Consider the following 57671-nt stretch of genomic DNA (forward strand, 5'->3'; position numbering starts at 1 on the left):
TTCAAGATATCAATAAACAGTATAGTTATAAAGATGAAAATCCAGGTGGAAAAGGGGATGACTCCCTTGTTTCTTGTGCGCAATGTGAGGAATATAATGAATTAAAATATATTTACGATAAGAAGCTTCAACCATTCATTGAGGATGGTGAATTTACTAAACAAGAAGCAATTACAGCATTAGAAGAAACTTGCAAAGAATTAAAGAATCCAAGAAACAGGGCTGATTTTTATAAAAAATTATCAGATAAATTGAGTGTGGAAATTAAATAATCCTTTGTTTTTTATATTTATAAATCAAGACCTCAATTCTTATCAAATCGAGGTCTTTCTATTTTATCTATAAGAGCATTTTGTTTTGACAAGAATTGTTGTGTATTTGACTTTTAATATTTTAGATTTGAAATAAAAGTTGCTCATTTCTTAAAAAATGGATAATTTTACGTCATTAGAAAGATCTTAAGACGCAATTTGTCGTTGTAGGGTACACTTGCACTTGTGTAGTCAGACCCTGCGACTTAGCATAAGAACGTAGATACAAAACATTTATTTAGAACGCACTTATTTAGGATAAAAGGTTGTTATGACAAGCCTTGCGCATCATGCGACAGAAAATCGTTCCGTAGCAGAATTTACTGAACAAGCTTACCTCAACTATGCCATGTACGTGATTATGGATCGTGCATTGCCACACATTAGTGATGGTTTAAAACCTGTACAACGCCGTATCGTTTATGCGATGAGCGAATTGGGATTAAAACCAAGCGGTAAGCCGAAAAAGTCTGCACGTACAGTCGGTGATGTATTGGGTAAATACCATCCGCATGGTGACTCAGCCTGTTATGAGGCCATGGTGTTGATGGCACAGCCATTTAGTTATCGTTACCCATTTATTGAAGGGCAAGGGAACTGGGGTTCGCCTGATGATCCTAAATCATTCGCAGCCATGCGTTATACCGAAGCTAAACTTTCTCCTTATAGTGATTTGTTACTTTCTGAATTAGGTCAAGGGACCTGTGATTGGCAAGATAACTTTGATGGTTCAATGAAAGAGCCAGTCAATTTACCAGCGCGTGTACCAAATATTTTACTCAATGGTACCACTGGTATTGCAGTGGGAATGGCAACGGATATTCCGCCACACAATTTACGTGAAGTGGTTAAAGGTACGATTGCTTTAATCCGTAATCCAAACTTAACAGATGAAAAAATTGCAGAATATATTCCTGCACCCGACTTACCGACCAAAGCAGAAATTATTACACCACGTGATGAATTATTAAAAATTCAAATGACTGGACGTGGTAGCTATCGTACCCGTGCAGTATATACCATTGAAAAAAATGAAATTATCATCACTGAGCTGCCATATCAAGTTTCTGGCTCGAAAGTCATCACGCAAATTGCAGATCAAATGCAAGCCAAAAAACTGCCATTGGTCAGTGACTTACGTGATGAATCAGACCATAAAAACCCAACACGTTTGGTGATTGTATTACGTTCAAATCGTATCGATGCCGATGCAGTCATGAGTCATTTGTTTGCGACAACCGATTTAGAGTCGAGCTATCGTGTCAATATGAACATGATCGGTGCTGATGGTCGTCCACAAGTCAAATCAATCCGTCGCATTTTATTAGAATGGATTGAAATTCGTAAGAGTACTGTCACACGTCGTCTGCAATATCATCTGAATAAAATTGAAAAGCGCCTACATATTCTTGGTGGTTTGATCATTGCGTATTTGAACATTGATGAAGTGATCAAAATTATTCGTGAAGAAGATCAACCTAAACCCGTGTTGATGATGCGTTTCAATATTGATGAAGTTCAGGCAGAAGCAATTTTAGAGCTTAAGTTACGCCATTTGGCAAAACTTGAAGAAATGGAAATGCGCCGTGAGCAAGAAGAACTTGAGGCCAGAGCAGCAGTGATTCGTGAACAACTTGCAAATCCAGAGTCATTAAAATCTTTGATTATCGAAGAACTTAAAGATGATGCGAAGAAGTTTGGTGATGATCGTCGTTCACCGGTTGTGCAACGTGAAGAATCACAGGCCATTAGTGAACAAGATTTAATGCCTGCTGAAGCGGTAACGGTGATCCTTTCTGAGGCGGGTTGGGCTCGTGCAGCCAAAGGTCATGATATTGATGTTGAAAAATTAAATTTCCGTGCCGGTGACCAGTACTTAAGTTCAGCACAAGGTAAGTCGAATCAGAAAGTATATATTTTAGATGAAACTGGACGAAGTTATGCTTTGGCCATCAATAGTTTGCCATCGGCGCGTGGTTTAGGAGAACCGTTGAGTTCAAAACTTTCTCCAGCCAATGGTGTGGGCTTTATGCAAGTCCTGATTGAAGATGAAGAAAAAGAAATAGTTGCTGTAAGTTCAAAAGGTTATGGCTTTAAATCGCAAGCTAAACAATTGGATACCAATGCCAAAGCAGGTAAAACATTCCTGACTGTTGCTGAAAATGCGACAGCAATGCCAATCGAAGTCGTTGAAAACCATACTCATTTGGCTATACTCAGCTCAGCAGGACGCCTACTTTTAATTGAATTATCTGACTTGCCAACGCTCAATAAAGGTAAAGGAAATAAGTTGATACAACTTGAAACTAATGAGTCTGTTCAGTTTATGTTAACTTTGAATTTAGATGAAGTAATACAAGTGCTTGCAGGGCAGCAACAATTAAAATTAAAAGGGGAAGATTTACAGAAATATATCGGTAAACGCGCATCAAAAGGTCAGTTGTTACCGCGCGGATATCAAAAAGCAAATAAACTGTTGATTCAAAGATAAAACTAGCATCCTTGGATTGAAATACGTTATATATGCAAAGTGTTCGTGAAAATGGATGCAATATTGAGCACAAAGAAGCCAAAAAATTATGTTCAATATTGAGAAAAACAGTTTAAAACTAAGGATTACTGATTGGAGATTATGGCATTATGGAAAAAGTTTGGTTCGCTGAATATCAAAAAACTGGGATTCCAGAAACAGTAGAATTGCCACAGGAAAATAGCTCTCTTATTGATATTTTTGAGCGTAATTTCCAAAAATTTGGTTCACGTGATGCCTTTATCTTCATGGATAAAGTGATGTCATTCAGTGATCTTGAATTGGCAAGCCGTAAATTTGCAACCTATTTGCAAAGTTTAGGTTTGGCAAAAGGTTCACGTGTTGCAGTGATGATGCCTAACGTCCTTCAGTATCCCGTTGTCGCTTTAGGTGTACTCCGTGCAGGTTTGGTACTTGTGAATGTGAATCCACTTTATACAGCACGTGAATTAGAACACCAACTTAATGATTCAGGCGCTGAAGCGTTGGTCATTGTTGAAAACTTTGCGACTGTTTATCAAGCGATTATTGGTAAAACACCAGTAAAACATGTTGTCATTGCTTCGGTTGGCGATATGTTAGGTACCTTAAAAGGTACTTTGGTAAATTTTGTTTTACGTAAAGTGCGTAAACAAATTCCGGATTGGAATATTCCAGGACATACTAAGTTTAATGCTGCATTGGCAAAAGTAAGTCCAAGCAATTATAAACGTCCAACCATGACACTCAGTGATACTGCTGTACTTCAGTACACAGGCGGTACTACGGGTGTTTCAAAAGGAGCGGAACTTACCCACCGTAACTTAGTTGCAAACTTGTTGCAATGTGACGGTATTTTCCAAAGTAAATTTGGCCAAGGTGATGGCGCTAAAGATGATCGTATCTTCTGTGCTTTACCGCTTTATCACATCTTCGCATTTATGGTTTGTGCGATGTATGGTATGTATAAAGGTCAAGCAAATATTCTGATTCCAAATCCACGTGATTTACCTGCAGTGATTAAAGAATTACGTAAATACCAACCAGGTTTCTTCCCTGCGGTAAATACCTTGTTTAATGCGCTGGTGCATAATGAAGAATTTAGACAGCTCGACTTCAGTAAGTTAAAAATGGCGATGGGCGGTGGTATGGCCGTGTTACCGTCAACTGCTGAAGAATGGAAAAAAGTTACAGGAACCATCATTATTGAAGGTTATGGTTTATCTGAAACTTCTCCAGTCGCAACTGCAAACCCACCTGCAACGACTGAGTTTAGTGGCACAATTGGTATTCCTTTACCACTGACGGATGTTGCGATCTTAGATGATGATGGCAATCATTTATCACAAGGCGAGCAGGGTGAAATCTCGATTCGTGGTCCTCAAGTCATGAAAGGCTATTGGAATCGTCCAGATGAAACTGCAAAAGTCATGACAGCGGACGGTTATTTCCGTACAGGTGATATTGGGATCATGGATACCCGTGGTTATTTCAAAATTGTCGATCGTAAGAAAGACATGATTTTAGTATCTGGCTTCAATGTCTATCCTTCTGAAATTGAAGAAGTGATTGCGCAACATCCTAAAGTGCTTGAAGTGGCTGCAATTGGTGTGCCTGATGAAAAATCTGGTGAAGTGCCAAAACTATTTGTAGTGAAAAAAGATCCATCTTTAACCACTGAAGAAGTTCTTGAATATGCAAAAGAAAACTTAACGGGTTATAAACGTCCGCGTTATGTTGAGTTTATGGATGATTTACCAAAATCAAATGTAGGTAAAATCCTACGTAAAGATTTACGTAAATAATTGAAAAATTAAAGATAAAAAAGCGCCAATAGTGGCGCTTTTTTATCTTCGATGTAAAGTAATCGATCGCTTTATGCGGTGATTTCAACATTTATTTTTTGTGAGAACGAATATACCAACCATCAATATAGGGGCGGCTTAAGCCAACAATTGCTGTAAAGGTTAGCATAGTGCCCATTTGACGCCCTAGCGCAGAAGGATGAATACTGCCATAGCTAAAATAAATATCGATTAAACAGTATACGACAATAGCAGCTAACCAAAAGTATAGATTCATACGCTTTATGCCGACGGCAAAAAAAGCCACCACCAAAACAATGAGCGTTCCCAAGGTGGATTGCCAATTGTAATTTGCACAAATCACGCACAAGAGAAAAGCCAAAATTGGCAATACAATTTTAAGAATACGATCAATCTCCGCTTGTTGATGGCGCTGCTTTTCTAAAACCTCAAACAATTCATTTTGATCTGGTTGCACGTTATTGTCCTCACTACACAATTTTGCAAAACTCTGCATTTAACAAAAAATATTCTGTTCATGCCATGCTATGATAACTCGCATTAACACTTCATGAGAAAAAATCATGTCTGGGATAGATGGCATCATATATTTAATTCTAATTGCCTGTTTACTTCCTTATGTTTTTACCATTATTGCAAAAGCGTCTGGTGGTTTTAAAGCTGCTGATAATCAGAATCCCCGTGAATTTTTAGCCAAAACCACAGGTTTGGCTGCACGTGCCAATGCAGTACAACAGAATAGTTTTGAGAGCTTACCTTTATTTATTGCTGCGATTTTAATGGCAGAGTATATGGTGGTATCACAACATCTGATTATGATGTTAGGTATCGCCTATATTGTGTTACGCATTATTTATGGAATTTGCTATCTGGCGAATATTTCAGCGCTACGTACCATTATTTGGGCTTTGTCCTTAGCTTGCCCAATTATTTTATTGTTATTGGTTATTCGAATCGTCTAAACAGTTTTCGATGAAATTCATTCATTTTGATGATGCAAAATGTATAATCCGCATCTGTTTGCGCAATTTAGCGTTATAATCGACAAGATTTTAAATAAGACCTCACTTGAAAGAGTATCCTATGAGCTATAGCAATATTCCTGCTGGTAAAGATGCACCAAATGACATCTACGTAATTATCGAAATCCCAGCAAATGCTGCACCGATTAAATATGAAGTAGATAAAGATTCAGATGCTTTATTTGTAGATCGTTTCATGGGTACAGCGATGTTCTACCCAGCGAACTATGGTTATGTACCAAATACATTGTCTGAAGATGGTGACCCATTAGACGTATTGGTTGTAACTCCACACCCATTGGTACATGGTTCAGTGATTCGTTGTCGTCCTGTTGGTAAATTAAACATGGAAGATGATGGTGGTATCGATGCGAAACTGATCGCAGTTCCACATGATAAATTGACTCCGCTTTATAAAGATGTGAAAGAATATTCAGATCTTCCTGCTTTATTATTGAATCAAATTGAACATTTCTTTGCACATTACAAAGACTTAGAGCCTGGTAAATGGGTTAAATTGACAGGTTGGGAAAGTTCAGAAGTTGCAAAAGCTGAAGTCTTAAAAGCAATCGAAGCTGCAAAATAAGCCGGATTAAAACGTGGTTTGAATATTGAAAAATATTCAAACCCATAAAAAAACCTGCATGATTCAATGCAGGTTTTTTTGTTTCTGTGGATTTATTCTAAATTAGAAAAATTTCACAGGAATATCTAAGAAAATACGCCATTCATTGGTATCACCAATATAGACAGGATTATACGCTTCACTTGCACGGTAGTAAGAGTGACGTAGACGTAAGCTCGCATCTTTTGCAAAACCACTTTGCATGGTGTATTTCACCTGATTAAAGAATTCACGTTCTTGTGCATCATCAGTTACATTACGGACTTTAATATCCCAACCATAAACAAATGCTGTGGTCCAATTTAAGCCAGCAACACCATAATTGCTAAAGTCTAGGTTATATTGAACTTGAGCTGATTTTTCATGGTTACCAATAAAATCAGACATATAAGAGTTTGGTAGATAAATACTTTGGAAACCGTCAGCATTTTGACCATAGTCATAACCCACATCACCTGTATTTTGTTGGTAAGCCAACATAACAGTGTGCGGACCTTGATTATAAGTAGAAGACAATGCCCAGATATTATTGGTTTTTTCTACGCCTGCTTTACCTGTATTTGCATAATCCGCATCAACAGGGCCTGTTGCAGAATAGGTATTGGCATTTTTATCAAACTTGGTGTGATAACCACTGAAATCAAAAGTTAAAGAACTTTGATTTGCCAATGGGTATTTATAATTTGCATTGATATAATGACGTTCTAACGCATTTTTAGAATCTAAACCGTAATAAGACGCGCTAAGCTGGTCATCAAATTTGTATTTAGCGCCCCAAACAATCGCATCATCTAATTTATTACCATCAGTCTTGATCTGATCAGACATTTGGTCTTTGGTGAATTTACCAGCAACAAGTTCTAAATTTTTAATTTCATGGCTGGTTAATAACGTACCTGTAAAATATTCAGGAACAAGACGTGTTGTATTACTTGCAAGTACAGGTAAGTCGAGCACTTGTGTACCATAACGTACAGTCGTATTTGAGAAACGAGCTTTTACGTTTGCGCCACCACGTGCCCAATGATCATATGGATCAACTCGTCCATTTGCGTCTCTTGCACCATTATTTTTGAGTGCAATCATATTATTGCCAGCATGGTTGTTTGGACCGATTTTAAAAGAACCATCGCCAACTACACCAACACCGAAACCGACGATACCTTGAGTGAAGCCAGAATCTAAGTCAACAATTGCAGTTTGTGCAAATGAGCTTTGATCGTTAATACCATGTTTTTTATCACGAAGAATATAACCTGTACGAAACAATACAGAACCTTTGGCATCTTCAACGAACCCTTTTGCATCACTTTGTTCGCTAGCAAATGTAGGGGATATTAGAACCGCGTTAATTAATACAGCTAAAGTAAGTTTTGGAGCATTCAACATGAATTGCCTCGTGAACGAGAATAGATTGCACTGACTGATCGAATTCAGAACAGATTGTGGATGAATTGTATATTTAATCTATAAAAAGGGAATCTCTTTTGCTTAAAAATATTACATTTCTGTAATGTTTTACACAATATTAATTTCTTTTCTTATGAAAAAAAGTTCTAAAGAATTGTTAAAATACTGATTTTATGTGAAATATGAAATAAGTTGAAAAATATGCTGAATTTATGTCCATGTTTTTTACCAAAAATTTAAAAACACAGTAAAATTCGCCTTTATTTATACGCCCACCCGTTTGTCATCATGAACTCACTTATTTCTAAACTGTTATGGGCAATGCCTATTTGTATCGCGTCGTGCCCGGCATTTGCTGAAGAAGCAAATGTCTTGGTTGAAAATGGTACGATCTCTGGAAATGTGGGACTGGTATCCAAGTACATTTATCGAGGTGGAGTTGAAAATGATGATGTCGCTGTGCAAGGCGGTTTAAGTTATGCACATAAAAGTGGCATCACGGTGGGGTATTGGGGTTCTACACTGAGCTACAACCCTGCAGATGATACGCAAGATCATGGTTTTGAAAATAATTTTTATTTAGCTTATGCTCAAGAAATTGCGCAAAATTGGAGCTATAACTTAAAAACCACTGCATATGTTTATCATAAAGGCGGTACTGTTTATGCTGATCAAGCAGATCATCGTAAAACCACCTATACAGATCTATCCGCTGAGCTGAGTTATAAAAATTTAACCGCAGGTGCTTCAGTGATGTTAGCCGATGCATCCTCTGCCAATGCGGGTGATGTTTATCTAAGCATCGCGTATCGTCATGCTTTGGCTCAAGATTTTATTTTCAACACGGCTATTGGTGCATCTCTATATAACAGTCATCATGATGACAGTATTGTGCAGACAGAACAGGATTTTGCGTTAAGTGAAATGCGCTTGGGGCTCAGTAAAGTCATTGCTAATACAGGTGTTTCAGCTTCATTAGACTATGTAATTGGTGGTAAAGACCGTTTAGGTGAAGATTATAAGGACAATTTGGTATTTGGTTTGACTTATAGTTTTTAAGATGAATATGAGTGAGTTATTTTACTTACCTATTTTATCGAAGTGTATGACCGAAGATTGGGCATGCACTTTTTTTAGGCATTTTTTAAAATGTGTGCTTTTTTTGAGCAAAAGAACAATATGCACCACTAAAATCATCTTACATGAAAAGCGTAAAGCAATATTTATACGCTTTTTATGATAACAATAAAGCACGTTATAGAAAATTTACGCTTAGATTTTTCATACTACTTTGCATTAAAACCATGCTTAAAGTAGGTCAGTATGAATCAGTTCCATCAAGTGATGCTTGAAATAGTATATGTTCAACAACTGAAGAATAAAAAAAATTATCCACAATATTTTAATTTTAAAATATTGATTATAAATAGATTACTGTATATTTATAAATTTTATAAAAAGCTTGAATTTAATCTTGGCATGGCAATTGCTAATTGCTTAGTGAGTTCATCAAATTTTAGCATAACAAATAAACATCGTATGATGGGGGAGCACTTAAGATGAAATTCTCAACTAAAGCACTAACATTGGCAGTTCTATCGTCTACAGCAACAATGGCAATGGCGGAAGACAACGCACTGTCAAAATTAGGTTTAAGCTTTTCAGGTAGTGCTGCCGTAACGAGTGACTATCGTTTCCGCGGTATGACTCAAACTTATAACGACCCAGCAGTACAAGCGGGTTTTACCTTATCGCATAGTTCAGGTTTATATGCGGGTCTTTGGGGTTCAAATGTAAATTTTGGTGAGGCAGATCCACATTTAGAATTAGACCCATCTATTGGTTATACAACAGCATTGGCGTTATCTCCGACCTTTAAACCAACTTTGGATGTTGGTGTTGTTGAATATAATTATCCAAGTGCAACCAGTAAGTTTAACTGGACTGAGTTTTATGCAAAATTAATATTTGCAGATGTCTTGGTTAAAGGCAGTAGTTTATTGACCAATGTGAACTATACCAATGACTGGGCAGCAGTCGGTGGGAACAGTTGGAATTTTAACGTTGGCTATTCAGCTCCATTTGGTGATACTGGTTTTGGTGGGCTTGCAAATGTTGGCTATACCACAATGGATAAAAAAGCATTAGCTGATGGTAACGACAATTATGTCGACTGGAAAGTCGGGGTGAATTATGCAGTTAAATCTATTCCAGGAGTAACTGCGGAACTTGCAGCAGTGGGAACCAATATTGATACTGATGGATTCACTAATTCTGCGAAACGTGGTGTTGAAACAGGCGCTGTGTTTACTTTAACTAAAGCGTTCTAAGCGCAAATTAAAATACATAAAGGTGACCTTGAGTCACCTTTATTTTTTGCGATTTTGAAATCAAATTAGGCTTTCACTTCAAATGCTGGATGATATTTTACCGTTCCTTGTGGAATGCTTTGGTCAAAGCTAAGGGCTTGAAAATATTCAGCAGGCACACCTTCAAGGATCAAACTTTCATGTGGTTGAAAGCCAAATTTGGAATAATAGGCAGGATCTCCAAGCACAACACATCCTGCGGCATTGAATTGTTGTAACTGCTGTAATGCGTGTTGGATTAAAGCTTTACCAACACCTTGGTGTTGATATTCTGGTGCAACTGAAATTGGACCTAAACCATACCAATGTTGTGCACCAGAAGAAATTTCAACAGGTGAAATTGCCACATGCCCAATAATCTGTTCATCCAATTCAGCAACAATGGAAATGGTTAATTGATTTGCATCCCTGAGTGCATTGACGATCAAGTGTTCAGTATGGTCGGTATGCGCTGCATTTAGAAAAGCCAGTTGAGTGAGATTGAAAATATTTTCAATGTCGTCTGCATGTTCGTTGCGTAAGGTTAAATTTAGCATGTTATTTATCTTCTATACGTCATAGCTTGGATTCTAAGATTGAGTTCCCCGATATGACAAGGCTTCGGTTAAATGGGTACTTTGGATTTGCTCACTTTGAGCTAAATCTGCAATGGTCCTTGAAACACGTAAAATACGATGATACGCCCGCGCAGATAAATTCAAACGTTGTTGTGCCATTTCGAGCATTTGCTTGGATGTTTCATCTAAAATCACATATTTTTCTAAGTCTTTTGGCGATAAGCTGTGATTTAAATGCCCTTGTCTTTGGATTTGAAAGTCACACGCATCAATTACCCGTTCCCGTACTGTTGCTGAATCTTCGACAGGTGTTTGATCCTGTAATTCTTGTGTTTTTAATGGTGGCACATCGATATGGAGATCAATACGATCCAATAATGGACCTGAAATTCGGTTTTGATACCGTTTAATTGCTTCGGCAGAACATTGGCAGCGACTGTCTTGGTTAAATGCATAACCACAAGGGCAGGGGTTCATTGCTGCAATCAATTGAAAGTTTGCAGGAAATGTAATTTGGCGTGATGCTCTAGAAATAACGATTTCTTTAGATTCAAGTGGTTGCCTTAAAACTTCGAGCACTTTTTTGTCAAACTCAGGCAATTCATCTAAAAATAGTACACCTAGGTGCGCCAGCGTAATCTCTCCAGGTTTTGGATTTGAACCGCCACCGACAAGAGCGATTGCAGACGCGGTATGGTGCGGGGCGCGAAATGGGCGCTGTCCAAAATGGTGTTTAGTCTTGGCAATTGAATAAATGCTGGCAACTTCAAGATTTTCTTGTGGATTTAAGGCTGGCAAAATACTCGGTAAGCGAGAAGCTAACAGGGTTTTACCTGTACCTGGTGGGCCTTTAAATAAAAGAGAGTGTCCACCTGCTGCTGAAATTTCTAAAGCGCGCCGCGGGCGTAATTGTCCTTTGACATCTGCCAAATCAAATTTGTAGGCATTGTTTTGCTGTACTTTTTGCCGAACAGTTACATCAATTTTTTGTAGGTTTAAGAAATGCTCACAGACTTGTTTTAAGTGCTGTGCAGCAAACACCTGAAACTCAGGCAATTGCGCTGCTTCTGCGGCATTTTCCTGTGGCAACATCAATTGATGCTTGGCCATTTGACATGCCATCGCAATGGTTAATGTTCCTGTGCTGGGCCTTAAGTGCCCATCCAGTGCCAACTCACCAATAAACTCAAAATGATCTGTGACATTTTCGGGAAGTTGCCCTGTGGCAATCAAGATACCAAGTGCAATGGGCAGATCTAAACGAGAGCCATCTTTGGGCAGATCCGCAGGTGCGAGATTGATGGTTAAGCGTTTGCTTGGGAATTGATAACCACTGTTAATGATGGCAGATCGAACGCGATCTTTACTTTCACGAACTGCAGCTTCAGCTAAGCCAACAATTGTTAAAGAAGGAAGCCCTGCACTAACATGGACCTCAACTTCAATTAAAGGTGCATGTAGCCCGAGCAAGCCTCGGGTATAAATTTTTGCTAAAGACATTGTTGTTTTCCACTTGTGCTTTATTTTTAATCATTATTATATTTTTTGCACCAATAATGTGCAAATTTAGTTTACTTTTTATCCTGCATCAGTATCTCAAGTGCTTTGACCTGTTCTTGTAAATCGGTCAAGCGTAAATTGGCATTATTTAGTGCAGTCTTTTGGCGTTCAATTTCGTCTTTTGAAACGATATCCATTTTAGAAATGGCTTCATTAAGTAAGGCGCGTAAATTATGTTCTATGTCTTTTTTAGGCTGATCGACCTGTTCTAAAATTGCTTGTAATAATGTTTCAATCATGAGGAATCCAAATGAGTAATGTTCTTTGCCTAGTGTAACATCGCGTATTCATTTTATTTAAGTAATTTTTTATCCGATGCTTAAAGCATGATGTCTCCTATAATTTAGCAGTGAAATCTAAAAAAACACGCAATATTATGTGTTTTTTAAAGTTGCAACTTCACCTAAGTATATACAATAGGTTATAAAGGCAATGCATGTTGATTGAATTAATCACCCCAACCATTAATAAGATTGGCATGAAAATTGAACATAAAACCTTACTGGTGAAATAAGCCGAAGGAAAACAATATGAAGCTCGTAACTGCAATTGTAAAACCGTTTAAATTAGATGACGTGCGTGAAGCACTGTCTGATATAGGCGTTCAAGGGATTACCGTAACTGAAGTTAAAGGTTTTGGTCGTCAAAAGGGGCATACTGAACTTTATCGTGGCGCTGAGTATGTTGTTGATTTTCTGCCTAAAGTGAAAATCGAAATCGCAATCAGTGATGACATGGTAGATTCAGTGATTGAATCTATTACACGCGTTGCTAGCACTGGCAAAATTGGTGATGGAAAAATTTTCGTGACTAATTTAGAGCAAGTAATTCGTATTCGTACAGGTGAAACAGGTCCAGACGCTGTTTAATTTGGCACGAAGATTGCTGGTTATGTATATCAATACATAACTCACAAAATTAGGTTGGGGGATACGAATGAAAAAAATGCTATTAGCGCTCAGCCTGTCTGGCGCACTTCTTGGCGGATCAGTTGCGTGGGCAGAAGAAAACGTAGCTGAGCCTGCATCTACAGCTGTTGCAACGGCAAGTGATGTGACTGCAACAGTCGCCGATACATCGGCAACCGTTGCGCCTGAAACGGTGACTGCCGCAGCTGCTCCAGCAGAGGCAGAAAAACCAACTTTAAATACAGGTGATACAGCGTGGATTCTTGTATCTACAGCACTTGTATTACTGATGACAATTCCCGGTTTAGCATTATTCTACGGCGGTATGGTTCGTAAGAAAAATGTGCTTGCCACCATGGCGCAAAGCTTTACTGCCGCAGCAGTGGTCAGCATCGTATGGGTGGTCATTGGTTATTCACTTGCATTTGGTTCTGGTAACGCTTTTATTGGTGGTTTCGATAAAATCATGTTATCTGGAATTACAACAGATGCGCTGAGTGGCACAATTCCAGAAATTCTTTTCGTTATTTTCCAAATGACTTTTGCGATTATTACCGTTGCCATTATCAGTGGTTCTGTGGCTGATCGTATGAAATTCAGTGCTTGGATCACATTTATTACGATTTGGGTCATTATTGTTTATGCACCGATTGCACACTGGGTATGGGGTGGTGGCTGGTTAATGAATGATGGCGCGCTTGATTTTGCTGGTGGTACTGTTGTTCATATTAACTCGGGTGTTGCTGGTCTAGTTGCTGCGTATTTACTGGGTAAACGTATGGGCTTAGGCAAAGAATCTATGGCACCACATAACTTAACTTTAACTGTATTGGGTGCAAGCTTGGTATGGGTCGGTTGGTTTGGTTTCAATGGTGGTTCTGCTTTAGGTGCCAATGGTTCAGCAGCGTATGCTTTGGTCACAACTCAAATCGCAGCCGCAGCGGCAGCAATTGCTTGGTTAGTGGTTGAAAAAATTGTTCGTGGTAAAGGTTCAGTATTGGGTGCAGCATCGGGTGCAGTTGCTGGTCTGGTTGTGATTACGCCAGCGGCAGGTTTTGTGACAGTAAGCGGTGCGTTGATCATGGGCTTAATCGGTGGTGTAGTGTGCTTCTGGGGGATCTCTGGTCTTAAACGTATCCTTAAAGCAGATGACTCATTGGATGCATTTGGTTTACATGGTGTAGGTGGTATTGTTGGTGCGATTTTAACAGCAGTATTTGCCAGCTCATTCATTATGGGCGACAAAGCACCGACAGATGTTATGCATCAATTATGGGTACAAGTTGAAGGTGTGTTAGCAACAATCGCATACTCAGCAGTTGTGACCTTTATCCTACTTAAAATTATCGATGTGGTGATTGGGATCCGTGTTGAATCTGATGATGAACGTATGGGTCTTGATTTAAGCCAACATGGCGAACGTATCGAATAATCAATCTAATTAGAATAATAACTATATATAGTATAAAACAGTCCGTAAGGGCTGTTTTTTTTCCATATCTTGCGAAAGGCTCAACAAAATCAGGTTTTTTTGCTACACTAGATGAAATCATGAATTTTGTTCAATAAAACCACTATGCATTGTCCATTTTGCAACGCTGCAGATAGTAAAGTAATCGACTCTCGTTTGGCCGCTGAAGGTAGCCAGATTCGTCGACGTCGTGAATGTATCAGTTGTGGCGAACGTTTTACGACATTTGAAAGTTATGAAGTGGTCATGCCACGCGTGACCAAGTCAGATGGTAAAAATGAACCGTTTGACGAAGCAAAATTACGACGTTCTTTAATGCACGCTTTACAAAAAAGACCCGTGACTCAAGAACAGATTGAAACCGTCATTAGTGATATTCAATTGCAAATTCGCCGCCTCGGTGAACGTGATGTACGTTCACGCACCATTGGTGAAATTGTCATGAAATCTTTGTTTGCATTGGATCATGTGGCTTATGTGCGTTTTGCGTCGGTGTATCAAGATTTTCAAGATATTGATGCGTTTCGTCATCAAATTGAACAAATGCAAGATCGTGGGCAAGACCACTAATTTTATTTTTGAACGTTATTGATTAGGAATTTTATGTCTGAGTTTGATTCAAATTCTAAACCCGAAGATTATGTCAACATAGATCAGGTTTGGATGCAGAAAGCAATTGAGCTCGCGAAGCTTGGACAATATTCCACACGACCAAACCCGAACGTCGGTTGTGTCATTGTAAAAGATGGGCAATGGGTGGGAGAGGGTTTTCATCCTAGAGCTGGTCAGCCACACGCCGAAGTTTTTGCCATGCGTCAAGCAGGCGAGTCTGCCAAGGGCGCAACCGCGTATGTCACTTTGGAACCTTGTGCGCATTATGGCCGTACACCACCTTGTGCTAAAGGCTTGGTTGAAGCGGGTGTCAGCAAAGTTGTTATTGCATGTGCTGATCCAAATCCTTTGGTGGCGGGAAAAGGCGTGGATATTTTACGCCAGGCAGGGATTGAGGTTGAAACAGGGGTTTGTGAGCAACAAGCGGCTCAACTCAATCAAGGCTTTTTAAAAGCAATGGCAACGGGTGTGCCTTATGTGCGGTTAAAGGTTGCGTCAAGTTTAGATGGCCGTACAGCAATGGCGTCTGGTGAGTCTAAATGGATCACTGGGGCTGAATCACGTCAAGATGTTCAGCATTGGCGGGCTATTTCAGGTGCAGTGATTACCGGGATCGATACCATTTTGGCAGATGACCCTCAATTAAATGTGCGTTCATTGGGTGATATTGATATTGCAACGATTGTCCAGCCTAAGCGGGTGATTTTAGACCGACAAGGGCGTTTGCCACTCAATGCTCAAATTCTTAGCGCGCCTGAAACAGTGATGGTCATGGGACCATTTCGTCAAGAACTTGCCAAGCTGGGCGTGGTACAATTAGAAGTACAATCTTTAAAAGATTTGCTTACGACTTTAAAAGATTTCCAAATTTACGATGTGTTGGTTGAAGCAGGTGCGACATTATCCACTGCATTTTTGCAGGAAAAACTGGTGGATGAATTAATCAGTTATGTTGCGCCAACCTTTTTAGGACAATCAGCACGTGCCATGTTCAATGCCGAATTTGAAACGATGGCACAACAATTACGTTTTAAGTTACAAGATGTTCATCAGTTTGGTGATGACATTCGCTTAAGACTTATCCCTTCACAAGAGTCAGTATGAATCCAGAGTCAACATCATCGGTTTACCATAAACGTCGTCATGCTGCGCGTACAACAGATGAATATCTTTTTCATCAGTTGGTTCCCTATCTGGGAAACAAACGTCGTTTGTTGCATCTGATTCTTGAAGCGCTTGAAATCACAGGTACTTTGAATCCTAAGGGTAAACGCGCCCCGATTTTTGCCGATTTTTTTGCAGGCAGTGGGGTGGTTTCACGTTTAGCACGTCAAAATGGCTATCGGGTGATTGCCAATGATTGGGAACCGTATAGCCATGCATTAAATCATGCCATTTTGGCATGCACAGATGCACCTGCATTTAAAGAATTGGGTGGGTATCAAAAAGCCATCGATTATTTAAACCGTTTACCTGAAGTGAAAGGATGGGTTACGCATAACCTTTGTCCGCGGAATGATGAAGTTTATGACCCCGCACGAGACCGTTTATTTTTTAAACGCCGTAATGGGATGCGTATAGATGCAATTCGTCAGCAAATTGCCACTTGGCAAGCACAGGGTGCAATTGACGATGTAGAAATGAGTGCCTTATTGGCACCTTTGCTCTATTCAGCAAGTTTTGTCAGTAATACCAGCGGTGTATTTAAAAGCTTCCATCATGGTTGGGGCGGTAAGACCCAAACTGCGTTGGAACGGATTGAGTCGTTATTGTGGCTTACACCGAGTCGCTTTAGTGAAGTCGGGCAAAATAAGCAGAAAACACCGATGGCAGAAGTGTGGTGTGTAGATGCACAGCACTTGGCAAATCAAATGAGTGGTTTTGAAGTCGATGTGGCTTATCTAGATCCACCGTATAACCAACATGCCTATAGTAGTAATTATCATGTACTCAACTCGCTAACACTGTGGGATCAAGTTGATTTACCGACACCGGATACCAAAGGTTTTAAAAGTGGGATTGACCGTGCATGGCGTAAAGAACGCCCAAGTCCTTATAATTCTTCTAAGCATGCACAAGAAGCTTATGAGAATTTGTTGGAAACGATTAATGCGCGTTATATTCTCACCAGTTACTCAACCGATGGAAATATTGAGGCCAAAGACTTATTGGCGGCCAATCTGAAACGTGGCAAAGTCACCTTATTGACTCAGGATGTGCCTCGTTATCGTGTCAGTAAACAGCGTCAGTCTGAGCGCGCACGTGTGCTTGAGTTTATTGTAATCACCGATACCCATGCTAAGTCTGGACCACCATTGCGTCAGCTGTTGGGTCAACTCTATCATTTTGCAGAATTGGGTGGTGTGGATACATCAGGTGTAAGTACGCAACTGGCCTTATGGTAAGAATGCACCTTTGCCTTTAAAATATGGGCAAATGCAAAATAAACACGATTGAACTTCATCAGTTCCTCTCACTGCAGCAGTAGGTAGAATTATGTTCACAGGTATCATTGAAAGTTTGGGTAAAGTCGAAAGTTTACAAAATGTAGGCGGTGATGTGCGCTTACGTATTCAGACAGACTTGGATATGTCTGATGTACATTTGGGCGACTCTATTGCAACCAATGGGATTTGTTTAACTGTGATCGATTGGGGTGAAAACTGGTACGCTGCTGATGTGTCCCGTGAAAGCTTAAATCGTTCGACTTTAGCAAGTTGGAAAGCGGGGCAAGTGGTCAATGTAGAAAAAGCAATGTTGCCAACAACACGCTTCGGTGGACATATCGTTAGTGGACATGTCGATGCTGTGGGTGAAATCACCGTAGTGCGTTCAGATGCTCGCTCACTGTATTTCGAAGTCACTGCACCTGTTGAAATTGCTAAATATTTGGCTGAAAAAGGTTCTGTGACTGTAGATGGAATTAGCCTCACCATCAATCATTTACGTGGAAATATCTTAAGTTTAAATTTAATTCCACATACTGCTGAACGGACCAATATTGGAACGTGGAAAGTGGGTTCTCAAGTGAATTTAGAAGTCGATGTATTGGCACGTTATATAGAAAGATTGTTACTTGGCGATAAAGCTGCTGAGCCAAAAGCTGAGTCTAAACTCAGTATGGAATTTCTGGCAGCCAATGGTTTTTTAAAATAAATAAAAACCAAACCTGATTCAAAAAAGCCTAATTTATTTAGGCCTTTTAATATATACATGATTAAATTAGGCTAATATATCGTGAATTCTTCTGTAAGAGAGTTGAGTATTGCTTGAATTTTTATTGCATTTAGAACAATTATTGCCCACTTTTTTAGAAAATTACGGGCTGTGGATTTATGCCATTTTGTTTCTAATCATTTTTGCAGAAACTGGCTCAGTCTTTATGTTTTTTCTCCCTGGCGATAGTTTATTGATCGCTGTCGGTGCTTTATGTTCTACCGCTGAATCTGTGCATTTGCACTATATGGGTGTGTTGCTGATTATTGCTTCAATTTTGGGGTATATGGTGAACTATTATACGGGACGTGCGCTGGGTTTTAAATTTTTCCACGCGCATTCACGTTGGTTTAAGCCTGAATATATTAAAAAGACCAACCATTATTTTGAAAAGCATGGTGGAAAAACCATTCTGGTTGCCCGTTTTGTGCCTTTTGTTCGTTCTTTTGCTCCTTTTGCAGCGGGTGCAGGGCATATGAAAATGCCTGTATTCATGTTGTATAACATTTTAGGCGGATGGATTTGGATTGCGCTGTTACTTGGTGCGGGTTATGGCGCGGGTAATTTATTATCCTTACTGCTCGATTCATTTTAATCAGATTCAAACTGTCGTAAACTGCCCCGATGAATAAGCCGAATGCTGATCCTCAACATTCGGCTTATTGATATTGAGAATAGAATAAAAACGCGAATGGTTTTATTTAAGAAATCAGCTGTATTTATTAAAATAATCTGCTGCTGTTTTTACGCACTGACACAAAAAAATATCCAGAAAGTGCAAACAGAAAAAGCTTTCAAATCGCCAAAGTGCTAACATTTTGCAAGTTTTAAAATCTTAATGCTGGTGAGCAAAAATGTTAATACAACGTGGTGGGTTAAAAGTTGTGGCTGGGCTTGGAATTTCAGGCGTTTCAGCCGTAAATTTTCTTCATGAAAATGGCTACCGTGTTGCAGTCACAGATTCTCGTGAAGTTCCACCAGGACATGAGCAAATTCCAGCAGCAGTTCAAACCAGCTTTGGTCAACTCGATCAAGATTTACTTTTACAAGCTGAAGAGATTGTCATTAGTCCGGGGTTAGATCCTCAGTTGCCAGCAATTCAAGCTGCGATTGCAAAAGGCATTCCCGTCATCAGTGAAATTCAAATTCTCTGCCGTGCTACAGATAAACCGATTGTGGCGATTACTGGTTCAAATGCAAAAAGTACCGTGACCACTTTGATTGGTTTAATGGCGCAAGATGCAGGGGTTAAGGTTGCAGTAGGGGGTAACTTGGGGCGTCCTGCTTTGGATTTAACCCATGATGATCCAGATGTTTATATCCTTGAACTTTCCAGCTTTCAATTGGAAGCAACCTCGAGTTTAAATGCAGAAGTGGCTGTGGTCTTGAACATGAGTGAAGACCACTTGGACCGTCATGGGGATATGGCAGGTTACCATGCGGCAAAACATCGTATTTTCCAAGGTGTGAAAAAAGTCGTATATAACCGTGACGATTCATTAACTCGCCCATTGGTACCAGATGTCACACCGATGCAAAGCTTTGGGCTCAATGCACCTGATTTAAAACAATACGGTATCCTAAGAGAAGATAACGGTACGATTTGGTTAGCGCGAGGTCGTGAACGTCTACTCAAAAGTTCAGAGATGTATATCCAAGGCACGCATAATGTTGCCAATGCTTTGGCATGTTTAGCTTTGGGTGAAGCGATTGGTTTACCAATGGACAAAATGCTTGAAACCTTAAAAACCTTTAAAGGTTTAGAGCACCGTTGCGAATTCGTTAAAGAAGTGAATGGTGTTCGTTATTATAATGATTCTAAAGGCACCAATATCGGTGCAACTTTGGCGGCATTGGACGGTTTAGGTGCTGCAATTGAAGCCCAAGGTGGTCAGGTTGCTATTATTTTGGGTGGTCAGGGCAAAGGGCAGGACTTTACTGCACTACGTGAGTCTCTGCAAAAATATGCCAAAGTTGCGGTACTGATGGGTGAAGATCGCTCAATCATTGAAAATGCCATTGCAGGGACAACAACGCTGCTACATGCAGCATCTTTGCAACAAGCTGTAGAACTTTGTCAACAACATACGCATGCGCAAGATGTAGTGCTATTATCACCTGCATGTGCAAGCTTTGATATGTTTACAGGCTATCCTGAGCGTGGTCATCGCTTTGTTGAATATGTAAATGCTCTAAACTAAAAAGAATCATAAGGAAATAAAGTATGGCTGGGTTAGCTCAGACGACTATAAGTAAGATTCACCAAGTGTATGATCGCTGGATGCCAAAATTGCCGGCAGAGATTACACCGCGTAATGTACTGATATTTTGCGTCATTTCATTGTTGTGTATTGGTACGGTGATGGTGGCTTCGGCTTCAATGCCTTATGCCGAACGAATGCATGAAAACGAATTTCACTATGTGATTCGTCATGCAATTTCGATCGTGGTGGCTTTTGTTGCGGCGGCAATTACCTATCGAGTTTCACTCAACCTTTGGTTTAAAAATACCTTTCCATTGTGGTTGATCACCATTGCTTTATTACTCGCCGTCTTGGTGGTGGGTACAGAAGTCAATGGTTCAACACGCTGGATTCGTGTAGGTGGATTTACCTTGCAGGCAACCGAAGTCGCCAAGGTGATGATGGCCATATTTACCGCAGACTATGTGGTTCGTCGTGCTGAAGAGGTCCGTAATAATATTAAGGGCTTGGTACGTCTAGGTGTGGTGATGTTGCTGACGGTCGGACTAATTATTGCAGAGCCTGACTTAGGGGCAACAGTGGTGATTGCTGTTTCGATGCTGGGTGTGTTCTTCTTGGCTGGTGCACCCATGATCCAGTTCGGCTTTGCATTTGGTGCGATTCTGGTGGCATTTGTATCCTTAATCGTGTTTGAACCATATCGTTATGAACGCTTAATGTCATTCTCAAACCCTTGGGCTGATCCTTTGGGCTCTGGTTATCAATTGTCGAATGCCTTGATGGCCTTTGGTCGTGGTGAATGGTTTGGGGTAGGCTTAGGACATAGTATTCAAAAAATGTCTTATTTGCCTGAAGCACATACTGACTTTATGTTGGCAATTTTAGGTGAAGAATTCGGTTTCTTTGGTATTTCGACCGTTTTGCTGCTCTCATTTGTGATGTTGATTTGCTGTATTCGTATCGGTCAGCGTGCGCTCAATCATCAATATTTGCGCGCAGGTTACTTGGCTTACGGGATCAGTATTATTTTCTTATTACAGATCTTGGTGAATGCGGGTATGAATATGGGCATGTTGCCGACCAAGGGGCTAACGCTTCCATTTATTAGTTATGGTGGTTCATCTTTAATTATGTGTGCGGTGATGATCAGTTTAATTCTCAAAATTGATGCAACCACCAAGGATGCCAATCCAGCGCGAGAAGAGTCTAGTTTTTAATTTTTTATTGAACTTAAATAGACAAGCCATTTGATCACAAATGGCTTTTTTTATGGGTGATTTAGTTTGGATTTTGCGTATTGCAATATTTTAATGCCGATTGGGTGGTTTTAAATTTTACCCAATCCCAAGTTTGATAACCGGACTCACTCAGCCCTAATACATCTATCGCTGTTGGGGAATAATAAAACGAAGTTTCCAATACATCATTGGCATAAATCTTGATCTGATGTTTTCCAGAGGTATTTGCAAGTTTAAGTTTGATTGGGGTTTTGTGATCGACCTTGATGATTGCAGAGCGATCGACTTGAACTGAATAAGTTGGTAATGGTTTACCCCATTGTTCACGTGGTGCGCCACTCATTTCATCAACAACAGCAGTTTTAGAAATCGGGGAAATACATAAAATTGCCATTTGTGCATAGACCTCGGTGAGGCCTGTGATCATGAGAAAACTCAGCGTTATTAGATTTTTTAAAAGGTTCATCTCAATCCTGAATGATGTTGGTATTCTTATGTTGGTATTCTTATGTTGGTATTCTTATGTTGGTATTGTTGCTTAATCAGGGATTACTGATAAATGGATTGTAGCGTTGTCCCTTGAGGAATGCGAGAAATATCCCATTGAGCGACAGCTTGAGCCAACATGAGATCTGGCTGATCTAGGTCTACTGGAGCTTGTCCAAGTGCTATAATCGCTTGTAACAGCAATTCAGGTGCATGTTTGAGATCAAGCGCTTGCGCAAGGTTTTGTTTAGAGAGTTTTTGCCCCAAATGATTCATGGCGAGGGGTAAGTGCATATATTCAAGAGCGGGATACCCCAAAAGCTGTCCTAGCCAAATTTGACGTTCAGTATTATCCAATAAATCCGCACCACGCACGACATGGCTGATTTCTTGTAAATAATCATCGACAACGACTGCCAGTTGATAATTGATAATGCCATCACGACGCTTTAGTACAAAGTCACCCAAATCGCGTTGTAAGTTCGCGCAATGTTGTCCTTGCAAGCGGTCATTGAAACAAATGTTTTGATCAGAAACTTTTACACGAATGGCTTGGTCTTGAAAGTCGAGCTGTTTGTCTCGGCAGGTGCCAGCATAGATATGATTTGAGCCTAATATTTTACGGGTACATTCACAGGCATAAATGAAATGTTTTTGTTTGAGTTGTTCGATTACAGATTGATAAATGTCTAAGCGATGTCGTTGATAAATGATTTCAGCATCAGATTGGAAGCCAAAAGCATCTAGGCACTTTAAAATATGCTGTTCACTATCAGGGTAAATACGAGGGATATCCGTGTCTTCGATGCGGACGATCCATTGCCCATGATGAGCTTTAGCGTCGCAATAACTCGCGACAGCGGTTACTAAGGAGCCAAAATGTAATGGCCCTGTGGGGGAGGGTGCAAACCGACCTTTGTAGGCAGTACTCTTCCTCCCTCCCTTTGGAAAAGAGAGGGTTGGGGAGGAATTTGACACAGTATTAACCGTTATTTTGCTTCTCTTTGATCTCTGCAAGGGTTTTACAGTCGATACATAAAGTTGCAGTTGGTCGTGCTTCTAAACGGCGTAAACCAATTTCGATACCGCAAGTTTCACAGAAACCATAGTCATCATTTTTAATCGCTTCAATAGATTGCTCTATTTTACGAATAAGTTTACGTTCACGGTCACGGGTACGTAATTCGATGGCAAACTCTTCTTCTTGCGTCGCACGGTCATTTACATCAGGTAAAGAAGAAGATTCATCTTGCATTGTATTTAGGGTGCGATCCACTTCCGACATCAATTCTGCTTTCCATGCCAGCAAAATTTTACGAAAATGTTCGAGTTGCCCCTCAGACATGTATTCTTCATTTTTCTTTGGCTGATAAGGCTCGATACCGAATAGACTTGCTGTAGTACCGTTTTCATTGGTCTTCGGCTTGGTTTTACGCACTCGCTTTACAGACTTATCATCTGCAATTGCTGTTTGTTCTTCCAAGACTTGATTTTGGTTGTCATTCGCCATAAAGGGCATTCCTCATCATATACGTATTATCTATACGCAAAAAATATGGTGATATGCAAGTATTTTTATCACTACCAACAGAATGAATCTATCGGGGGCGTCATCATATAGATTTTTTTACCAAGATGAAAGTCACCTAACCCTGAATTCGACTTTCTGCATATCTCGTTGGACGAATAACTTAATAGAAAAAAACCAAAATGAAAAGCTAGTAACCTGAAATTTCTTCATTAATTGTAACTTTGAAGTGATCCAAGCGGTGTACAGCGGTCTCAAATTCACCATTGGCTTTTAAATGTAAGCAACGGTAACCAGGCGCAATTGGATCAAATGAAAACTCTTGGCTGAGGGGTTTAAATTGTACACACGTCGCAGGAGTAGAAATAAACTGTATTCCATTCCATACATTATAGGATTCTTGATGAACATGACCATGTAACACGGCTTTGATGTTATCAAAGGGTTCGAGTACGGCTTTTAATTCATCGGCATTTTTGAGCTTATGTTGATCGAGCCATTTGGAATGCATATCAAAAGGATTGTGATGACAGGCGATAAGGATAAATTTGTCACGCAATTGTTCCAATAGCCGTTTTAGATGGACCAATTGTTCCGTTTGAATGTTTCCATCAGTACGTCCACCCACAGCACTATTCAGCAAAATGATACGCCATTGATCTAACTCAATCACTGCTGGAATAGGTTCTGGCGAATGGAACGGGAACAAGTTGATATTGTCGTGATTTCCCGGAATTTGATAAAAATCGACACCAAAACGCTGCATATATTCTAAATAGCGCGCATAAGTTTCTGGAAATGCAGCTTGAGCCAAATCACCAGTATGTAAAATCAGATCGATATTTTTATAGCGTTGCTGAATATCATCCATGACGGCATGAAAGCTTTCTTCAGGATTAATCCCGACAAACTCTGCATCAGGTTTATCCATCAGGTGTGTATCTGTGATTTGGATAATCACTCTATCTTTATCTGTTTGCGGCAATATCTCTGATTGCATGCCTTTCCCCTAGACATCTTCAAATGCATGCAAGTGCTGTTGTAGCCATTGCAAAGCCATAATCACAGGTGCATTTTTTAAACGATTACTTTTTAATAATAGACTCAAATCTGAATAATCAATGATATGAAGTTGGATATTTTCACTTTCATCTGGCATACCAAACACACCACCTTCAGCAGGTAATGCGGCTTGCGCAACATAGAGATGAAAGATTTCATCACATGCACCAGCAGATGGATAGAAGCTAAACAGATGTTTGATTTGGTTTAATTCACATCCAGATTCTTCGATGCTTTCCCGTCGAATGCAACTTTCTGGAGATTCATCTCCATCAAGTACGCCTGCAATGATTTCGAGTTGCCAAGGTGAAATTTCATCATCAATTGCCCCCACACGAAACTGTTCAATCAATGCAAATTTTTGTTGTTGATCATTATAAATCAGTACACCAGCAGCTTCTTTACGGCGAATTAATTCACGTTGAATGGCTGAGGTATATTCAGTTTGATTAAATAATCGGTGTCGCAAGCTCACTTTTTCGACTTGAACAAAACCTTTAAAGGCATATTCACGAGATTGTATTTCTACATCATTATGGGTGTAGGTTGCTTGCTGAATGATGTTCATGTGCACAGTTAGGATGAAACATATTCACTTCATCCTAACTGAGAAATAGTGAAAGACAAAAGTTTTTTTTAATCTTTACACTTTATGGTACAACTTTTGCCCTTGTTCCTGATAAACGGATTTCATGGTTTTGAGACCATCTTCTATAAGCGTTTCGCTATTTACAGGGTGGGCTGCATTTTGTTGATTTTGTGCATAATCTCGCACGTTTTGGGTGATTTTCATCGAACAGAACTTAGGTCCGCACATTGAACAGAAGTGTGCTGACTTATGTGCTTCTTTAGGCATGGTTTCATCATGCATTGATCTTGCAGTATCAGGATCTAAGCTGAGATTGAATTGATCTTCCCAACGGAACTCAAAGCGTGCTTTAGATAAAGCATTGTCACGAACTTGTGCGCCCGGATGACCTTTGGCTAAATCCGCCGCATGGGCTGCGATTTTATAGGTGATAATCCCGTCTTTAACATCTTTCTTATTGGGCAGACCCAAATGCTCTTTAGGGGTTACATAACACAACATTGCAGTGCCGTACCAACCAATCATCGCTGCACCAATCGCAGAGGTAATATGATCATAGCCTGGAGCAATATCGGTGGTGAGGGGCCCAAGAGTATAGAAAGGTGCTTCCTGACAAACTTCAAGTTGCAAGTCCATATTTTCTTTGACCATATGCATTGGAACATGGCCTGGTCCTTCGATCATGACCTGAACATCATGTTTCCATGCACGATGGGTCAGTTCACCTAAAGTGCGTAATTCAGAAAATTGCGCTTCATCATTGGCATCCTGAATACAGCCCGGACGTAAACCGTCGCCTAAGCTGAAAGATACATCATAGGCTTTCATGATTTCGCAGATTTCATCAAAATGCGTATAGAGGAAGTTTTCTTCATGATGTGCCAAACACCATTGCGCCATGATCGAACCACCGCGTGATACGATCCCCGTTAAACGATTGGCTGTCATCGGCACATAACGTAATAAGACCCCAGCATGAATGGTGAAATAATCGACACCTTGCTCCGCTTGTTCAATCAGGGTGTCTTTAAAGATTTCCCATGTCAGGTCTTCAGCAACACCATCGACTTTTTCAAGTGCTTGATAAATTGGTACCGTACCAATTGGAACTGGTGAGTTGCGGATAATCCATTCACGGGTTTCATGGATATTTTTACCCGTCGATAAGTCCATGATGGTGTCAGCACCCCAACGGGTTGCCCAAGTCATTTTCGACACTTCTTCATCAATCGATGAACCCAAAGCTGAGTTGCCAATATTGGCATTGATTTTTACCAAGAAATTACGCCCAATGATCATGGGTTCGCATTCAGGATGGTTAATATTGGCTGGAATAATGGCACGACCTTCAGCGACTTCTTTACGCACAAATTCAGGGGTAATCTCCATGAGGTTGTGTGCACCAAAATTTTGCCCTGCATGCTGGCGCATATCGACACCTTCATGCTGGCGCTGATTTTCACGAATCGCAATGTATTCCATTTCAGGCGTGATGATGCCTTGTTTGGCATAATGCATTTGTGTGACATTGTTGCCTGTTTTTGCACGACGTGGTTTTTGAATATGGGCAAAACGGATTTCAGCAGTACGAATATCTTTCAGACGTTCTTGGCCAAATTTAGAGGTTAAGCTGGCTAAATGCTCAGTATCGGCACGTTCTTCAATCCAAGTTTCACGGACATTGGGTAAGCCTTTATTCAAATCAATGTGTACGTTGGGATCGGTATAAACACCTGAAGTATCATAGACCATAATTGGTGGATTTTTTTCACCACCAAGGCCAGTCGGAGTATCCGTGAGTTCAATTTCACGCATCGGTACTTGAATATCTGGGCGTGAACCTTGGATATAAACTTTTTTAGATGCGGGTAAAATTCGAGTCAGATCTTTGGCTTCTTGCTCGTGTTGAGCCAATTGATCAGCAGGGGATAGATTCGTTAATTGGTTCATTACAATGATCCTTATGAATGACATCAACGAATCAAGCACGACCAAAAACGGTGGCAAATTTAGTCTATTTTATCTGCTAAACTCATCATCAGAATAAAGCGCTATTGCGACAAAAATAGATAAACTATGGGCTGTCAGTTTTTAGATGCTTGATTCCTACGCAGGTCTTAACCTGATCAGGTTCAACGGTACTTTAGTTTAAGTTTTGGCAAGGAGATGCAAAACTGACTAAATCTCAGCGAGGAATTACTCGCGCTCCGTCAAGCGATATTCAAATCTTAGCATGTTCTCATTGAAAATATGCTGGCATGCCGATATCAATTTCAATTATTTTTTTGAGCCAGAATTTCTTCGACAGATTTTCTAATTTTTTGTTCAAATGCTTCACGTTGTACCCGGATCTCTTGCTGCTCAGGTGAGTTATCTTCAGGATACTGGCTAGATGGTTTTGGCATTTGTTGCCAAAGCGTTTCACTTGCATTGATTAAATTCACAAATTTCTGTGCAGCTGTGCGACTTGCAGTTTTACTTTTTGCAATTTTTTCAATCGCTTTGATTGCTTGTTCATCTGCAATTTTATTGTCATCGAACCAGAGCGTGCGGGTGTTATCCTCGCCTTGAAAAAGTGCATTACGGTATTGTTCAATGTTCTCTATGACTTGAGGTTTAAAATGGTTGTTGGGGTAATCTTTATTGAATTTTTCCCAATATAACAATCGATTGGCCACCTCATCAAAACTAATTGCTAGCCCTGCGTCCATAATATAGTTGGCACCTGTATACTCTTTACGGATCTGTTTAAAGTAAACCTGATCTGATTTTTCTAAATAGGGTACAAAAATATCCAGATCATATTGTGGATGCTGTACAAAGGTGTATTCACCTTCACCGATATAAAATTTTGCTAAATATAATTCCTTTGCGTGATCAACTAAATATTTCTCACGTGGTTTTAACTTTTTATACAGTTCTTGTTTTTGTTGAGCTGTCATAGACTGACCGTCTGCAAGTGTATCGGTCATATATTGAAAGACTTCAGGCGAGGCATCGGTGATGAGTTTTTGATAAATGTTTTCAATTTTTGCTTGCCATTGATAGCGTGTTTTTAACGGGGCAGATGCGAGGCATTTTTTTAGTAATTGATTGAGGTCATTTAAATCTTCCACGATGACCGTTTTTTCTAATTTTTTGATGCTTGTATCTATCTCGTTACAGTCTTGTGGAAGTGCTGATATTTCAGCTGTACTGGTCTGAGTTGCTTTAGATGCTGCTTTAGTCGTCTCAATTGTTTGATTATTCTTGTGTTTTTGGCAAGCGCTGAATAGGGTACACAGGCAGAGAGTTGTGAGTGATAGATGTTGTTTTAAAGCTTTCATAGTATGACTGTTGTTGTGTATTTTTGAATACCACAAGGATAATAAAAATTGAGCTAAATAACATCTAACTGTTAGAACAAATCGCATCACTAAAGCAATCTTTTTTAACATGCTTAAAATCGATCGGGCTTAAATTTAGATATTGATTGAGCTGGGACAGCGCCAATAATTGAGGGATATTTTCCAGTTTAGTGCGTTCTTTTTCACTAATTTGAATTTTTTGCTGTCTTTGCTCTTTGCTCATTGTTAAAAAATGAACAAACTTCTTGGCCTGTGCTGAAAGCTCACCATCATCGGACTTTGCTAAGCGTTCAATCACCAACCAGCTGGCTGCATCAATATCAGTTTGATTTTCAAATGTAATCGAAATAGGGGCTTCTTCAGTGCCTAAAAACAATAGACTGCTATATGCATTTTTTAAGAACTGTGCATCATGTAAAAAAGGGCTAGTGGGATAAGTTTGTAGATATTCTTGCCAAAACTTAGCTCTTTTTGCAATTTCTTCAGCATCAATATCGGGTTTATGGTTTTTAAAAAGCGGTTGGGTATTTTGATCTGCAAGATTTTCGATAAAAACTTGTTCAGGTGCAGTCAGATACGGCGCGAAAACTTTTGCTAAATATTGCGGGCTTCTTCGATAGACAATTTTATCATCTGTTTGTTCGCTCAGCTCAATATAAGCTTGGCCTTTGTGACGTAATAAATATTGGTCACGTAGATTAAGTTGTTCAAATTTACTCTGTTGAATAGTGGGATATGCAGCTTGATCTAAAGCATAGTTTTCAAATGCTTGCTGTTGTTCTGAAGTGCGCTCAATCTGTAAAAATTGTTGATACATACGTTTCGACTGATGCATCAATTCCATTTGTTCCGCAGGTTTCATCAAAGGTAAACACATACGAATATCTTGATTGACTTGTTCTATCGCAAGCGTGGTTCTTTTTGCGTTGATTGCCAGCATCTCATTTTTGAGATTTTGGCAAATTTGGGTTAAATCAGGAATAGGATTTTCTTTTTGTGGCGCTTCTTTAGATTCTTTGACAATGTCGGTTGTGGGTTTTTGACACGCGATAACCACCATGCAACTCAAGATAACGAGTATGCCTGAAATGAGAAAATGAAGGATATTGCGAGGAAATTTCATTCGACCAGCATTTAAAAGAAGCTCAATTTTGTTCGATGCCATTGTCGCTGAATCGAGGCTAAATAAATGAAATATTTTGTAGTTTTGTGATAATGAAACGTTACTTTTTGCAAGAAACTGAGTCATGTGTCTGATTTAAGAACTGCAAAAATTAACCTGAGTACAGCATCGTGGATTTGCGATAAATGGATGCTCACAGCAAAGTTACATATGTAAATTCAGCAAATTGTAGTAGTATCTTTACTCTAAATTGCTTTGATCAGAAGTGAAATGAGCGATATTGAGAAATTCATTTGAAAGAAAAATACTTGTCATAAAACATTCATAATGAATATGCTTTAATATTAACCCATAAAAATAGTTTTTGTTGCGTGTGGAGCATCTGACCTTGAGCCCAAGTAATCCTGTATTAAACCATCATATATCTTCTCAATTTAATGAGGACTTACAGGATGTGAATACCAAATTTATGACCATGGGCGGTTTGGTAGAACAACAAGTCGCAAATGCAGTGCATGCGTTATTGGATACCAATGCCAATATGGCGATTGATGTTCAATTCCAAGACAATACAGTTAATCGTTATGAACGAGAAATTGATGAAGCACTGACTTTGATTTTGGCGCGTCGTCATCCAGCTGCAATCGACTTACGTATGGTGATTGCCATGAGTAAAGCCAATACCGATTTAGAACGTATTGGTGATGAAGCTGCAAAAATTGCCCGTATTGCACAGACTTTATGTGAAGAGGGCGAGTCTCCGCGTGGCTATATGGAAACACGGCACATTGGCAATCAAGTGCGTGTCATGATTCATGATGCTTTAGATGCTTTTGCGCGTGTGGATGCAGAACAGGCATTAAAAGTTTTGTTGGCCGATGCAGATATTGACCGTGAATATCAATCTGCGACGCGGACACTGATGACCTATATGATTGAAGATCCACGTCATATTAGTCGTGTCATCAATGTGATGTGGGTATTGCGTTCACTAGAGCGAATTGGTGACCATGCCCGTAATATCTCAGAACAAGTCATTTATATGGCAAAAGGTTTTGATGCGCGACATACCAGTGTTGAAGAGATTGAACAAAAAGTTCAAGGTAAATAATTGAATTTATAAATAAAAAGACCTGAATGATTCAGGTCTTTTTTATTTGAAAAATTTAAGATCACAAAAAGAAAATTACACTTGAGCGAGTGCTTGTTCTAAGTCTGCAATCAAGTCATCAATATGTTCAATCCCCACAGATAAACGCACCATATCAATACTCACGCCTGCTGCTTTTAACTCTGTTTCATTCAGTTGACGATGCGTGGTAGTTGCTGGATGACAGGCTAAACTTTTTGCATCGCCAATATTCACTAGGCGAGTAAACAGCTGTAATGCATCGATAAAACGGGTGCCACCTTCACGACCATCTTCAACACCAAAAGACAGAATTGCAGACGGTTTACCTTTGACGTACTTTTGTGCCAAAGCATGTTGTGGATGATCTTTTAAGCCCGCATAGTTGACCCATTTTACTTTTGGGTGTGCCTGTAAATATTCAGCAACTTTTTGTGCATTTTCAGTATGGCGTTCCATACGCAAATTCAGTGTTTCTAAGCCTTGTAAAATTAAGAATACGCTGAGCGGGCTGATCGCTGCGCCTGTATTTCTTAATGGAACAACACGTGCACGGGCGATATATGCCGCAGCACCTAAAGCTTCTACATAGTTCACCCCATGATAACTTGGATCTGGGGTATTTAAGACTTTGAAGCGCTCGGGATATTTGCCCCAAGGGAATTTACCGCTATCGACAATCGCGCCACCAATCGAATTACCATGACCGCCAATATACTTGGTCAATGAATGCACCACGATATCTGCACCATGTTCAAAAGGTTTCAGTAGGGCAGGTGTTGCAACAGTATTATCCACAATCACGGGTACACCATATTCATGTGCGATTTTAGCAATGGCATCTAGGTCAATAATATTACCCAGCGGATTGCCAATCGACTCAACGAAAACCAATTTGGTTTTTTCATCAATCAAGCCGCGCAATGCTTCAGGATCTTGGTAATCAAAGAAACGTACTTCAATGCCTTGTTTTGGCAACGTGTGGGCAAATAAATTATATGTTCCACCATAGAGTGTTGAAACCGATGCAATATTATCACCCGCTTCTGCGATGGTCTGGATAGAATAGGTGATCGCAGACATACCCGAAGCCAATGCTAAAGCACCAATACCGCCTTCAAGCGCACTTAGACGTTGCTCAAGCACAGCGGTCGTTGGGTTCATGATTCGTGTATAAATATTACCCTGAACTTTCAGGTCAAATAGATCCGCACCATGTTGGGTATTATCAAAAGCATAAGAGGTGGTCTGATAAATTGGAACGGCTACTGCTTTAGTGGTTGCTTCAGGTTCATAGCCTGCATGTATGGCTAGAGTTTCGTCTTTATATGTCATGTTCTTCCATCAACTTTTTATTAAATTTCAATAGAGTGTAACAAATAAATATATGAAGTAAACAAGGGTTTATATATTTTAAAATCATAAAAACAGATAAAGCCAACAATGCAGCCCGAGATAAATTGAGTTTCAGCGAGGAAAAACAGACCGAATATCGCTGAGTTTGTGAGCTGTCATTGTGGTGTCATTTGCTGAAACTAGCATAACAAATTCCATAAATTCAGTTATTAAAAACACAATGAAAAAAGCAGCAATAAATAAACTGACCCGCCATAAAAGCACTTTAACTTTAGTCCTCTGTAGTTTACTGGGTTTAACCGCATGTTCTGATGATGATCAAGATTCAATAACACAGAAGACCTTAACCCAAAATATAACATTGGCATTTGGTGATGAAGCCTGTGTCATGGGGGGAACGCGTATTCAGAGCGGTTTAGATCGTAATGGTAATGGCAAACTTGAAGCCAGTGAAATCACTAAAACCGAAAACGGTTGTAAGCCCAATTTGTTTGAACAAGGTGTAGCGTTGCCATTTAACGTACTGGGACGTTACCCTGCGAATGGTACGACCATTGATAGCACGTTTGATATTCGTCAGGGTGGTTTTGGTTCTGATGTTGCTGCACATCCAAGCAATAAAAAACAATTCTATGCATTGACCGATCGGGGGCCAAATGCAGACTTTACTGATAAATTATATGGCGCAGGTAAGGTTTTTGCCATTCCAGACTATGTGCCGAAAATTGGTTTATTTGAAGTTCAAGCCAATGGCACTGTGAAATTAATTAAAACCATCAATTTAAAAGATCGCGATGGAAAAGACATCACGGGATTACCCAATACTTCTGCTTTAGGTGGCACAGGGGAAACACCGTATGATGTTAATGGGAAAGTGATTACTGTAGATCCAACCAAGCCATACGATGTGGTGAATAATCCAATTAGACTGGATGATTATGGCTTGGATAGTGAAGGGATCACTGCACTTAACGATGGTACGTTCTGGGTCAGCGATGAATATGGACCACATATTGTGCATTATGATGCCAATGGTAAAGAAATAGGGCGTATCAACCCATTTAAGGCTGATAAGCGCAACAATTGGACTTTGCCAAATGAGTTTAGCTATCGCCGTGCCAATCGAGGGATGGAAGGCTTAACCATTAGCCCAGACCAAAAAACTTTGGTTGGGATTATGCAATCGACCATGAGTTTACCAAATAAAAATGTCAATAAATCAACATTGACGCGTATTGTGACGATTAATCTTGAAACAGGAAAAGTCGCACAATATTTATATCAGCAAGAGATAGCTGAAAATTCAAACTCTGCCATTATTGCCCTCAGTGCAACACAATTTCTGGTTTTAGAACGTGATGGATTGTTTTATAAAGATACGCCAAATGTGATGAAAAATGTCTATCGTATTGATTTAAGCAAAGCCACCAATTTAGAAGATATTCAAACACAAAATGATGTCAAACAAGACGAAAAGCTCGGTTTAACCATTGCGGGCAAGACCTTAGAAGAATACCAATTGGATAAAGGCTGGGACGGTTTAAAAGCATTTAATATTTTTCCAGCACCTAAAACATTGGTACTGGATATGGGGAAAGCGGTTAAATATCCACATGATAAAATGGAAGGTCTGTGGTTGATCAATAGTGCGACACTTGGGATTTTAAATGATGACGATATGGGGCTTTGGAATAATGCCAAAGGTATGGAGCCAAAGTATCTGGATGCGGCGCGTACACGTATTGATATCAATACCTTGTACATCATGGATAAATTGAATTTAAAAGGCCAATAATTGCATAACAACAGCCGCCCAAGAGGCGGCTTTTCTATCAGCATCATTTAAAAATAATAGGTTCCTCAATGAAAAAAATAGCCATTCTCACCGTTTTAACGAGTTTAATGACTGCAACTGCTTGGGCTGTACCGCAAGTGACATCACGTGAATATAAGTTGTTGTTACAGCCAGACAAATTTAGCTATGCCAATGAGTCCGCCAACGTAAATAGCTATATGCAACAAGCCAAAACGGTTATTGCCCAGCAAATTAACCGTACAGTTTCAGGAACGATGATCTTAGACAAGCAACGCCAAATACGTTTTTATGATTCACCCAGCAGTTGCCTACTCAATAATATGGGCTATAGCTTTCGAGAACGGATTGAAAACGGAGCATCTGAAGTGACGCTTAAATTTAGAAGCTATGATCATTATCTGTCTGATTTTTCCGATTTGAGTAGCTCGACTGCAGGAGCCAAAACTAAGCTTGAAGATGATATCACGCAAACAGCAACACAAGGGTTTTTGGTGGGGTCCAGTAAATCCACCACAGTGGCAAATACACGGACAATCAATAAGTTTTTAGACATCCATACGCATTTTCCAAAATTTAAAGAAACCTTTGCCATCAGTGATAATCAGCTGTTATCACCTGTAGGTGGACTCACCCTTTATGAACGAAGTTATCGTGGGGTCAGCATTGATTTAGGCGAGTTTGATGCAGAGGTAGATATGAGTTTATGGTATACCCAAGCACCTTATGCAGGATTAAAACCTGCTGTAGTTGAAGTCTCGTTTAAGTACCAAGACCCAAATGCAAATTACACCAATAAGGTTGTACAACGTGCTGCCATTAGTTTTTCTGCTTTGAAAACATTGTCAAACTACAATGCACCAAGTTCAACTCAAACCAAGACGCAATTTGTATATCAGTATCAGCCGAATTTTTGTTCGTGATCATGTGTGAGGTCGCGATTTGATTGCATGTATTGGTGTGGAAAAATGTTTTCTTGATGCTTTTAAAATATCTCAATCAATTGGACAAATCTGAACAAAAATAGATAAATTCAGCGTATAATTGACGGTATTTATTTATTCGCATTTTGCGAATTTCTATTCATTATAGAGGAGTCCTACGTGGCCCAATATATTTACACGATGAACCGTGTGTCGAAGATGGTTCCGCCTAAGCGCGAAATCCTAAAAGACATCTCTTTATCATTTTTCCCAGGTGCAAAAATTGGTGTACTTGGTTTAAACGGTGCAGGTAAATCTACCCTACTCCGTATTATGGCTGGCGTAGATAAAGATTTCTCAGGTGAAGCTCGTGCGCAACCAGGTATTAAAATCGGTTATCTAGAGCAAGAACCACCATTAGATCCAAATAAAGATGTACGTGGAAACGTTGAAGATGGTTTACGTGAACCATTAGATGCATTGGCACGTTTAGATGAAGTTTTTGCTGAATATGCAGCTGAAGATGCTGACTTTGATGCACTTGCAAAAGAGCAAGAGAAATTAGAAGCAATTATTCATGCTTGGGATGCACACAACCTTAGCAACCAAATGGATCAAGCTGCAGCAGCATTGAATCTTCCAGCATGGGATTCTGACGTAAGCTTACTTTCAGGTGGTGAACGTCGTCGTGTAGCATTGTGTCGTTTGTTATTGTCTAAACCAGACATGTTATTGCTTGACGAACCAACCAACCATTTGGATGCAGAATCTGTATCTTGGTTAGAGCGTTTCTTAAAAGACTTTGCTGGTACAATCGTTGCGATTACCCATGACCGTTATTTCTTGGATAACGTTGCAGAGTGGATTCTTGAGCTTGACCGTGGACATGGTATTCCTTATCAAGGTAACTATTCTTCTTGGTTGGAACAAAAGAATGCACGTTTAGAGCAGGAAAATAAACAAGAAGAATCTTTTGCTAAAGCATTGAAAAAAGAATTGGAATGGGTTCGTTCAAATGCTAAAGGTCAGCAAAAGAAAAACAAAGCACGTATGGAGCGCTTTGAAGAGCTGAACTCACGTGAGTTCCAACAACGTAATGAAACCTCTGAAATCTATATTCCACCTGGTCCACGCCTAGGGAATAAGGTTGTAGAAGTTGAAGGCATCAGCAAATCGTTTGATGGCCGTCTACTTTATGAAAACTTATCGTTCACAGTGCCACCAACTGCGATTGTTGGTATCGTTGGTCCAAACGGTGCAGGTAAAACCACTTTATTCCGTATGATGACAGGCGAACAGCAACCTGATACCGGTACAGTTGTATTGGGTGAGTCTGTAAAAGTTGCTTATGTTGGTCAGATTCGTGACACTTTAGATAACAATAAAACAGTTTGGGAAGAAGTTTCTGGTGGTTTAGATATCTTAAGAATTGGCGAATACGAGATTGCATCTCGTGCCTATATCGGTCGCTTTAACTTTAAAGGTCAAGATCAGCAAAAACGTGTTGGTGAATTGTCAGGTGGTGAACGTAACCGTTTACAACTTGCGAAGATCCTTCAGATGGGCGCCAACGTAATCTTACTGGATGAGCCATCAAACGACTTGGATATTGAAACTTTACGTGCACTAGAGGATGCAATTCTTGTATTCCCTGGTACTGTCATGGTGGTATCGCATGACCGTTGGTTCCTTGACCGTATTGCTACACATATCTTGTCGTTTGAAAATGAACAGCCAGAATTCTACGAAGGCAACTATGCTGAATATGAAGCATATCGTTTAGCGCGTTTGGGTGATGCTGCTGTGCAAAAACGTACCAAATACAAAAAAATTGGTGGTTAATCACTAATTTGGTAGATCAAAAAACCAGCTTTCGAGCTGGTTTTTTATTGTAAATAAAGCCGATAAAGTTGGTGTTGTGCTTCGAGATGACCTTGATTTGCAGCAAGCAACAACCATTTGTATGCATTCTTTTTATCTGGTGATAGGCCGAGTTGGCCTTGTAGGTAAATCATGCCCAATTTATATTGGGCCGTGCTATATCCTTTAAGTGCTGAATGTAAAAAATACCAAATCGCGTTGCGTTGATATTTTTGGATTTTTTCATTTAATCGCTGATCTAAATCAAGAGGGTCACGCTGGTTAAGCGCCAGATGTTCATAACTGGTTGCACGGTGGTAAGTATGCATTGATTCAGACATTTTAAATGCATGATAGGAACTGGAATAATGGTATTTATAGCGGATGATTTGCTTGAGTTTCCGTATTATTTTTATTAAATCCATAATGACTCGCACTTATTTTTATGAAATTTTCACTATAAGATTAAAGGAAATAACCAGAATAAGTAATCCCAATAACCATGATTTTTTTTCATATAAAAGTATTGCTAAAGTGGTTCGAGATTAATCATTTATTCAATTTTTGATGGCAGTAGGCTTCTTTGAAATTTTTTTAAAACTATAAATCAATAAAAAGCCCCCTCATCCTAGCCTTCTCCCAAAAGGAGAAGGGACTTTCAATACCAATATGATTCACTCTAAATGATCGTTTTTTGATTGATGAACTAGGCCTATTGAGTTTAAGGCTTGGTACTTTGTATAAAATGAGCTATGAGGAGCTATTTAAAATCATATAGATTTTTTATCATTTTTATCTTAGTTTTTTAATTCTGGGTATTTCAATTTTTGCTATTTGAATCAGGCTAAATCAATTGCATATATAAAAGAATGCCAAAATAACATTCTTCTATATATGTGCGCTAAAAATCAATTAAAGACGCATTTCAATCCCTTGTTCAGCAAGATATTGTTTCGCTTCAGGAATAGAGTATTGACCAAAATGGAATATAGAAGCTGCCAATACAGCATCGGCACCACCTTTTAAAATACCATCTGCTAAATGTTGTAAATTACCCACACCGCCTGATGCAATGGTCGGAATGGTGACACGATCATTGATTTGACGCATTAAACCAATGTCATAACCCGCTTTCGTCCCATCCGCATCCATAGAGGTAACCAATAATTCACCTGCACCGAATTCTGCCATTTTGACCGCCCATTCAATTGCATCTATGCCTGTTGGTTTGCGGCCGCCGTGGGTGAAAATTTCCCATTTATTTTCACCCGTTCTTTTCGCATCGATTGCTACAACAATACATTGTGCACCAAAGCGCTGAGACGCTTCTTGAACGAACTCAGGATTAAATACCGCAGCAGAGTTGATGCTGACTTTATCTGCGCCTGCATTTAATAACAAACGAATATCTTCAACTTTACGAACACCACCACCAACTGTAAGTGGAACAAACACACTTTCAGCCATACGTTCAACAGTACGGTAAGTGGTATCACGGCCATTTGATGTTGCGGTAATGTCTAAAAAGGTGATTTCATCTGCACCTTGCTCATTATAACGACGGGCAACTTCTACAGGATCTCCTGCATCACGGATATCCAGAAACTGGACACCTTTCACCACACGACCATTATCTACGTCCAGGCAAGGAATAATACGTTTAGCGAGCATAATTTTTTCCAAAAATAACAGGCGATTATGAAAGTTCGTGACTTAGGTGCTACACCTCGATAGTCGAAGCGGTTATTCTATCAAACTTATGTAAGTTTTTTCGCAGGTTTTCTATGTCGGTTTATACCACTTTGAGTTTAAAAGAAGTTCAACACTTTGCAGCACCTTATGGATTAGAGGTGGTTGAACTTAAACCAATTCAAGGCGGTGTGCAAAATACCAACTATTTTATCATTTGTGCTGATGGAACACAGTTTGTATTAACATTATTTGAAAATATGGATGCACAAGCAGCAGGGGAGTTAATTCCTGTCTTAGAACACTTGGGGCAACAAGGTTTGGCAGTTCCTGTTCCGTTAAAACATAGCGGTCAGTCGATTCATAGCTTAAAAGATAAACCTGCACAAATTGCGCCACGGATGTCAGGTAAACATCCGATGCCTTCTACAATCGCTCAAGTTGAGCAAATTGCTGTAGCACAGGCCAAAATGCATGTGGCGTTACAAAACTTCCCATTACAGCGTCAAGTGGCGCGTGATCATGCCTATTGGTATAACGTTGCTCAACAAATTAAACCAACGTTGGATGTGGCGGATAGCGCTTTGCTGAATAACCTTTTAGGTTTATATGAAGCACTGACCATGATGTATCCAAATCGACCTAAAGGTTTTATTCATTCAGATTTGTTCCGTGACAATACTTTGTTTGAAGGCGATGAGTTAAAAGGCATTCTTGATTTTTATGAAATGAATCAAGATGAATTACTTTTTGATATTGCGATTACCTTAAATGACTTTTGTACAGAATATCCAAGTGTTCGCTTGAATGAAGCCAAAGCAACGGCTTTCTTAAATGCATATACCTCGATTCGTCCCCTGACTGAAGATGAAAGAGCTTGTTTAGAGTTATATTTGGCTATGGCCGCAGGTCGCTTTTGGATGATGCGTTTACAAATCGCTCAGATGAATGCCGCTGAAGCACGCACAGGTGACGATATTTTGCAGAAAAATCCGCAAGAAATGCGTAATATGTTGATTGAAAGATTAAAGTTCGTGACTGCTTAATAGCTTTTTGTGGGAAATAAAATGCGTGATCAAGGTCGTTTAGTTGAATGGTTCGATGATAAAGGCTATGGCTTTATTCAACCAAATGATGGTGTAAAAGATCGCGTATTTTTACACATCAAAGATTTTGCACAAAAAGGGCCACGCCCAATCGTGGGCTGTGCCCTTGAATATGTGGTGCAATTAGACGGCCAAGGGCGTTATAAAGCAAAACAAGTCACATATTTAAAAGCCACACAAATGGCGAAAGTCACAAGCCAGCAAGCGGCTAAAGCCAAGCAGTTGCATGCAGCAAAGCAGGCTAAATTACAGCCGATGCAAATTTTGTGCGCTGTTTATATTATTGCTTTGGCAATTTTGACCATAAGCGGTTTGCTCAATGGCATGTTTATTCTTTTTGTCAGTATTATCAATGTGATGACCTATTGGTTTTATGCACAAGATAAAGAAGCTGCGCAGAGCAATCAGCGTCGTGTTCCTGAAAATACCCTGCATATTTTAGCTTTTTTAGGTGGTTGGCCTGCAGCTTGGTTAGCACAGCAACGCTTACGACATAAAACACAAAAACAACCCTTTAAAAAGATTTATTTGTGTACCATATTCTTTAATATTTTATTGATTTTATGGTTAATTTCGCCTTTGAATATGTTTAAGATTTAAACGGGCGTTAGCAAATTTAAAAGGGCTTACAATGAATAATTATGTTGATCCAAATAATAGTAAATCTCTGACTTTAATTTTATATATCCTTTATATTGTTGCAATTTTTTCTGCGGGAATTCTTGCAATCATTGCATTGATTATCAATTATGTAAAATTGAATTCGGTCCGTGGTACGATTTTCGAAAGTCATTTTAGATGGCAAATTCGCACTTTTTGGTGGTATTTAGTCTGGACGGTAATTGCATTTATTCCGTTTATTTTTCTATTTTTCACCATGGATAATGTCAATGCCTTTGCTGGTGTTGCCGTGGGTGCTACGATTTTTTGTGCTGCCACCTTATTTATTTCTTGGATATGGATTGTCTATCGCGCCATTCGAGGCATTATTGCGCTGAATGATGATCAAGCCTTACCGATATAACTGAATAAATCACCCTTGATGGATCTTGTTCCCGAGCAATACAGCTTGATCAAAGCGTAATTTTAGTGAAAACAGCGTTCTAATTAAGAACGCTGTTTTTCTATCTCAGTTGAATTTTCTTTAAGCTGTCGTGTGTATAAAAATTTGGGTCTCCATTCACTGATGATCACCCCCAATACCACAAGTAAACCACCAAAAAGAGCCAGCAAAGGTAAGCGTTCACCTGCAATTCTTCCAAATAAAGCTGCCCAAACTGGTTCGCCAGCATAAATCACGGCCGCTTGAGACGGATCGACAGAACGTTGCGCCCAATTCATCGTCAATTGTAATAAAGCACTGGTTAAGCCCAGTCCAACTGCAAGCATCACCAATTGCCATGAAAAGGGTGGAATATGCAGCTCACCCACAAAAGGCATACTGGCAAATGAAATCAATGAAGCAAAGGCAAGCTGAATCACCGTTACATGCTGAATATTGACCCTCCCTGCAAAGTGCCCGATGAGAATAATCTCCATAGCAATTGCAAACGAGCCAACTAATGTAATGATTTGCCCCGTATTTAAATCAATGTGATGAAAACCATTTCCTGTCAAAAAAATTAAACCGATAAACGCCAGTAAAACACCGAGCCAAGTCATGATATGTGGTCTTTTGCGAAAAATCACCCAGATAAGAATCGGTACAAGGGGCACATATAATGCTGTTAAAAATGCAGACTCACTGCTGCTGATGGTTTGCATACCGACAGTTTGCGAGCCATACCCTGCGGCAATCATGCCGCCAATCAGTGCACCAGCGATGAGTTCTTTTAAATTGATACCTTTTAGATATTTATAAGACAGTAATCCAACAGCAATGGTCGCTGCAGCAAAACGACAACCGACAAAAAACATAGGGGAACTATAGTTTAGGGCATAATGTACAATGACAAATGTACCACCCCAAATCATGGTCATTAGGATCAGTGCAATTTGAGGTGTTCTGGACTTTAAAAATAAAGCGAGGGGAGAGGAAGACATAAAATAAAGTAATGTAGAAGAGCAGGGCTATTTTACGCGAAAGCACAGTATTGTGCAGATGTTAAGCTGAGTAATCGGGTATTTAAATCACTCAATTGTCATGCAGTCGTGCTAGCATATTGAATTAAAATTTTGATAAAGAGAAATAAATCATGGTGATCGAACAGGCTTTATTTCATATTGTTGATGGCCAACAAATGGCTTTTGAAAAGAAATTTTATGAATTATCAGACACCTTCCGGAATGCCCAAGGTTGTGAAAAATTTAAATTAATCCGTGGTATAGAAGACAATCAAAAATATATTCTACAAATTCACTGGATTGATCTTAAAACCCATACAGATGTTTTTATGAAAACAGATGAATTTAAACAGTGGTTTACGGCAATGAAGCCCTTTTTAGCAAGTAAAATTGAAATGCAACATTTTGAAAATACATTGGTTTAAATATCGATATGTTGATTTAAAGACCACTTTTTAACGCATAAAAAAGAGAACATCTAAGTTCTCTTTTTTTAATCAGATCTAGGCTGGGAAATTAAAAGCCTTGTTCATCCAATAACAGCTGCGCTTCACGTAGGTTTAATGTGCCTTCGTAAATTGCACGACCTGTGATCGCACCTAAAATACCCGGTTTACCTTTTAAATTACGCACATCATCCAGATTAGTTACACCGCCTGAGGCGATCACTGGAAGACCTGAGTATTGTGCGAGATTTACTGTCTGTTCAACATTGACACCCTGCATCATACCGTCACGTGCGATATCGGTATAAACAATACTCGATACACCGGCATCTGCAAAACGTTTTGCAAGATCAGTGGCTTTTACATCAGTGACATTTGCCCAGCCATCAGTTGCAACCATACCATTGATCGCATCAATACCGACAATAATGTGTCCCGCAAACTTCCTACAGGCTTCTTCAACAAATTCAGGATTTTGAACTGCTTTGGTCCCGATGATGACAAAAGAAACGCCCGCATCTAAATAATGTTCGATTGTTTCCAAAGAGCGAATACCACCGCCAATTTGGATTGGCAGTTCAGGCTGTGCTTTTGCAATTGCTTCAACCACAGGTTTATGAATTGGTGTTCCAGCAAAAGCCCCATTCAAATCAACCAAATGCAAACGACGAGCGCCTTCATTTACCCAATGCTGTGCTGTTGCAACAGGATCATCAGAAAATACGGTATCGTCTTCCATACGACCTTGTTTTAAACGAACACATTTACCATCTTTCAGGTCAATTGCCGGGATGATCAGCATGCTTTCGCTCCTTGCTTAATCTCAATGAAGAATTTATTGATCTTCATCTTAGCAAAAACTTGATCAATTTCTAAGTGTCAGTTTAGGCTTTTATTGGCGCGAATGCTCAATTTAAGCTGAGTATGTGCAATCGTGTCAGGTATTAAGTCTAAATCCAGTAAGGCTTCGAAAATTAAGAGTGCAGCGTAGGCATCGGCTGCTGCATATTCAATTTGTGGCGTTGTGAGGATTTTACGTGCCCAATTTGAGGTGCTAATTGATTTACTTTTAGGGAAATTGACTTGAAATAGCAATGCCATGGCATTTTTAATCCCTAAAGGATTATTGAAGCCAAAACTCGAAAAGCATTTTGAAAGTTCGATGACACTGTTGAGTTGCATGCCTTTTTTACGAAATAAATGTGCATCATTTTTTAAGCCAAAACCGACTTTAATCTGATCAGGATTTTCAAAAAAGGGCGCTAGAAAAGCCAAAATATCTGCTGAAACTTGAAATAAATAGGCTTTTTCAAATGTCGCCAGTTGAATAAGATGTGGGCCAGTTTGTATTTCACCTTTATTAAAGGTAGGTTTGGACTCAGTATCGAAACCAAAAATGTGCGCCGTTTTTAATTCTGCTTCAATTGCTTGGCATTGTTGTAAGCTATTGACCACAAAGATGTTACTCAAAGGCAAATTTTGAAAACGGGGAAAGCTCTGAATTTGTTCTTTACTAGGAAGTTGCTGAGTTTGAATATTCACAAATTTAAGCTCACAAATTTTAGTCGACCAGTTTAAGCATTAAAAATATTAACCATATTGTGTTATAACAAACTTTGAATAAAAGATGATAGTTTTGTGGGTCAAAAACACAGGAATAAATTGTATGGTTGAAAAAGATGATGATCTTTTTATAGAAGGTGCCAAGCGTTTAAAGCAATTAATTCAGGATAAAAATATAAAAGCCAGTGATATTGTTAACGTACTCGAGACTTCAAAAGGAACCATGACCAAATGGTTGCAAAACTCAACACCGTCGAGTGCGCAAAGCTTAATTGAATTGGCGCGTTTAGTTGGGATGACTGAACGCTGGAATATGGAATCTAAACAGCAAGATAAAGCAGATCTGGTGACCAAAGCGTATGCTGAGTCTGAATTGGATTTAAGCCATGTCACCATGGAACAGTTGATTAACGAAATTAAAGACCGTTATGCAGCTTTAAATTTAAAGGCAGATATTAAAATTAGTGTTGAGCCATTAGAAGGTGGTTTTGTCACCAAAGAGTAAAATAACCACCTTATAAAAATAGGGTGGTTATTTCGGCTGATTTATTCAGATTGATTGATTTGTTGTTGATATTGCTGAAATTGTTGCGCTTGGTCAAGGTAACTTTGATATGCTGGGATTGCTGTAACTGCAAGAATTAGAATACTAATCGGGAAGATCACAATATAAATCCAAGCCAATACTTTTTCCCAACCACGAGTAATTCGAGGTGCGCCATAGTTATTTGTCCCAGCATCTCCTTTTGCACAGCTTAAATAAACAAAAAAGAATAAATTCACCAAAGGTAAAAGCATAAGAAGAGATAACCAGCCACTTTGGTTTTTGTCATGTAAGCGACGAATTGTAAAAATAAAGCTAAAGTAGATCACTGCGATATAAATAATAATCGCAACTGTGCCGAGAATAAAGATGAGCGTATTTGAAGGTGAGTTACTTAAAGCTGGGATGAATAGTGCAGCGATAATACCCAGTACAAACATAGATAGACCCAACAGCATATTCCAGCCCAAATAGGATAATCGACCAAAACGGCCACTGGCACTTAAAGCTGAATCATTGGTTTGAAAATTAGAAGACATTGTTATGTTCCTAGAATGAATTAAGGTTTTTAAATCAATTTTTAAAATCAATTGTTGGATTTTTATTCAATTTGGTTGAATCATAATAAACAGACGATAAAAAATAAAGTCAAAATAGAATAAAAAAATCAAGCCAATCGCAATTGGCTTGATTTTTAGAGATATAAATCGGGATGAAATTGACCTGAATAAATCAGATTTTCCATTCCACAAAGTTTTTCAGTAACTGTAAACCTGCTGTATGGCTCTTTTCAGGATGGAACTGTGTCGCAAATAAATTTTCTTTATGAATAGCCGTACAGAACTGCAAACCATAATCACATGTTGCAGCAACAAGAGACGGGGCTTTGGGTTCGACATAATAGCTATGTACAAAGTAAAAACGGCTATCTTGATCAATATCTTTCCACATCGGATGATTTGGATCTGCCTGATGGACTTGGTTCCAGCCCATATGAGGGACTTTTAAGCCGTCCATATCTGGAAAATGTTTTACCACACCCTCAAAAATACCCAGCGCTTGAGTGCCTGCATTTTCTTCTGACGATTCAAGCAAAGCTTGCATGCCGACACAAATGGCAAGTACCGGTTTATTAAACGCAGCATGGCGCACAACCTCATCAATACCTGCTTCATGCATCCCCTGCATACAATCACGCATTGCCCCTACACCCGGAAATACGATTTTATCTGCCTGAGCGATTAATTTTGGATCATTTGTGACATCTACAGTTGCGCCAACATGTTCGAGTGCTTTGGCTGCTGAATGAAGATTTCCCATGCCATAGTCAAGAAGGGCAATACGGGTCATTACAAGGTTCCTTTAGTCGATGCAACAGTATTTTCTGCACGCGGATCAACTTCACAGGCCATGCGAAGCGCACGTGCAAATGCTTTAAAAACACTTTCAATTTGGTGATGGCTATTTTTGCCTTTTAAATTGTCAATGTGCAAAGTCATTAAAGCGTGATTTACAAAGCCTTGGAAAAACTCGGAAAATAAATCCACATCAAAACTGCCGATACGGGCACGTGTAAATGGGATATCCATCCATAAACCTGGACGACCTGATAAATCAACCACGACACGGCTTAAAGCTTCATCAAGTGGTGCATAGAAATGACCATAACGTTTTAAGCCTTTTTTATCACCGAGTGCTTGCGCAAATGCTTGGCCTAGTGTGATTCCACAGTCTTCTACAGTATGGTGATCATCGATTTCTAAGTCGCCATCACAATGAATATCGATGTCAAATAAACCATGACGCTTGATTTGATCAACCATATGGTCTAAAAAGGGAACACCTGTATTGAGCGTGCCTTGACCAGTACCATCAAGATTCACACGAACTCGAATTTTAGTTTCGTTGGTGTTTCTTACCACTTCACTGATACGTTGCGCCATAGACACGTTCCTCAAAAAACGTCAAAAATTAAAAGTTTGATGTAAAGATATTTCGCTGTGACGAAAGTGACAGCATATTAGATTGCTCAGGAGGGTTAATCAATGCCTATTACCGTACATGCTAAAACTTCACTAGAAAATGAAGAAGTTCGCGATCAGCTTGAGCGATTATATGACACCAGTCCCGAGTTTGGGGATGGTCATGATGCCATAGAACAACTTGAGCAAAACTTGGCTCATTATACCTTACTTTATGTCGCAGAATTTAATACAAAGATTATTGGTGCGTTATGGTGTACTGGACAAGGTGAAAGTCGGACTTTGGAAAATATTGTGGTGCATCCTGCTAACCGCGGACGCGGCGTTGCAGAACGTTTGGTCGAAGAAGTTTGTCGTATCGAGGAAGAAAAGGGCATTAAAAACTTTGAGCCGGGCTGTGGAGCAATCCATCGTTGTTTAGCTCACTTAGGTAAAATCTAAGATCATCTTGGATCTTTGACCAATTTAAGCAACCTGATCAGGTTGCTTTTTTATTTGGCTATTTTTCAGAACTATAAGTTTGAGCTGATCTCAGCAGCATATTGCCGTCACGACCAGAACACTTTGGGAAAAATTAAATTGAGTTTGCAAAACTTAAAGCGAGGAAGAGTACCTTAGTTTAGCAAATTAAGCGTGCCAAAATTTGCCCTCTAAAGCTGAAAAACGCATAAAAAACAGCCTTATTTAGAATAAATAGGCGGTTTTTGTTGTAAAAATAAACTATTGAATGATTTTAGTGATTTCAATGCTTGACGACTAAACCATTAAATTGTTTAATACGCCCCATCGGCGTGATAGCTCAGTAGGTAGAGCAACGGATTGAAAATCCGTGTGTCCCCAGTTCGATCCTGGGTCTCGCCACCATATTTAAAAATCTTTGAGATTTCAATCCCTGATCCCATCAGGGATTTTTTTTGGGTAAAAAATATTCGGTTGAATAAAAAAGTCATGATTTTTATTGACTATTGAACTGAGATACGGCTTAATACACCGCATCGGCGTGATAGCTCAGTAGGTAGAGCAACGGATTGAAAATCCGTGTGTCCCCAGTTCGATCCTGGGTCTCGCCACCATATTTGAAAAACCTCAAACATTGTTTGGGGTTTTTTATTGCCTGCTTTTTATCATCAATTAAAAATAGATGCTCATCATTAAAAACAGCATGTCATTTTGAATGCGTAAATTGAACCCATTGTCTTACAAAATATCTTGCCATGGACTATAAATATCGTAAGATAAACCTTTGGTAAGTGAAATAGATTGTTATAAGAACAATGAAAGATTTATTTTCATCAGGCAGCCAGCTTTATCAGCAAGCTCGACCGAGTTATCCGCAAGAAGTGGTTCAGGAAATTTTAAATCATGTTCCAGAGCGCGGTTTTGCTTGGGATTGTGGTGCGGGTTCAGGTCAATTTACTCAATTGCTTAGCCCTTATTTTGATCATGTTGTTGCAACAGATATGAGCGAAAAACAATTAAACCTTGCGCCTTATTTCGACAATGTCAGCTATCAAGTCCAATCTGCTGAACAAACTTCATTTACAGCACAAAGTTTTGATTTGATTTCTGTTGCTCAGGCCATTCATTGGTTTGATTTTGATGGCTTTTATAAAGAAGTTGAACGCACATTAAAACCACAAGGTATTCTTGCTGTAATCGGTTACGGCTTAATTCATGTCGAAAATGCAGCCATCAATACCATGATTCAAAACTTATATGCTGAAAAATTAGATGGTTATTGGGATGCAGAGCGCCGTTATATCGATGAAGAATATAAAACCATTCCCTTTCCTTTTGATGAAATAAACGTTGCTGAGTTTAAGATGCAGTACCAGTGGTCCTCTGCACAACTGTTAAAGTATTTATCGACCTGGTCTGCAATTAAACACTATTGCGAAAGAAATCAGGATCATCCATTACTTGATTTAGCTGAAGCATTAACCAGCGAGCTTGCAGATTTGACCATCACATTCCCAGTTTTTTTAAGAGTGGGTAAAATTAAAAAATCAAAGAAAAAATTCTTTATGCACAAATAAAATAAGGATCGCATTTTATCTTTGATTACAATAGATATAGCTAACAATATACTTACTTATATATTATTTAAAAGTAAGATAAATCATGAAAGCTCCAGTTAAAATAGTATCTATTGCTGTATGGCTATCGGCATTCAGTTCTACCGCTTTTGCAACGACAGGCTATTTTATGCATGGCTATGGGGTAAAAGCCCAAGGCAATGCAGGGACCTCAATCGCTCAATTTCAAGATGCATTAACGATTGCCAATAACCCAGCAGGCTTAAGCTGGATTGGTGATCGTATTGATGTTGGTGCAACCGTGTTTTCACCTGATCGTTCAGCTGAGATTACAGCGAATCAAATGCCACAAGCTTATCCCAACGCCAATGGTCAATATGATGGCAATGGACGCAAATATTTTGTACTCCCAGAGCTTGCATTCAACCATCAAATCAATGATCAAGTTGCTTTAGGTTTAGCAATATATGGGAATGGTGGAATGAATACGGGATATAAAAATAATCCATTTGCAGCATTTGGCAACAGTGGAACAGCAGGAGTGGATTTAACCCAAGTTTTTATTACTCCAGCAGTTGCTTGGAAATATTCAGAAAATCAATCTATCGGCATTGCAACCAATATTCTCTATCAACGTTTTGAAGCACGGGGAATTGCTGGGTTTAGCGGATTTTCAGCCGATGCTTCAAATTTAAGTAATCGTGGAAAAGATGCTGCGACTGGCATTGGTGCACGTATCGGTTGGGCTGGAAAATTCTTTGATCAACGCTTAACCTTAGGTGCAAATTATTCTTCAAAAATTAATGCAGATCGCTTTGATCGATATCGTGGGTTATTTGCTGAACGAGGTGACTTTGATGTTCCTGAAAGTTATGGTGTGGGTGTAGCTGTCAAAATCACACCTCTATTAACAGTGGCTGCGGATGTACAACGAATTAACTATTCGGATGTGAAATCGGTAGGAAATCCTTTTGATCTTGCACAATTACAACAAGGTCATGCTTTTGGTTCACCACAAGGGCCAGGGTTTGGCTGGAATGATATCAATATCTATAAACTGGGTGTGTCTTATCAAGCCCATCCAAAGCTCACACTAAGAGCCGGTTATAGTCATAATGATCAACCGATTCCAGACAGTGAAGTGTTTTTAAATATTCTTGCTCCTGGGGTAATTCAAGACCACCTCAGCGTGGGTGCAACTTGGAATTTCGATCAACATCAAGAAATCAGTATTGCCTATACACATGCCTTAGAAGATGAAGTAAAAGGCAAAATTTCCCCTGCGTTTGGTGGTGGTGAAGCGAAACTCAAAATGAGTCAGGACATTTTAGGGCTGTCATATGGCTATAAATTCTAAGTTTTTCTGTCAATCGCCATGAAAGCAGATGGATTCGACAGATTTTTAATCTGAAATAAGACGTTTACCCAAACACACGACTTCGATTTCTTCATAGCCGAGTTGCTCATAAAAGCTTTGTACATCAATATTATCCTTACGGATTAACAGTTGCAGTTTGGGGCAACCTAATGCAACTAAACGCTTTTCAAGTTGTTGTATCAATGCAGTTGCAACACCATTACGTTGATCATGAGGATGGACAGCAAGATAATTGACCCAGCCCCGATGCCCATCATAGCCCCCCATAACCGTAGCGATCAATTGTTCATCTTTGACCGCCAATAGAAACAATCCGTCTTTTTGTGCGACTTTACGGAAGATATCAATTTCTGGGTTGTTCCAAGGACGGGTTAAATCGCAGACTTCCCACAGTGCGATGACTTCATCTAAATCGGTTTCTTGAAACTGTCTGATAATAAACATAGAATTTTTATCTCTTGTTTTTTAAAACAATCTTTACAGCAGATTAATATAAAAAGTCTCAGTTGATAAGTTTATTTTTTAGACAATACGTAAATACTTTTTGTTGAGTTTGTTAACTTATAAAAACGTTATAGGCTGAGAATAGTGATTTTTTATTGATTGAAAGTGTGCATAATAATGGAGGCATAATTTAAAACAAAAAAGGAACTTCACGTGAATAAACAGGAATTTGATTATATTATTATCGGTGGTGGAAGCTCAGGCTGTGTGTTGGCTGGGCGTTTATCAGAAAACCCGCAAGTTTCTGTTTGTCTACTTGAAGCAGGGGGGGCAGGTGAGGGTTGGAAAGTAGAAGTTCCTTGTGCAGCAGTGATTAGCATTCCAACCAAGATCAATAACTGGGCCTTTGAAACTGTACCGCAAAAGGGCTTAAATGGTCGTAAAGGTTATCAGCCTCGTGGAAAATGCTTAGGTGGTTCGTCGGCAATTAATGCCATGGTGTATATCCGTGGACATCGACAAGATTATGATGATTGGGCAGCCTTAGGCAATACTGGTTGGTCATATGATGAGGTCTTGCCTTATTTTATTAAGTCTGAAAATAACCAAAGAATTAAAAATCAATATCATGGCAATGCTGGACCACTTTCAGTTATTGATTTACGCAGTGATAATCCCTTACAGCAAAAATATATCGCAGCCGCCAAAGAGCAGGGTTATCGAATTCTGGATGACTTCAATGGAGAAGAGCAGGAAGGTTTAGGCGTTTATCAAGTGACCCATATCAATGGGGAGCGTTGTAGTTCCGCACGGGCTTATTTATTTCCTCACCGAGATCGTAAAAATTTAACGGTTGAAATCCATGCACAGACTCAGCGAATCTTGATTGAAAATGGCGTGGCTGTTGGGGTGGAATACAAGCAAGGTGGTCATCTGAAACAAATCTTTGCACGTCGAGAAGTGTTATTGAGTGCGGGAGCGATGCAGTCGCCACAGATTCTGATGCTGTCAGGTGTTGGCGACCAACAAGAACTTGCGCAACATGGCATTGAGGTGAAACAACATTTACCTGGTGTAGGGAAAAATTTTCATGATCATCCTGATTTTATTTTTGGTTATAAAGTCAGTGAAATTCAAGGCACCTTTGGCTTATCTATTCCAGGTTCAATTGATCTATTTAAACAAATTGGGCGTTATCGTAAAGAACGCCGTGGTTTGATGACTACGAATTTTGCTGAGTGTGGCGGTTTTATTAAAAGTTCAAATGAGCAAAGTCTACCGAATTTACAATTACATTTTGTGATTGCACTGGTGGATAACCATGCACGAACGATGCACACAGGGCATGGTATTTCCTGTCATGTCTGCCTTTTAAATCCAGTCAGTCGGGGATCGATTAAGATAAGTGGGCCAAGTATCGATGATCCTTTATTGATTGATCCGAATTTTTATGGTGAAGAATCTGATTTAGAAGAAATGGTTAAAGGCTTTAAACTCACTCAGAAATTAATGCAATCTGATGCTTTTAAAAGCATGATTAAAGAAGATTTATTTACAGCCACGGTAAAAACAGATGAGGACATTCGCCAAGTTTTAAGAGATCGCTCAGATACCGTTTATCACCCTGTGGGAAGTTGTAAAATGGGGGTAGACGATATGGCTGTGGTTGATCCACGGTTACGGGTTTATGGTATTCAAAACCTGCGTGTGGTCGATGCGTCAATCATGCCAAAAGTGGTGAATGGCAATACCAATGCCCCCGCAATTATGATTGCAGAGAAAGCGGTTGAGATGATTAATCAGGACCAAGCTGGTGTGGCGTTTATTGAAAAGAAAGATAAAGTGCGTGTTGCAATCTGAGTCTTTAGATATTTAATAAATCAGTGGGTGGGCATTCAAACCCAAATAAGCCCATAAAAAAACGCCCTGAAGGGCGTTTTTACTTTTTACATCAGATTTAAAATCTTATGCAGATTTTTTAGCTTGATCTTCTAAAGAAGCAAGCATATGGCCTGTTTCTTCAAAGTTATAGTGCCAAGAAAGTGCTTCGCGAAGAATATGCGGTGTTTGACCACCTTTTTCACAAGCACGATCAAAGTAATCATTCAATGCATCACGATACATTGGGTGAGCACAGTTGTTGATGACCGCACGAGCACGTTCACGAGGTGCTAAACCACGTAAGTCAGCAAGACCTTGTTCAGTCACAAGAATATCAACATCATGTTCAGCATGGTCGATATGTGAAGCAAATGGAACAACAGAAGAGATGTCACCACCTTTTGCAATCGATTTGGTCACGAAGATCGCTAAATGTGCATTACGTGCGAAATCACCTGAACCACCAATACCATTCATCATTTTAGTACCACACACATGGGTCGAGTTGACGTTGCCGTAAATATCGAATTCAAGCGCGGTATTGATCCCAATGATGCCTAAGCGACGAACCAATTCAGGATGGTTTGAAATTTCTTGTGGACGTAGAACCAGTTTGTCTTTGTATTGTTCTAGGTTGTTAAATACTTTTTCGCCATATTTAGCAGAAAGGGTAATTGATGAACCTGAAGCAAACTTCATTTTACCCGCATCAATCAATTCGAAAGTACAGTCTTGCAGTACTTCTGAATACATCACCAAATCTTCAAAGTTAGAATCTTTAAGACCAGTTAATACCGCATTGGCAATCGAACCGATGCCTGCTTGTAAAGGACCAAGATTCGAAGGTAAACGACCTTCTTCAACTTCTTTTTCAAAGAATGCGATTAAGTGGTTGGCAATACCTTGAGTTTCATCATCTGGTAGTGTCACTGTTGATGGAGAATCATGATATTCGTTGTTAATTACGATACCCACGATTTTTGCAGGATCAATATTGATTGCAGGTGTACCAATACGTTGATCAACATGCGTCAAAGGAATTGCTTGACGTGTTGGACGGTAAGTTGGGATATAAATATCGTGTAAGCCTTCAAAAGCAGGGCTTAAGTTGGTGTTGATTTCAACAATCACTTTTTCAGCAAAAATTGCAAAGCTTGCAGAGTTACCCACAGATGTTGTTGGAATGATGCCACCATCTTCAGTAATCGCAATCGCTTCAATCACCGCAACATCAGGTTTTTTCAACTGGAGGTTACGCATTTGCTCAACAGTTTCAGACAAATGCTGATCGATGAACATCACTTCACCATTGTTGATGGCTTTACGTAAAGTGTTATCGACTTGGAATGGTAAACGACGCGCAAGTACACCAGCTTCAGTTAATTGTTTGTCTAGATCATTACCTAAACTTGCACCTGTGATTAAAGTAATCTTCAACGGATTCACTTTGGCTTGTTTTACCAGCGCTAAAGGTACAGCTTTTGCTTCACCTGCACGAGTAAATCCACTCATCCCCACAGTCATCCCATCTTGGATAAAAGTTGCAGCTTGTTCTGCGCTCATGACTTTGTCATGGAGAGATGCTAAACGAATACGATCTAAAGACATGGTTTACGCTCAATTCTTGTTCAAAACTAGACGGATTGTACCGCCCTCAAACTGAATTGTGCATGCCTCTAATGCTAAGGTCTAATTTTTTCAATAAATGCAGGTATAAATTCTGGTGATGGTTTTTAAGTTGTTATTTATTAATAAAATAATGATGGCTGTTTGTTAAATAAACAAAGTTAAGTGCTGGTTTATTGAGCAATCACTAAAAGTGATCACTCAAACTTTGTTTGATTTTTTGAATTGGATTTGTAGGTATCGATTCTTCCTCAACTTTTATTGAAGTTGGTAGTGAAATGATGGCTTGTAACCCGCCTTCAGGACGGTTGGAAATCAACAGTTCACCTTGATGAATATCCACAATCCGTTTGACGATGGCCAAACCTAGACCACTCCCTTGTACTGTACGTGCGGCATCACCACGGACAAAAGGTTGCATAAGTCCTTCAATTTGGTCTTCGGGAATTCCTTCACCATTGTCTGCTACACAGATTTTAATATGCTCATCTTCTACAAAAGCACTGAGTTCAATTGGTTCAGCCCCATAGCGTTTTGAGTTGTTGATGAGATTGCCAATCAGGCGTTTTAACGACAGTGAGCGTGCAGTAATGATCGGTAATTCTTGCGGCGTGAACTGAATATCTAAGGGTTTAAACTGAATGATTAATTCTTGTAGCAAAGCATTGATATTGGTTTCTTGAAGCTCCTCATCTGAGCCATCACGCATATAGGAAATAAACTGGCTTAAAATGGCATCCATATCATCAACATCATAAATCAAACCTTCTTTTAAAAAGTCATCATCAGACATCATCTCTGCACTTAAACGGATCCGTGTCAGCGGTGTTCTTAAATCATGAGAAATACCCGCCAACATGATTTGGCGATCACGTTCAGTTTGTTCAAGTGTATACACCATCTGGTTAAAAGCTTGATTCACCTCACGAATTTCTTGTGGTCCGTGATTGGTTTCCAAGTAGGGTGCCTTTCCTGTTTTACTGTAGTTATTTGCTGCATGTTGTAAGCGACGTAACGGGCGGTTGAGCTGTCTGACCAGTGTCAGGATGATCGCTGCGGCAATCAGTGGAATACCCAATAACCAGGCTAAAATCAGTTCAGGACTATAGTTAGCATAGGTATTGAGAGGTTCACGGACCCAATTGCCATTCATTTCAGGGGTTTGAACCCAAATGCGCGGACTGGGCTTAAACTGGAAATAAACCGTCACATCTTTGATTTTTAATTCTTGAGCAAGCTGGTTCTCAATACGATTGGTAAAGAAATCTGCAATAATTTTGTCTTTTACATTTGGGTATTCTTTGGGATCTGTAACATATTCAACCCCAACCCGTTGCTTTAACCATTCGTCAATATCGAGTTGTATTTCGTCATGGTAAATCTGCAAGCGCGGATTATTGACCATTTCCAGTTCAACTGCCAAAAATCGTGCATGTTGTTGAATTTCAGGTAAATAAAGCGTTTTCCAGAAAAACCACAGTGACATAAATAGGCTAAAGAACACCACGAATACCACCAATACTGTGGTGCGCATTGCCGCTGAACGAGGTTTGACTTTATCGAGGAAGCGTTCCCAAGGTGTACGTTTGCGTTCTTTGTAGGTGACAAAGTCGGTAAATTCTTGTGGGTCTATGGGTTCTAATTTCACAGGAGCATTCCAATCTGTGCGATATTCTTAATCTATGGATTTCAGTTTAAAGGATGGCAGATTTATCGCAATATTAAAAATGTTAGGTTACTCGGCTTTAACTTATTTATTGTCATAAATACTCAGATTAAAATATTTAAACTCAACAAAATAGGAGACTTATTGCATTGAGATCACACAGTTTTTGTAGAGTCGCCCAATATGCTTATATTTAAAATACCAGTGAAATCATAAGTAAATAAGTGTAGCTCTAGGGCAAAGCCATCAAGACTATTATTTAGGATGAATAAATATGGATAAAAAAATACTGGACACATGCAAAACCAAGTATGTGACCAGTACTTTTGAAACTGATTCATGCTATCGAATCAAGATCTATTTATTCCGCACCATCTGGAACGAACACATAACCTACGCCCCAAACTGTTTGAATATAACGTGCGCGTGCAGGGTTTTCTTCAATCAAACGACGTAAGCGAGAAACTTGAACATCGATTGAACGTTCCATTGCACCCCATTCACGACCACGTGCAAGATTCATCAACTTGTCACGTGTTAATGGTTCACGTGGATGCTGAACTAATGCCTTCAAGACCGCAAACTCACCTGTGGTTAATGTGACCACTTGCCCTTCACGCGTCAGGGTACGTGTTGATAAATCTAAAGACCAAGGGCCGAAAGACACAACTTCTACGTTTTGACTTGGTGCACCTGGAACTTCACGGACTTGACGACGTAATACGGCACGAATACGTGCTAATAACTCATTTGGATTAAATGGTTTAGGCAAATAATCATCCGCACCAGCTTCTAAGCCAGCAATACGGTCAGAGTCACTGCCTCGTGCGGTCAGCATGATGACAGGTGTATCTATATTTGATGAGCGTAAACGTCTACAAATGCTTAAACCATCTTCTACAGGAAGCATAAAGTCTAAAACGATGAGTGAAAATAACTCACGTTGTAATAGGCGATCCATCTGCGTTGCGTCGTGGGCCGTTTTTACCACAAAGCCTTTATCTTCAAGGAAACGCTGTAAAAGGGTACGTAAACGCACATCATCATCGACTACTAAAATGCGTTCGACGCGGTCAGTTTCGTTATGTACGATATCTGTATTTTCAGCAGGTACAACCAAACTCATGATGTACTCCCTTAATGTTGTAAATTATAAATATTCGTCAATCTCAGTATACTGCCTAAGCTCTTGTTAAGACTATGTATCAAATTGCTCAAAAATACAATTTTCAGGCTGTTTTGAAACCAAAAAACAACATCTATAACGATTTAAGATGATTCTATGTTTATAAATAAAAAGATATACCATATGCAAATGAAAGTTTTATGTATTTTGGCAATAAGTTTTGCTTTAAGTGCATGTATTAGCCGACTTTCCAGACCTGAAATCTCAGGACAAGTGATTGACCAATTTGACCAACCGATTGATCAGGTTCAAGTTGGTGAAACGCAAACAGATGTGCAGGGTAACTTTCGACTCAAGGAGCGACGCTATGCTGCATTTTTGCTGAAAGAAATCATGTATATGGAAGCACCACCAATATTTGTACAAGAGCGTCTAAGTAAACAGGGTTATCAGCCGTGTGATTTGCAATATTTCAATTCTCATGGCGGTGGACAGCGCAAAGGTGCACAGTGGAAAGTTGGAAAAATTATTTTACAAAGCAATTTAAATGTAGCAAAGCAGGATGAAATACCCGATTGCACTGTAAAAACTCAAGAAAAATGATCTTTTATCACTTTTTTCACTGCTAATTTGCAAAACAATTGTGGATTTTATGGTCTTGGTCTTTATAATCACTAACTTTTAGTCCTTATCCTTGTGGAATTAAACACGATGACTGACTTAGTTCAGCAGTTGGCAAGTGAACTTGCCGTACGTCCAAACCAAGTAGAAGCTGCCATTAAACTGATAGATGAAGGCTCTAGTGTTCCATTTATTGCACGTTACCGTAAAGAAGTAACGCAAGGCTTAGACGACATCCAATTACGCCAACTTGATACACGCCTTGTTTATCTACGTGATTTATTTGAACGCCGTGAAAAAGTAATCGAATCATTAAAAGAACAAAATAAGCTCTCTGATGACTTACTTGCTCGGGTAAATGGTGCTGAAACAAAAAATGCATTAGAAGAACTTTACGCACCGTACCGTCCAAAACGTACCAGTAAATCATTCAAAGCGAGAGAAG

General features: G+C 39.4%; 57 protein-coding genes, 2 tRNA genes and 1 riboswitch (1 of these 60 running past the window's edge). Of the genes, 33 read left to right on the forward strand and 26 right to left on the reverse strand.

The window, feature by feature from the left end; translation table 11 throughout:
* From GJV03_RS21390 to GJV03_RS02595, 3 genes are all read left to right on the forward strand, one after another.
* Window positions 1-272 (forward strand): hypothetical protein (locus tag GJV03_RS21390; RefSeq protein ID WP_171501827.1); only part of this gene is annotated, 272 nt, incomplete at its 5' end.
* Between the two features lie 310 nt (window positions 273-582).
* Entirely contained in the window at window positions 583-2802 is a 2220-nt protein-coding gene (gene parC / locus GJV03_RS02590) for a DNA topoisomerase IV subunit A (protein ID WP_004725262.1), read from the forward strand.
* A gap of 149 nt (window positions 2803-2951) precedes the next feature.
* Window positions 2952-4625 carry a long-chain-fatty-acid--CoA ligase gene (locus GJV03_RS02595; protein ID WP_004725264.1) on the forward strand — a complete coding sequence of 558 codons (1674 nt, stop codon included), beginning with the start codon at window positions 2952-2954 and terminating at the stop codon, window positions 4623-4625.
* 91 nt (window positions 4626-4716) lie between these two features.
* On the opposite strand, the gene GJV03_RS02600 is transcribed toward GJV03_RS02595, so the two are convergent.
* Window positions 4717-5103 (reverse strand): hypothetical protein, encoded by a 387-nt coding sequence (locus GJV03_RS02600; protein ID WP_354666823.1) that lies wholly within the window; start codon window positions 5101-5103, stop codon window positions 4717-4719.
* A 106-nt stretch (window positions 5104-5209) separates the two neighbouring features.
* Between GJV03_RS02600 and GJV03_RS02605 the strand changes: the two genes are divergently transcribed.
* Window positions 5210-5608, forward strand: coding sequence for an MAPEG family protein (locus GJV03_RS02605; protein ID WP_004725268.1), 399 nt, complete (start codon window positions 5210-5212; stop codon window positions 5606-5608).
* A 121-nt stretch (window positions 5609-5729) separates the two neighbouring features.
* Window positions 5730-6254, forward strand: coding sequence for an inorganic diphosphatase (ppa, locus tag GJV03_RS02610; RefSeq protein ID WP_004725270.1), 525 nt, complete (start codon window positions 5730-5732; stop codon window positions 6252-6254).
* Window positions 6255-6356: 102 nt separating this feature from the next.
* On the opposite strand, the gene GJV03_RS02615 is transcribed toward ppa, so the two are convergent.
* The gene (locus GJV03_RS02615; RefSeq protein ID WP_151956290.1) at window positions 6357-7682 is read right to left on the reverse strand and encodes an OprD family outer membrane porin; all 1326 of its coding nucleotides are present in this window, start codon (window positions 7680-7682) and stop codon (window positions 6357-6359) included.
* Window positions 7683-7991: 309 nt separating this feature from the next.
* On the opposite strand from GJV03_RS02615, the gene GJV03_RS02620 reads away from it, so the two are divergent.
* Both GJV03_RS02620 and GJV03_RS02625 read left to right on the forward strand, forming a co-directional pair.
* Window positions 7992-8762, forward strand: a complete 771-nt coding sequence (locus GJV03_RS02620) for a TorF family putative porin (RefSeq protein ID WP_154129403.1) — start codon at window positions 7992-7994, stop codon at window positions 8760-8762.
* A gap of 500 nt (window positions 8763-9262) precedes the next feature.
* On the forward strand, window positions 9263-10033 hold the full coding sequence (locus GJV03_RS02625; protein ID WP_151956293.1) for a TorF family putative porin: 771 nt from the start codon (window positions 9263-9265) through the stop codon (window positions 10031-10033).
* 65 nt (window positions 10034-10098) lie between these two features.
* Here GJV03_RS02625 and GJV03_RS02630 read toward each other — a convergent pair whose 3' ends face one another.
* The 3 genes from GJV03_RS02630 to GJV03_RS02640 form a co-directional block, all read right to left on the reverse strand.
* Entirely contained in the window at window positions 10099-10608 is a 510-nt protein-coding gene (locus GJV03_RS02630; protein ID WP_154129404.1) for an N-acetyltransferase, read from the reverse strand.
* A gap of 33 nt (window positions 10609-10641) precedes the next feature.
* Window positions 10642-12129, reverse strand: coding sequence for a YifB family Mg chelatase-like AAA ATPase (locus GJV03_RS02635; RefSeq protein ID WP_154129405.1), 1488 nt, complete (start codon window positions 12127-12129; stop codon window positions 10642-10644).
* Between the two features lie 71 nt (window positions 12130-12200).
* Complete coding sequence (locus tag GJV03_RS02640; RefSeq protein WP_154129406.1) at window positions 12201-12428, reverse strand: accessory factor UbiK family protein; 228 nt, start codon at window positions 12426-12428, stop codon at window positions 12201-12203.
* A 291-nt stretch (window positions 12429-12719) separates the two neighbouring features.
* On the opposite strand from GJV03_RS02640, the gene glnK reads away from it, so the two are divergent.
* The 9 genes from glnK (at window position 12720) to ftsW (ending at window position 21817) form a co-directional block, all read left to right on the forward strand.
* Entirely contained in the window at window positions 12720-13058 is a 339-nt protein-coding gene (gene glnK / locus GJV03_RS02645) for a P-II family nitrogen regulator (protein WP_004725283.1), read from the forward strand.
* Window positions 13059-13125: 67 nt separating this feature from the next.
* On the forward strand, window positions 13126-14529 hold the full coding sequence (locus tag GJV03_RS02650) for an ammonium transporter (RefSeq protein ID WP_056517581.1): 1404 nt from the start codon (window positions 13126-13128) through the stop codon (window positions 14527-14529).
* Between the two features lie 144 nt (window positions 14530-14673).
* Entirely contained in the window at window positions 14674-15138 is a 465-nt protein-coding gene (gene nrdR / locus GJV03_RS02655) for a transcriptional regulator NrdR (protein ID WP_004725286.1), read from the forward strand.
* 33 nt (window positions 15139-15171) lie between these two features.
* Window positions 15172-16284, forward strand: a complete 1113-nt coding sequence (gene ribD / locus GJV03_RS02660) for a bifunctional diaminohydroxyphosphoribosylaminopyrimidine deaminase/5-amino-6-(5-phosphoribosylamino)uracil reductase RibD (RefSeq protein ID WP_004725287.1) — start codon at window positions 15172-15174, stop codon at window positions 16282-16284.
* Complete coding sequence (locus GJV03_RS02665) at window positions 16281-17585, forward strand: DNA adenine methylase (RefSeq protein WP_154129407.1); 1305 nt, start codon at window positions 16281-16283, stop codon at window positions 17583-17585. Before ribD ends, GJV03_RS02665 begins: the two co-directional genes overlap by 4 nt.
* Window positions 17586-17676: 91 nt before the next feature.
* Complete coding sequence (locus GJV03_RS02670) at window positions 17677-18336, forward strand: riboflavin synthase (RefSeq protein WP_154129408.1); 660 nt, start codon at window positions 17677-17679, stop codon at window positions 18334-18336.
* A 109-nt stretch (window positions 18337-18445) separates the two neighbouring features.
* A complete protein-coding gene (locus GJV03_RS02675; RefSeq protein WP_004725292.1) occupies window positions 18446-18991 on the forward strand; it encodes a VTT domain-containing protein in 546 nt (181 codons plus the stop codon).
* A 259-nt stretch (window positions 18992-19250) separates the two neighbouring features.
* Window positions 19251-20597: a UDP-N-acetylmuramoyl-L-alanine--D-glutamate ligase gene (gene murD / locus GJV03_RS02680; RefSeq protein ID WP_154129409.1), complete on the forward strand. Its 1347-nt coding sequence runs from the start codon at window positions 19251-19253 to the stop codon at window positions 20595-20597.
* 23 nt (window positions 20598-20620) lie between these two features.
* Complete coding sequence (gene ftsW, locus GJV03_RS02685) at window positions 20621-21817, forward strand: putative lipid II flippase FtsW (protein WP_004725295.1); 1197 nt, start codon at window positions 20621-20623, stop codon at window positions 21815-21817.
* Window positions 21818-21878: 61 nt separating this feature from the next.
* Here ftsW and GJV03_RS02690 read toward each other — a convergent pair whose 3' ends face one another.
* The 8 genes from GJV03_RS02690 to GJV03_RS02725 all read right to left on the reverse strand — a co-directional run bounded on the left by GJV03_RS02690 (window position 21879) and on the right by GJV03_RS02725 (window position 30099).
* Window positions 21879-22265: a hypothetical protein gene (locus tag GJV03_RS02690; protein ID WP_252720672.1), complete on the reverse strand. Its 387-nt coding sequence runs from the start codon at window positions 22263-22265 to the stop codon at window positions 21879-21881.
* A gap of 122 nt (window positions 22266-22387) precedes the next feature.
* Complete coding sequence (gluQRS, locus tag GJV03_RS02695; RefSeq protein WP_151956298.1) at window positions 22388-23302, reverse strand: tRNA glutamyl-Q(34) synthetase GluQRS; 915 nt, start codon at window positions 23300-23302, stop codon at window positions 22388-22390.
* Between the two features lie 4 nt (window positions 23303-23306).
* Window positions 23307-23834, reverse strand: a complete 528-nt coding sequence (gene dksA, locus GJV03_RS02700; RefSeq protein ID WP_004725300.1) for an RNA polymerase-binding protein DksA — start codon at window positions 23832-23834, stop codon at window positions 23307-23309.
* 208 nt (window positions 23835-24042) lie between these two features.
* Window positions 24043-24852, reverse strand: a complete 810-nt coding sequence (gene cpdA, locus GJV03_RS02705; RefSeq protein WP_056517571.1) for a 3',5'-cyclic-AMP phosphodiesterase — start codon at window positions 24850-24852, stop codon at window positions 24043-24045.
* A gap of 9 nt (window positions 24853-24861) precedes the next feature.
* Window positions 24862-25482, reverse strand: a complete 621-nt coding sequence (locus GJV03_RS02710; RefSeq protein ID WP_004725305.1) for an NUDIX domain-containing protein — start codon at window positions 25480-25482, stop codon at window positions 24862-24864.
* Window positions 25483-25557: 75 nt separating this feature from the next.
* Complete coding sequence (gene thiC / locus GJV03_RS02715; RefSeq protein WP_034612636.1) at window positions 25558-27453, reverse strand: phosphomethylpyrimidine synthase ThiC; 1896 nt, start codon at window positions 27451-27453, stop codon at window positions 25558-25560.
* Between the two features lie 136 nt (window positions 27454-27589).
* Window positions 27590-27723: riboswitch (TPP riboswitch) on the reverse strand.
* Between the two features lie 53 nt (window positions 27724-27776).
* A complete protein-coding gene (locus GJV03_RS02720; protein ID WP_154129412.1) occupies window positions 27777-28829 on the reverse strand; it encodes a hypothetical protein in 1053 nt (350 codons plus the stop codon).
* Between the two features lie 64 nt (window positions 28830-28893).
* On the reverse strand, window positions 28894-30099 hold the full coding sequence (locus GJV03_RS02725; protein WP_154129413.1) for a hypothetical protein: 1206 nt from the start codon (window positions 30097-30099) through the stop codon (window positions 28894-28896).
* 262 nt (window positions 30100-30361) lie between these two features.
* Between GJV03_RS02725 and phoU the strand changes: the two genes are divergently transcribed.
* Window positions 30362-31084 carry a phosphate signaling complex protein PhoU gene (gene phoU / locus GJV03_RS02730; protein WP_004725313.1) on the forward strand — a complete coding sequence of 241 codons (723 nt, stop codon included), beginning with the start codon at window positions 30362-30364 and terminating at the stop codon, window positions 31082-31084.
* 75 nt (window positions 31085-31159) lie between these two features.
* On the opposite strand, the gene GJV03_RS02735 is transcribed toward phoU, so the two are convergent.
* Window positions 31160-32437 (reverse strand): aminotransferase class I/II-fold pyridoxal phosphate-dependent enzyme, encoded by a 1278-nt coding sequence (locus tag GJV03_RS02735; protein WP_004725315.1) that lies wholly within the window; start codon window positions 32435-32437, stop codon window positions 31160-31162.
* Between the two features lie 241 nt (window positions 32438-32678).
* On the opposite strand from GJV03_RS02735, the gene GJV03_RS02740 reads away from it, so the two are divergent.
* From GJV03_RS02740 to ettA, 3 genes are all read left to right on the forward strand, one after another.
* On the forward strand, window positions 32679-34253 hold the full coding sequence (locus GJV03_RS02740) for an esterase-like activity of phytase family protein (protein WP_154129414.1): 1575 nt from the start codon (window positions 32679-32681) through the stop codon (window positions 34251-34253).
* A gap of 68 nt (window positions 34254-34321) precedes the next feature.
* The gene (locus GJV03_RS02745; protein WP_154129415.1) at window positions 34322-35194 is read left to right on the forward strand and encodes a hypothetical protein; all 873 of its coding nucleotides are present in this window, start codon (window positions 34322-34324) and stop codon (window positions 35192-35194) included.
* A 180-nt stretch (window positions 35195-35374) separates the two neighbouring features.
* Window positions 35375-37036 (forward strand): energy-dependent translational throttle protein EttA, encoded by a 1662-nt coding sequence (ettA, locus tag GJV03_RS02750; RefSeq protein WP_004816581.1) that lies wholly within the window; start codon window positions 35375-35377, stop codon window positions 37034-37036.
* Window positions 37037-37080: 44 nt separating this feature from the next.
* Here ettA and GJV03_RS02755 read toward each other — a convergent pair whose 3' ends face one another.
* Both GJV03_RS02755 and hisF read right to left on the reverse strand, forming a co-directional pair.
* On the reverse strand, window positions 37081-37395 hold the full coding sequence (locus tag GJV03_RS02755; protein WP_224964392.1) for a sel1 repeat family protein: 315 nt from the start codon (window positions 37393-37395) through the stop codon (window positions 37081-37083).
* Window positions 37396-37966: 571 nt separating this feature from the next.
* Window positions 37967-38728, reverse strand: a complete 762-nt coding sequence (hisF, locus tag GJV03_RS02760) for an imidazole glycerol phosphate synthase subunit HisF (protein ID WP_303576666.1) — start codon at window positions 38726-38728, stop codon at window positions 37967-37969.
* Window positions 38729-38838: 110 nt separating this feature from the next.
* Between hisF and GJV03_RS02765 the strand changes: the two genes are divergently transcribed.
* The 3 genes from GJV03_RS02765 to GJV03_RS02775 are packed head-to-tail and all read left to right on the forward strand — an operon-like array spanning window position 38839 to window position 40873.
* Entirely contained in the window at window positions 38839-39789 is a 951-nt protein-coding gene (locus GJV03_RS02765) for a homoserine kinase (RefSeq protein WP_154129416.1), read from the forward strand.
* 21 nt (window positions 39790-39810) lie between these two features.
* Window positions 39811-40449: a DUF1294 domain-containing protein gene (locus GJV03_RS02770; RefSeq protein ID WP_004816587.1), complete on the forward strand. Its 639-nt coding sequence runs from the start codon at window positions 39811-39813 to the stop codon at window positions 40447-40449.
* 31 nt (window positions 40450-40480) lie between these two features.
* The gene (locus GJV03_RS02775) at window positions 40481-40873 is read left to right on the forward strand and encodes a hypothetical protein (RefSeq protein WP_004725331.1); all 393 of its coding nucleotides are present in this window, start codon (window positions 40481-40483) and stop codon (window positions 40871-40873) included.
* 83 nt (window positions 40874-40956) lie between these two features.
* Here GJV03_RS02775 and GJV03_RS02780 read toward each other — a convergent pair whose 3' ends face one another.
* Window positions 40957-41892 carry a DMT family transporter gene (locus GJV03_RS02780; protein ID WP_154129417.1) on the reverse strand — a complete coding sequence of 312 codons (936 nt, stop codon included), beginning with the start codon at window positions 41890-41892 and terminating at the stop codon, window positions 40957-40959.
* Between the two features lie 152 nt (window positions 41893-42044).
* Here GJV03_RS02780 and GJV03_RS02785 point away from each other — a divergent pair, with 152 nt between their 5' ends.
* Window positions 42045-42338, forward strand: coding sequence for an antibiotic biosynthesis monooxygenase (locus GJV03_RS02785; RefSeq protein ID WP_004725336.1), 294 nt, complete (start codon window positions 42045-42047; stop codon window positions 42336-42338).
* A gap of 91 nt (window positions 42339-42429) precedes the next feature.
* Here the strand turns inward: GJV03_RS02785 and hisA are convergent, their stop codons facing one another.
* Both hisA and GJV03_RS02795 read right to left on the reverse strand, forming a co-directional pair.
* A complete protein-coding gene (hisA, locus tag GJV03_RS02790) occupies window positions 42430-43161 on the reverse strand; it encodes a 1-(5-phosphoribosyl)-5-[(5-phosphoribosylamino)methylideneamino]imidazole-4-carboxamide isomerase (RefSeq protein WP_154129418.1) in 732 nt (243 codons plus the stop codon).
* Between the two features lie 77 nt (window positions 43162-43238).
* Window positions 43239-43901 (reverse strand): 3'-5' exonuclease, encoded by a 663-nt coding sequence (locus tag GJV03_RS02795; protein WP_354666824.1) that lies wholly within the window; start codon window positions 43899-43901, stop codon window positions 43239-43241.
* A 124-nt stretch (window positions 43902-44025) separates the two neighbouring features.
* Here GJV03_RS02795 and GJV03_RS02800 point away from each other — a divergent pair, with 124 nt between their 5' ends.
* The gene (locus GJV03_RS02800; protein ID WP_004725342.1) at window positions 44026-44427 is read left to right on the forward strand and encodes a transcriptional regulator; all 402 of its coding nucleotides are present in this window, start codon (window positions 44026-44028) and stop codon (window positions 44425-44427) included.
* 41 nt (window positions 44428-44468) lie between these two features.
* On the opposite strand, the gene GJV03_RS02805 is transcribed toward GJV03_RS02800, so the two are convergent.
* The 3 genes from GJV03_RS02805 to hisB all read right to left on the reverse strand — a co-directional run bounded on the left by GJV03_RS02805 (window position 44469) and on the right by hisB (window position 46409).
* Window positions 44469-45005 carry a DUF805 domain-containing protein gene (locus tag GJV03_RS02805; RefSeq protein ID WP_154129419.1) on the reverse strand — a complete coding sequence of 179 codons (537 nt, stop codon included), beginning with the start codon at window positions 45003-45005 and terminating at the stop codon, window positions 44469-44471.
* A 193-nt stretch (window positions 45006-45198) separates the two neighbouring features.
* A complete protein-coding gene (gene hisH / locus GJV03_RS02810; RefSeq protein ID WP_105713816.1) occupies window positions 45199-45816 on the reverse strand; it encodes an imidazole glycerol phosphate synthase subunit HisH in 618 nt (205 codons plus the stop codon).
* Window positions 45816-46409, reverse strand: coding sequence for an imidazoleglycerol-phosphate dehydratase HisB (gene hisB / locus GJV03_RS02815; protein WP_004725347.1), 594 nt, complete (start codon window positions 46407-46409; stop codon window positions 45816-45818). Before hisB ends, hisH begins: the two co-directional genes overlap by 1 nt.
* A gap of 102 nt (window positions 46410-46511) precedes the next feature.
* On the opposite strand from hisB, the gene GJV03_RS02820 reads away from it, so the two are divergent.
* The 5 genes from GJV03_RS02820 (at window position 46512) to GJV03_RS02840 (ending at window position 49841) form a co-directional block, all read left to right on the forward strand.
* Window positions 46512-46889, forward strand: a complete 378-nt coding sequence (locus GJV03_RS02820; RefSeq protein ID WP_004816597.1) for a GNAT family N-acetyltransferase — start codon at window positions 46512-46514, stop codon at window positions 46887-46889.
* A 347-nt stretch (window positions 46890-47236) separates the two neighbouring features.
* Window positions 47237-47312 (forward strand) — tRNA-Phe (locus GJV03_RS02825).
* A gap of 133 nt (window positions 47313-47445) precedes the next feature.
* Window positions 47446-47521: transfer RNA gene (locus tag GJV03_RS02830), tRNA-Phe, on the forward strand.
* A gap of 201 nt (window positions 47522-47722) precedes the next feature.
* On the forward strand, window positions 47723-48484 hold the full coding sequence (locus GJV03_RS02835; protein WP_154129420.1) for a class I SAM-dependent methyltransferase: 762 nt from the start codon (window positions 47723-47725) through the stop codon (window positions 48482-48484).
* Between the two features lie 85 nt (window positions 48485-48569).
* A complete protein-coding gene (locus GJV03_RS02840; RefSeq protein ID WP_154129421.1) occupies window positions 48570-49841 on the forward strand; it encodes an outer membrane protein transport protein in 1272 nt (423 codons plus the stop codon).
* 45 nt (window positions 49842-49886) lie between these two features.
* Here GJV03_RS02840 and GJV03_RS02845 read toward each other — a convergent pair whose 3' ends face one another.
* The gene (locus GJV03_RS02845) at window positions 49887-50306 is read right to left on the reverse strand and encodes a GNAT family acetyltransferase (RefSeq protein ID WP_004725355.1); all 420 of its coding nucleotides are present in this window, start codon (window positions 50304-50306) and stop codon (window positions 49887-49889) included.
* 213 nt (window positions 50307-50519) lie between these two features.
* On the opposite strand from GJV03_RS02845, the gene GJV03_RS02850 reads away from it, so the two are divergent.
* A complete protein-coding gene (locus GJV03_RS02850) occupies window positions 50520-52166 on the forward strand; it encodes a GMC family oxidoreductase N-terminal domain-containing protein (protein ID WP_354666825.1) in 1647 nt (548 codons plus the stop codon).
* A gap of 105 nt (window positions 52167-52271) precedes the next feature.
* Here GJV03_RS02850 and GJV03_RS02855 read toward each other — a convergent pair whose 3' ends face one another.
* The 3 genes from GJV03_RS02855 to ompR form a co-directional block, all read right to left on the reverse strand.
* A complete protein-coding gene (locus tag GJV03_RS02855; RefSeq protein WP_004816606.1) occupies window positions 52272-53795 on the reverse strand; it encodes an acetyl-CoA hydrolase/transferase family protein in 1524 nt (507 codons plus the stop codon).
* Between the two features lie 205 nt (window positions 53796-54000).
* The gene (locus tag GJV03_RS02860) at window positions 54001-55461 is read right to left on the reverse strand and encodes an ATP-binding protein (protein WP_004725361.1); all 1461 of its coding nucleotides are present in this window, start codon (window positions 55459-55461) and stop codon (window positions 54001-54003) included.
* A 379-nt stretch (window positions 55462-55840) separates the two neighbouring features.
* Window positions 55841-56605 (reverse strand): two-component system response regulator OmpR, encoded by a 765-nt coding sequence (gene ompR, locus GJV03_RS02865; RefSeq protein WP_004725363.1) that lies wholly within the window; start codon window positions 56603-56605, stop codon window positions 55841-55843.
* 183 nt (window positions 56606-56788) lie between these two features.
* Between ompR and GJV03_RS02870 the strand changes: the two genes are divergently transcribed.
* Both GJV03_RS02870 and GJV03_RS02875 read left to right on the forward strand, forming a co-directional pair.
* A complete protein-coding gene (locus GJV03_RS02870) occupies window positions 56789-57208 on the forward strand; it encodes a carboxypeptidase regulatory-like domain-containing protein (RefSeq protein ID WP_154129422.1) in 420 nt (139 codons plus the stop codon).
* 108 nt (window positions 57209-57316) lie between these two features.
* Window positions 57317-57671 carry the 5' end (the start) of a Tex family protein gene (locus GJV03_RS02875; RefSeq protein ID WP_154129423.1) on the forward strand. The gene runs 2018 nt beyond the window's last position, so 355 of the gene's 2373 nt are visible here — the first part of the coding sequence; the start codon lies at window positions 57317-57319; its stop codon lies off the right edge, out of view.

Source organism: Acinetobacter sp. RIT698 (assembly GCF_009668065.1).
Taxonomy (GTDB): domain Bacteria; phylum Pseudomonadota; class Gammaproteobacteria; order Pseudomonadales; family Moraxellaceae; genus Acinetobacter; species Acinetobacter guillouiae.

Coding starts and splice junctions, on each gene's coding strand:
- GJV03_RS02800 (WP_004725342.1), top strand. CDS start 44,026: ATGGTTGAAAAAGATGATGATCTTTTTATAGAAGGTGCCAAGCGTTTA.
- hisA (WP_154129418.1), bottom strand. CDS start 43,161: ATGCTGATCATCCCGGCAATTGACCTGAAAGATGGTAAATGTGTTCGT.
- ppa (WP_004725270.1), top strand. CDS start 5,730: ATGAGCTATAGCAATATTCCTGCTGGTAAAGATGCACCAAATGACATC.
- GJV03_RS02620 (WP_154129403.1), top strand. CDS start 7,992: ATGAACTCACTTATTTCTAAACTGTTATGGGCAATGCCTATTTGTATC.
- cpdA (WP_056517571.1), bottom strand. CDS start 24,852: ATGCAATCAGAGATATTGCCGCAAACAGATAAAGATAGAGTGATTATC.
- ribD (WP_004725287.1), top strand. CDS start 15,172: ATGTCTGAGTTTGATTCAAATTCTAAACCCGAAGATTATGTCAACATA.
- GJV03_RS02745 (WP_154129415.1), top strand. CDS start 34,322: ATGAAAAAAATAGCCATTCTCACCGTTTTAACGAGTTTAATGACTGCA.
- GJV03_RS02780 (WP_154129417.1), bottom strand. CDS start 41,892: ATGTCTTCCTCTCCCCTCGCTTTATTTTTAAAGTCCAGAACACCTCAA.
- nrdR (WP_004725286.1), top strand. CDS start 14,674: ATGCATTGTCCATTTTGCAACGCTGCAGATAGTAAAGTAATCGACTCT.
- parC (WP_004725262.1), top strand. CDS start 583: ATGACAAGCCTTGCGCATCATGCGACAGAAAATCGTTCCGTAGCAGAA.
- ftsW (WP_004725295.1), top strand. CDS start 20,621: ATGGCTGGGTTAGCTCAGACGACTATAAGTAAGATTCACCAAGTGTAT.
- GJV03_RS02785 (WP_004725336.1), top strand. CDS start 42,045: ATGGTGATCGAACAGGCTTTATTTCATATTGTTGATGGCCAACAAATG.
- GJV03_RS02710 (WP_004725305.1), bottom strand. CDS start 25,482: ATGAACATCATTCAGCAAGCAACCTACACCCATAATGATGTAGAAATA.
- GJV03_RS02595 (WP_004725264.1), top strand. CDS start 2,952: ATGGAAAAAGTTTGGTTCGCTGAATATCAAAAAACTGGGATTCCAGAA.
- glnK (WP_004725283.1), top strand. CDS start 12,720: ATGAAGCTCGTAACTGCAATTGTAAAACCGTTTAAATTAGATGACGTG.
- GJV03_RS02845 (WP_004725355.1), bottom strand. CDS start 50,306: ATGTTTATTATCAGACAGTTTCAAGAAACCGATTTAGATGAAGTCATC.
- thiC (WP_034612636.1), bottom strand. CDS start 27,453: ATGAACCAATTAACGAATCTATCCCCTGCTGATCAATTGGCTCAACAC.
- GJV03_RS02805 (WP_154129419.1), bottom strand. CDS start 45,005: ATGTCTTCTAATTTTCAAACCAATGATTCAGCTTTAAGTGCCAGTGGC.
- hisB (WP_004725347.1), bottom strand. CDS start 46,409: ATGGCGCAACGTATCAGTGAAGTGGTAAGAAACACCAACGAAACTAAA.
- murD (WP_154129409.1), top strand. CDS start 19,251: ATGTTAATACAACGTGGTGGGTTAAAAGTTGTGGCTGGGCTTGGAATT.
- GJV03_RS02605 (WP_004725268.1), top strand. CDS start 5,210: ATGTCTGGGATAGATGGCATCATATATTTAATTCTAATTGCCTGTTTA.
- GJV03_RS02725 (WP_154129413.1), bottom strand. CDS start 30,099: ATGACTCAGTTTCTTGCAAAAAGTAACGTTTCATTATCACAAAACTAC.
- GJV03_RS02650 (WP_056517581.1), top strand. CDS start 13,126: ATGAAAAAAATGCTATTAGCGCTCAGCCTGTCTGGCGCACTTCTTGGC.
- GJV03_RS02855 (WP_004816606.1), bottom strand. CDS start 53,795: ATGTCTTTAGATCGTATTCGTTTAGCATCTCTCCATGACAAAGTCATG.
- GJV03_RS02670 (WP_154129408.1), top strand. CDS start 17,677: ATGTTCACAGGTATCATTGAAAGTTTGGGTAAAGTCGAAAGTTTACAA.
- GJV03_RS02755 (WP_224964392.1), bottom strand. CDS start 37,395: ATGTCTGAATCAATGCATACTTACCACCGTGCAACCAGTTATGAACAT.
- GJV03_RS02690 (WP_252720672.1), bottom strand. CDS start 22,265: ATGATCACAGGCCTCACCGAGGTCTATGCACAAATGGCAATTTTATGT.
- GJV03_RS02840 (WP_154129421.1), top strand. CDS start 48,570: ATGAAAGCTCCAGTTAAAATAGTATCTATTGCTGTATGGCTATCGGCA.
- GJV03_RS02630 (WP_154129404.1), bottom strand. CDS start 10,608: ATGCTAAATTTAACCTTACGCAACGAACATGCAGACGACATTGAAAAT.
- GJV03_RS02835 (WP_154129420.1), top strand. CDS start 47,723: ATGAAAGATTTATTTTCATCAGGCAGCCAGCTTTATCAGCAAGCTCGA.
- GJV03_RS02635 (WP_154129405.1), bottom strand. CDS start 12,129: ATGTCTTTAGCAAAAATTTATACCCGAGGCTTGCTCGGGCTACATGCA.
- dksA (WP_004725300.1), bottom strand. CDS start 23,834: ATGGCGAATGACAACCAAAATCAAGTCTTGGAAGAACAAACAGCAATT.
- GJV03_RS02625 (WP_151956293.1), top strand. CDS start 9,263: ATGAAATTCTCAACTAAAGCACTAACATTGGCAGTTCTATCGTCTACA.
- GJV03_RS02770 (WP_004816587.1), top strand. CDS start 39,811: ATGCGTGATCAAGGTCGTTTAGTTGAATGGTTCGATGATAAAGGCTAT.
- hisH (WP_105713816.1), bottom strand. CDS start 45,816: ATGACCCGTATTGCCCTTCTTGACTATGGCATGGGAAATCTTCATTCA.
- GJV03_RS02765 (WP_154129416.1), top strand. CDS start 38,839: ATGTCGGTTTATACCACTTTGAGTTTAAAAGAAGTTCAACACTTTGCA.
- GJV03_RS02735 (WP_004725315.1), bottom strand. CDS start 32,437: ATGACATATAAAGACGAAACTCTAGCCATACATGCAGGCTATGAACCT.
- GJV03_RS02720 (WP_154129412.1), bottom strand. CDS start 28,829: ATGAAAGCTTTAAAACAACATCTATCACTCACAACTCTCTGCCTGTGT.
- GJV03_RS02665 (WP_154129407.1), top strand. CDS start 16,281: ATGAATCCAGAGTCAACATCATCGGTTTACCATAAACGTCGTCATGCT.
- GJV03_RS02615 (WP_151956290.1), bottom strand. CDS start 7,682: ATGTTGAATGCTCCAAAACTTACTTTAGCTGTATTAATTAACGCGGTT.
- GJV03_RS02775 (WP_004725331.1), top strand. CDS start 40,481: ATGAATAATTATGTTGATCCAAATAATAGTAAATCTCTGACTTTAATT.
- GJV03_RS02870 (WP_154129422.1), top strand. CDS start 56,789: ATGCAAATGAAAGTTTTATGTATTTTGGCAATAAGTTTTGCTTTAAGT.
- GJV03_RS02640 (WP_154129406.1), bottom strand. CDS start 12,428: ATGATTGAAACATTATTACAAGCAATTTTAGAACAGGTCGATCAGCCT.
- GJV03_RS02740 (WP_154129414.1), top strand. CDS start 32,679: ATGAAAAAAGCAGCAATAAATAAACTGACCCGCCATAAAAGCACTTTA.
- GJV03_RS02820 (WP_004816597.1), top strand. CDS start 46,512: ATGCCTATTACCGTACATGCTAAAACTTCACTAGAAAATGAAGAAGTT.
- ompR (WP_004725363.1), bottom strand. CDS start 56,605: ATGAGTTTGGTTGTACCTGCTGAAAATACAGATATCGTACATAACGAA.